Raw genomic sequence first — 44,232 nt, forward strand, 5'->3', positions numbered from 1 at the left:
TCCGGCAGCGGCCAACCCGGACGAGATCGACACGGTCAAGGTCGTCGCGATCCTGTTCTACCTCGTGGTGCTCGTCACCATGGTTTACGGCCCGATTGCCGCGATGCTGGTCGAACTGTTCCCGACCAAGATCCGCTACACCTCGATGTCGCTTCCCTACCACCTGGGCAACGGCTGGTTCGGCGGCTTCCTGCCCACCACGGCCTTCGCGATGGTCGCTGCGACCGGCGATATCTACTACGGCCTGTGGTACCCTGTCGTTGTCGCGATCCTGACGGTCGTCATCGGTGTCATCTTCCTGCCCGAAACGTTCCGTCGCAATATCGACGACTGATTGATCACGAAGCCAGAGCGTGATCCACTTCTCGCCGCCCCCGCAACCTGATTTCAATCAAGGTGCGGGGGCGGCGCCACGCCTACAGATATCGGTACACCCTCTCCAAACGGAGTATTCCAGATGTCCACTATCACAGCCGTCACCCTCCCCACTCGCTCAGGGCTCGATCTCGATGTGCGGCCCGCAACCGAGGCCGATGCCGGGATCCTCTCGGAATTCTTCGACCGGGTGAGCGACGAGGACCGCCGCTTCCGCTTCTTTGCCGCGGCCGAGCACGTCAGCGAAGCGCAGCTTGCACCGATGGTCCACGCCGACCACTTCCGCACTGAATCCTGGCTGGGCTTCAACACCGCGACCGGCGAACTCATTGCCTCGGGCCTCCTCGCCTGTGACGGCCCGCTCGACACGGGCGAGATCGCGATCTCGGTGGCCAACGCCTACAAGGGCCAGGGCGTGGGCTGGGCCATGCTCGATTTCCTCGCCAAACAGGCCAAGGAGCGGGGGTGCCGCCGGGCCATCGCCATCGAGAGCCGCGACAACCATGCCGCCATCGAACTGGAACGTGAGAAGGGCTTTGTTCCCGAACCCTTCGATGGAGACCCTACCATGGTCGTACTGTCCAAGTCGTTTCGATAGGGGCACAACAAAAGCGGCCGACACCCCCTAGAAGAGGAGATCGGGGTGTCGGATGAGGAGGAGAGGACAACATGAGTGATGCCTATCGGCAGACCTGGGATCTGAGCATCAAGCATCCCGAGGCGTTCTGGAGCCAGGCCGCGCGCGCAATCGACTGGATCACGCCGCCCGACACCACCTACGATCCCGACCGGGGCTGGTTTGCCGGAGGCACGCTCAACACCGCCTGGAACGCGGTGGATCGCCATGTCGCCAACGGGCGCGGCGAGGATTGCGCCCTCATCTACGACAGCCCCGTTACCGACACCGTCGAGCGCTGGACCTATGCCGGGCTGCAGGACGAGGTCGGCCGCGTCGCGGCGATGCTCGAGGCCCGAGGCGTTGGACGGGGCGACCGTGTCGTCATCTACATGCCGATGATCCCGCAGACCGTGTTTGCGATGCTCGCCTGCGCACGCCTGGGCGCGATCCACTCGGTCGTCTTCGGGGGCTTTGCCGCGCACGAACTGGCCAAGCGCATCGACGATGCGACGCCGCGTGCGCTCCTTACCGCCTCGTGCGGGATCGAAGGCAGTCGCACCATCGCCTACAAGCCTCTCGTCGACGAGGCGCTTGCCAGCGCGCAGCACGAGGTCGAGAGCGTCCTCGTGTTCCAGCGCCCGCAGGTGGCCGCCGAACTGCGCGCCCCGCGCGACCACGATTGGGCGGCTCTGCGCGAAGAGACGGCGCATCTCCCTGTTCCACCCTGTGCGGAAATGGCGGCGAATGATCCGCTCTACATCCTCTACACGTCCGGCACGACCGGTACGCCCAAGGGAGTCGTGCGCGAAAATGGAGGCCACGCCGTCAACCTCGTCTGGTCGATGCCTGCGATCTACGACATAGGACCAGGCGATGTGTTCTGGGCAGCTTCGGACGTGGGCTGGGTCGTGGGCCACAGCTATATCGTCTACGCGCCGCTGCTGGCAGGCGCGACGACCGTCCTCTTCGAAGGCAAGCCGGTCGGGACGCCCGATGCAGGGACGTTCTGGCGCGTCATCCAGCGGCACAAGGTCAAGACCTTCTTCACCGCCCCGACCGCCATCCGCGCCATCCGCAAGGAAGACCCGGAAGCGAGTTTCCTCCAGGAAATCGGTACCAGCAACCTCAAGGTGATTTTCCTGGCAGGTGAACGCGCCGATCCCGAGACCATCTCCTGGGCCGAACAGCACACACGCCTGCCCGTGATCGACCACTGGTGGCAGACCGAACTGGGCGCACCTGCCATCGCCACCTGCTTCGGCCTTGGCGACACGCGCCGCAAGCGTGGCAGCGCGGGCTTTCCGGTGCCGGGCAACGCTTTTGCGATCCTCGGTGAGGACGGCCAGCCCGTTCCCGATGGCAAGAGCGGTGCCGTGGTCATGCGCGAGCCTCTGGCCCCGTGTGCCTTCCGCACGCTCTGGAACAACCCGGCAGGCTACGCGAAGAATTTCACGTCCTTCCCCGGCTTCTACGAAACCGGAGATGCCGGCCATTTCGACACGGACGGTTTCCTCCACATCATGGGCCGCACCGATGACATCATCAATGTCGCCGGGCACCGCCTTTCGACCGGACAGATGGAGCAGATCGTCGCCACCGTCGATGGCGTGGCCGAATGCGCGGTGATCGGCGCGGACGATGCGCTCAAGGGCCAGATCCCGATTGCCTTCGTGATCCCCCGCGCCGGGGCGAGCGATCTGGAAAGCCTGGCCCCTCGTGTCATTGCCGAGGTGCGCAGCGAACTGGGCGCCGTGGCCGCGCTCAAGACCGCCTTCGTCGTGCCCCAGCTGCCCAAGACCCGCTCGGGCAAGATCCTGCGCAATGTCCTGCGCAAGATCATGAACGGCGAGGACTTCCCCCCACCCCCGACCATCGAGGATCCGGGCGCGCTCGACGCGATCCGCGCGGTTGTCTATCCCAAGGCGGCGGCCTGAGAGCGCACGAGAACCCGAAACGAAGAAGGGCGGACCGCAAGGCCCGCCCTTTCTCGTATGTAGATCCCTTGGGGACCCGCCGATCAGATGTGGATCGCGCGGCCGAAGGCAGCGAGCACGGATTCGTGCATCGATTCCGAGATCGTGGGGTGCGGGAAGACCGTCTGCATCAGTTCGGCTTCGGTCGTCTCGAGCGTCTTGCCCACGACGTAGCCCTGGATCATCTCGGTGACTTCCGCGCCGACCATGTGCGCGCCCAGCAGTTCGCCGGTCTTCGCGTCGAACACCGTCTTCACGAAACCTTCCGGTTCGCCCAGCGCAATGGCCTTGCCGTTGCCGATGAAGGGGAACGTGCCCGCCTTGACGGTGTAGCCCGCTTCCTTGGCCTTGGCTTCGGTCATGCCGACCGAGGCCACCTGCGGGTGGCAATAGGTGCAGCCCGGGATGTTGTTGCGGTCAAGACCGTGCGGGTGCACGTCCTTGTTGCCCAGTTCCTGCGCGATGGCTTCGGCCGCCGTCACACCCTCGTGGCTGGCCTTGTGGGCGAGCCAGGGGCCGGGGGTGCAGTCCCCGATGGCCCACAGGCCCTTGACGCCGGTGCGGCCGTAGTCGTCGATCTGGATGAAGCCGCGCTCGAGCTTGGCGCCAACCTTTTCCAGCCCCACATTCTCGGTGTTGGGCACGATGCCCACGGCCGAGATCACGTGGCTGTAGGTTTCCTCGGTAACCTTGCCATCCTTGGCCTTGATCTTGACCTTGACGTCCTTGGCGCCCGCCTTGACGTCCTGCACGGCGGTTTCGGTCAGGATCTTCATGCCCTGCTTGGTCAGCGCCTTGTGCATGAAGGCCGAGACGTCCTTGTCTTCCACCGGCATGATCCGGTCGACCATCTCGACGATGGTGACGTCGACGCCCATGTCGTTGTAGAAGCTCGCGAACTCAACGCCGATCGCGCCCGAGCCCATGACCAGAAGCTTGGTCGGCATCTCGGTCGGGGTCATCGCGTGGCGGTAGGTCCACACGCGCTTGCCGTCGACGGGCGCATTGGGAAGTTCGCGCGCACGCGCGCCGGTCGCCACGATGATGTGCTTGGCCGAGATGGTTTCCTTGCCCTTCTCGCCCGCGACCTCGATCTTGCCGTCACCCACCAGCGTGCCGGTGCCCATGTGGACGGTGATCTTGTTCTTCTTCATCAGGTGCGTGACGCCCTGGTTCAGCTGCTTGGCCACGCCGCGCGAACGCTTGACCACAGCATCGAGATCGGCGCGGATATTGTCCGCGGCCAGGCCGTAGTTCTTGGCATGCTGCATCTGGTGGAACACCTCGGCCGAGCGCAGCAGCGCCTTGGTCGGGATGCAGCCCCAGTTGAGGCAGATGCCGCCGAGCAGCTCGCGCTCGACAATGGCGGTCTTCAGGCCAAGCTGCGCCGCACGGATGGCCGAAACGTAGCCGCCGGGGCCGGAGCCGAGGACGATGACGTCGTAGGTGTCTGCCACTGTCTTATTTCTCCTGTTCGATCTCGCGGGGCCTGCCCGCCTCGTCGATCGCGACAAAGGTGAAGACCGCCTGGGTCACCTTCACGCGCTCTTCTTCATAGCGATGGCGGCGCCAGGCCTCGATGGCGATGGTCATCGAGGTGCGGCCCACCTTCTGGATGTCGCCGTAGACGGAGACTTCGTCCCCGATGCTCACCGGCTTGTGAAACTGCATCGAATCCATGGCGATGGTCACGGCACGCCCGCGCGAAAAGCGCGCGGCGATGAGCCCGGCGGCCATATCCATCTGGCTCACCAGCCAACCACCGAAGATGTCGCCATAGGCGTTGGTGTCGGCTGGACGCGCGGAGACGCGGATCACCGCCTCGCGCTTGTCTGCGATCATATCCTGCATGTCATGCTTCCTTGCGCCCGTCGGCCAGGGGCTTGGGACGGTCGTTCGCGTCGAGGCCGACGAAGGTGAAGGTGCCGTTGGCCACTTCCACTTCCTCGTCACTGGCCCGGGCTCGGCCGAAGCCGCGCGTGCGCACCGTCATCGAGGTGCGGCCCACGCGCAGGACATCGGCGTAGACGTTGAGCTCGTCGCCCACCTGCATCGCGCCGGGAAAGGCGAAATCGGTGGCGCCCACGACAACGGCCTTGAGACCGGTGCGCCGGGTGACGAGGGAACTCGCGCCAAGGGCCAGCTGGCACATCAGCCAGCCCCCGAAGACCCCGCCGTAGGGGTTGAGATCGGTGGGCATGGCGGTGACGCGGATGACCAGGTCACCCACCTCGCCATGCCCTGATCCCGTGTCCATCTCAGGCGATCATCCCGAGCGGGTTCTCGACGAAGTCCTTGAACGCGGCCATCAGGCGCGCGCCGTCGGCACCGTCGATGGCGCGGTGGTCGAAGCTGCCGGTCGCGCTCATCACGGTGGCAACACCGAGCGAACCGTCTTCCATGACCCAGGGCTGCTTCTGACCGGCGCCAATCGCCATGATCATGCCCTGCGGCGGGTTCACCACCGCCGAGAAGGACTTGATGCCCATCATGCCCATGTTCGAGATCGAAGCCGTGCCGCCCTGGTATTCCTCGGGCTTGAGCTTGCCTTCCTTCGCGCGGGTGCCGAGGTCCTTGGTCATCTTCGCGATCTGCGAGAACGACTTGTTGTTGGCGTCCGGCACGATCGGGGTGATCAGGCCATTGGGGATCGAGACGGCAACCGAGATGTCGGCACGTTCGTACTTGATGAGCTCGGTGCCCGCGAAGGACACGTTGCACTCGGGAACTTCGACCAGCGCCATGCCGAGCGCCTTGACCAGCATGTCGTTGACCGAGACCTTGAGGCCGCGGCTCGCGAGCGTCTCGTTCACCTGCGCGCGCAGCGCCATCAGCGCGTCGAGCTTCACGTCCACCGACAGGTAGATGTGCGGCGCTTCCTGCTTGGACTGGGTGAGGCGCTTGGCGATCGTCTTGCGCATGCCCGAGAGCGTCTCGATGGTGTGCGGCACGCGATCGTCCAGGATCGAGGCTGCGCTGGAGACGGCCGGTGCAGCTGCGGGCGCCGGAGCGGCGGCAGCGGCAGGCGCTTCGGCCTTGCCGGGCTCGGCGTTCTCGACGTCCGCCTTTACGATCCGACCATTCGGGCCCGAGCCCTTGATGGTTGCAAGGTCGAGGCCCTTGTCGGCGGCAATGCGGCGCGCGAGCGGCGAGGCCTTGATGCGGCTGTCGTCGGACTTCGCGGCGGCGGGAGCCGGGCTCGGCGAGGGAGCGGGCGCGCTGGAAGCCGGGGCCGCAGCCTCTTCTTCCTTGGCGGCAGGGGCCGAAGCAGGAGCTGCGGAGACGTCGGCGTCGGCCAGAGCGGAGGCATCCTCACCCTCCTCGGCCAGCAGCGCGATGACCGTGCCGACCTTCACGCCTTCGGTGCCCTCGGGCACGGCGATCTTGCCGATCACGCCTTCATCGACTGCCTCGAATTCCATCGTGGCCTTGTCGGTTTCGATCTCGGCCATGATGTCGCCCGAGCTGACGGTGTCGCCTTCCTTGACCAGCCATTTGGCCAGCTTGCCCTCTTCCATCGTGGGGGAAAGGGCGGGCATCTTGATCTCGATGGGCATGGAAGCTTTTTTGTCCCTTATTTCCGTGGGGAGGCGTTTCAGGTTGCCCCTTCATTGAACAAGTTGCAGCTTGCGCACAAGCTCCCAACAGGTGCTTTTTTCGCATATGGGATGGGTTGCGCGCAGGCTCAATACCCCTGATAAAGCGCGGTGAGAGGATGAATATGCGCGTATATCTGGTCATTGTGGACGAAAGCGACGAGGCTCTGGTGGCGCTGCATTACGCCGCGCGCAGAGCTGCAAAAACCGAAGGTGCACTTCACCTTCTTGCAATCGTACCCCCTCAGGAGTTCAACGCCTTCGCCGGCGTGCAGGCCACGATCGAGGAGGAAGCGCGCGCGCGGGCCGAGACTCTGGTGACGGCAGCGGCCGGCAACCTGCTCTCGCAAGGTGCGAAGATGCCGCTGATTTCCGTCGAGGTCGGCGAGGACATCAAGGTCGTGCGCAAGTACCTTGAAGCCCACCCCGAAGTCTCCGCGCTGGTGCTGGGCGCGGCGCGCGAGGGAGGCCCGGGCCCCCTCGTCTCGCACTTCACCGGTTCGGGCCTTGCCCGCATGGCCTGTCCGGTTTTCGTCGTGCCGGGCAACCTCGACGATGCCGCCATCGAGCGCCTCGCCGACAACTAGGTTACTGGCTGTCACACCCGGCATCGCGCCGACCGATTTCGTCGGGGCGATGCCAGTTGATCCTGGGATCAGCGCTTCTTGCCGCGCCCCTGGTGACGGATGTTCGCCGGGCGTCCGCGCTTGCCGACAAGATGCTTGCCACGGTGCTTGAGCGGCGCGGGCTTGCCGCGCGGTTCGATCCGGCCTCCGCCCTCTTCCAGCTCGAACTTGAGCGCGCCGGTCAGAGGGTTCGCTTCGGCGAGGCGCAGTGGCAGGATCTGGCCGATGGCGTACGTCGTGCCGGTCCGTTCGCCTTCAAGGACCTGCTTCTTTTCATCGTAATCGAAGCGCTCGTCGCCCAGCGTCGAGACAGGCACGAGCCCATCGCCGCCGAGCGAAATGATTGTCGCAAAGAAGCCGAACTTCTGGACCCCGGTGATGCGGGTCTGGAAGACCTCGCCCACACGGGAGGCGAGCCAGGCCGCAACATAGCGGTCGATGGTCTCGCGCTCGGCTTCCATCGCGCGGCGCTCGGCCTTGCTGATGGCATCGGTCACCCGGCCAAGATCCTCGCGGTCACGCTCGGAGAGGCCACTGGTTGCAGGGATGTCGCCCTTTGGAGCGGGCTGTTCGAGATGGTAGGCATCGACGAGCGCACGGTGGACCAGAAGGTCCGCATAGCGACGGATCGGCGAGGTGAAGTGGGCGTAGGAGCCCAGCGCAAGACCGAAGTGCCCGGCGTTCCGCGGCCCATAGTACGCCTGCGTCTGGCTGCGCAGGACCGCTTCCATGATGAGGGCCTTTTCGGCCTCGTCGGAAATGTCCTTGAGCATGCGGTTGAACAGCCCCGGCGTGATGACCTGCCCCATCGCCAGCTTCATGTCGAAAGTGGCGAGGTAGTCCTTCAGCGCGACCAGCTTCTCGCGGCTCGGCGCTTCGTGAACACGGTAGACGACCGGTGCGACCTTGGCTTCCAGCGCCTTGGCCGCCGCGACGTTGGCCGCGATCATGAAGTCCTCGACCACGCGGTGCGCATCGAGACGTTCGCGCGTGGCGATCTCCGTGATGCGCCCTTCGGCGTCGAGCTGGACACGCCGTTCAGGCAGTTCCAGTTCGAGCGGGTCGCGGGCCTTGCGGGCCGCGGCAAGCGCCTTCCAGCAGGCCCACAGGCCCTGGAGGTTGGCTCCGGCGCGGTCCTCGTCGATGCGGGCCTGCGCTTCCTCGTAGGCGATCACTTCGTCGATGCGCACGATGGCGCGGGTAAAGCGCCAGTCGATGACCTTGCCCTGCGCGTCGAGGACCATGTGGCAGGCCATCGCAGCCCGATCCTCGCCCGAGCGGAGCGAACAGACGTCGGCGCTCAGGATTTCGGGCAGCATGGGCACGACTCGGTCGGGGAAGTAGACCGAATTGCCGCGCTTGCGCGCTTCCCTGTCGATACTGCCGCCCGGACGCACGTAGAACGAGACGTCGGCAATCGCGACGAGCGCGTCGAAACCGCCATCCTCGCGCGGCTGCGCCCAGATCGCGTCGTCGTGGTCGCGCGCGTCCGACGGGTCGATGGCCACAATCGGAAGGTGGCGCAGGTCCTCACGGTCCTCGAGGCTAAGCGGCAGCTTCGCAGCGGCCTCAGCCTCGCCCAGCGTCTCTTCCTCGAAGTGATTGGGAATGCCGTGCTTGTGGATCGCGATCAGGCTGAAGGCCTTGGGCGCAAGCGGTTCGCCAAGAACCTCGGTGACCTTGACCGCCGCACGAACCGACTTGCCGATGGGCTCGGCCAGCACGAGTTCGCCCGCTTCGGCGCCGCCCAGATCGCTGATCTTGGAGGACTGGCGGATGCGCTTGTCGACGGGCTGCAACCAGCCCTGCCCCGACTTGTCGATCTCCACCACGCCCAGCATCTGCTCGGAGCGCAGGGCAAGCTTCTTCATCGGATAGCCGCGCCAGCCCGATCCGGTTTCCTCGGTCCGGGAAAGTACGCGGTCACCTTTCTTGAGCGCGCCCATCGGGTTGCGCTTGCCCTTGGCTTCGACGAGGCGGATGCGCGGCGGAGGGCTCGCGTCCTCGGGGTGCCAGGTATCGGGCACGGCAATCGCCTCGCCCTCGTCGATGTCGATCACGCGCAGCACGGTTACCTTGGGTAACCCGCCCATGCGGTGGTACGCGGTGCGCTTGCCGTCGATCAGGCCTTCCTCGGCCATGTCCTTGAGCAGCGCCTTGAGCTGGATCTTCTCCTGCCCCTTCAGCGCGAAGGCGCGCGCGATCTCACGCTTGCCGGCGGGGCCGTCCGCGTTCTGGATGAAGTCGAGGATCTGCTTGCGCGTCGGCAGCCCCGGTTCGGGCCGTTTCTTGAATGCCATAGCCTTGCCATGGGACACACAGGGCCCGAATGCAATGGGCAGCGACGCGTTGAGGCCGCGTCAGTCCTGCTGGAGTGGGTAAAAGGCCCCGCCCGGCACCGCAGCAGCAATCGGGCTTTGGGCGCCGCTCGGCGAACTGGCGCTGACGCCCAGGATCCAGTCGTCCCCGCGAAGGCCCTCCAGTTTCACGCTGGTCTCGGAGGTCGCCGTGACGATCGGCTCCGCCTCCCAGTCCGCCGCGTTGGTCGCACGCTTCCAAACCGAATAGGTCGCAGCGCCCGCGACCGGCTCCCAGGTCACGTCGGTCCAAGTCTTTACGGCTGCATCGGCACGGGGTGCGGGAGGCATCGGCGCCTTCGCCAGGGCACCGAGCGCCGCAATGTTCAAGTCGGTGACCTTGGCGAGATAGGGAAAATCCATGTACTCGACCGTGTCCCCGTAAAACGTGCTGCCCTCGGTGCGCAGGTCCTGGTGCTGGTGATCGTAGTTCTCGACCGCAACGGTGAAGCGTACGGCCGGATAGCCCAGTTCGAGGAACGGGGTCTGGTCACCGCCACGCCCCATGCGGTCCGCGCGCCAGATCTCGCGCACGTCGAAGGCGGGATCGATCCCCGGAACGAGGTTCGTGATGAAGCGTGAGAGGTTGCGGCCCGGACTGTCATTCTCGCCGCCAAAACGCCGCGCGGCACTGCGCGTCTCGTCGGTTGCATCGGCGCGAGGTCCCTCGGAGAAAAGGCGCACATGGGCATCGTCGCAATAGCCGTCCGAGCCGCACGAGCCGCCCACGATATCGTTGTTGAGGACCGCCTTCACGGTCCAGCCCTGCGCCCTTGCGTAGTCCGCCAGCACCTTTCCGCCCAGAAGCCCCTGCTCTTCCCCGGAGAGCGCCGCGTAGACGATAGTTGTCGGAAACTTCTGCGGGGAGAGCGCGCGCGCCGCCTCGAGGACAAGCGCCACGCCCGAGGCATCGTCGTTGGCGCCGGGAGCATCGCTGGTTGCGTCCATGACGTCGCTTACCCGGCTGTCGATGTGCCCCTGCACGATGATGACTTCATTCGGGCGTTCGGTCCCTCGCTGGATCGCGACCACATCGACAATGCGGGTCGGTTCGGGGACGCGGCGGCCGGTGACCGTCTGTTCCGGCTGAACGATATCGAGGCAGTTCCCGCACGCCGTGCCGATCTTCGCGAACTCGCGCGCGGCCCAGGCCCGGGCCGCACCAATCCCCCGCACCGGATCACTCGCCGAGGACAGCGTGTGGCGGGTTCCGAAGGAAACAAGGGTCTCCACATCGGCGCGCAGACGCGCCTCCGAGGCCGGATCCGCATGGGCGGTCATAGGGGAAAGGACGGCGCCAAGCGCGACTGCGGTGTGGAAAATGCGAGCGTTCATGGCGCGCAATGTTCCCCGCGCCAACGCAGAAAGCAAGCCTTGGCCGCAGCTGTCGCTCAGGTCAGTAGTCGTCGGGTTCCGGGCCGTAGCGGTTATCGCCATCGCTCGAGCCCATGATGCCAAAGACCACGACAAGCAGGAGGGGCACCATGCCCAGGAGCACCGCCGGCGAACTGTTGAGGCCCTGAAGGTCCGCCTGCATGGTTTCAGGATGCGCGAAGTCGAGCTTCTCGAACGCCGCCGTAACAAAGGGGATGCTGGCGATGCCGCCGCCGATGCCGACGAGCTTCAAAGCAACGACAAGGCCCGCAATCCAGCCCGGCTTGCCGGAATCGTGGAGGCGGCGCACGAACGCGGCGACCAGCAATCCGGTTGCGACAAGGGATGCAATCGCGTTGACCCAGATCGTGCCGACCAGAGTGGATGCCATGCGTGTTCTAATCGCATCGGCCATGGCGGCTTCATTCACGCTATCCGGATTCGACGAGATGGCGTTGATGCCGTCCAGCACCATCGCACCGCCCACGATCAGACCATAGATCCACGATACGGCGAAATAGAGCACCACGAGAAACGCGGTGTAGATCCAGAAGGTCGTACGCGAATCGCGCCCTGTGAACGTGACGAGGTTCGAGAGGCAATGCCGGATCGGCTCTATCACGTTCATGGCTTGGTCCCTGTTTGCGCAGGCTCTAGTAAGAGCGCGCGACGTAGATACGTTCGGCCGCAGGTTCGCCGGTGAAGATGCACGCGCCGCTGACCGGCTCGGCGTCCATGGGCGTGTTGCGCATGGTGAGCTTGAGCGCCTTCAGGCGCTGCACGACCTCTTCCAGCTGCACACCGGTGGGGCGCGACCACTGCACTTCGGCCCAGCCCGGGTACTTCTTGCTGGGAGCGAAGAAGGCCTCGAGTTCCTCGAAGGTCGAAACGCGCGAGATGTTGGCGTCGCGCTTGGCCTTGGCTTCGGCGAAGAGCGAGGCCTGAAGGTCTTCCAGTTCGCCGGCAGCGATACCAAGGAAAGCCTCGCGCGCCATGGCCTTGAAGTTGACCTTGCCCGCCTCGTTCCAGAGCTGGTCGCGGCGAACGACGGTGATCTGTCCGTTCTCGGCATCGCGTCCACCGATCTCCAGGATCAACGGAACGCCCTTCTTGACCCAGCCCCAGCGCTTGAGCGCGGCCTTGCCCGGACGCTTGTCCAGCATGACACGGATCTTCTCGCCCAGGGCCTGGCGCGCGCCAAGTGCCTTGCGCAGGTCCTCGCAGTAGGCAAGCAGTGCGGCGTCTTCGGGCTTGTCGCGCAGCATCGGGAGAATGACGATCTGGTGCGGCGCCACGGCGGGCGGCACGCGCAGGCCATCGTCGTCACCATGGGTCATGATGAGCCCGCCGACCATGCGGGTCGAGGTGCCCCACGACGTCGTGTGGCACAGCTGCTGCTGGCCTTCGCGATCCTGGTAGCTGATGCCCGCCGCCTTGGCGAAGCCGGTGCCCAGGTAATGCGAAGTGCCCGCCTGGAGCGCCTTGCCGTCCTGCATCATGGCTTCGATCGAGTATGTCGCATCGGCGCCCGGGAAGCGCTCGTTCTCGGGCTTTTCACCGGCGATGACCGGCATGGCAAGAACGTCTTCGGCGAACTCGCGGTACATTTCGAGCGCGCGCAGCGTCTCTTCCATTGCGTCCACACGGTCGGCGTGGGCGGTGTGCCCTTCCTGCCAGAGGAACTCGCTGGTGCGCAGGAACATGCGGGTGCGCATCTCCCAGCGCACGACGTTGGCCCACTGGTTGGTCATCAGCGGCAGGTCGCGCCAGGACTGGATCCAGCGGCCCATGGCCTGGCCGATCACGGTTTCCGAGGTCGGACGCACGATCAGCGGCTCTTCGAGCTTGGCCTCGGGATCGGGGACCAGGCCGCCCTTCCCGTCCGAGACCAGACGGTGGTGGGTCACCACGGCCATTTCCTTGGCGAAGCATCCACGTGTTCGGCTTCCTTGGAGAAGTAGGACAGCGGAATGAACAGCGGGAAATAGCAATTGTCGACGCCGGCATCCTTGATGCGGTCGTCCATCAGGCGCTGCATGCGCTCCCAGATGCCGTAGCCCCAGGGTTTGATCACCATGCAACCACGGACACCGGATTCTTCGGCCATTTCGGCCTCGGCGATCACTTCCTGGTACCACTGCGCGAAGTCGTTTTCACGCTTGGTGTTCAGGGCATGGCGGATAGCGGACACGGGCAATCTTTCTGTATCTGCATTAAAGGCGGCCGAATGGCCGCCCTTGCGTGAAAAATCAGTGTGCCGGAATCACCGGCACCATGCCCATGCGCAGATACTTATTTGCCGAGCGCGTCAAGCCTCTTCTGCATTTCGGCCATCTGATCACGCAGCGCCGCGAGGTCCTTGTCCCCATCTTCCGACTTGGGAGCGGGCGTTTCGGGCTTTTCGGCACCGGGCATGAAGGCGGCCGATGCGGCCCGGAACATGGCCATGTTCTGCTCGGCGAGCTTGGCCAGCGGGTTGTTGCCGAGGCTGTCCTCGAAGGTCTTGGCGAGCTTGGACTGATTGGCCCGGAAATTCTCCATCGAGGCTTCCAGGTAGTGCGGGATCAGCGACTGCATCGAGTTGCCGTACATCCCGATCAGCTCACGCAGGAAGTTGACGGGCAGCATCTGCTCGCCGTTCGATTCCTCTTCCATGATGATCTGCGTGAGGATGGTGTGGGTGATGTCGGTCCCCGACTTGGCGTCGAGCACCTTGTAGTCCACACCTTCGCGCGTCATCTTCGCAAGATGGTCAAGCGTGATGTAGCTCGATGAGCGGGTGTTGTAGAGACGCCGGTTCGCGTACTTCTTGATGATGACCGTGCCGTCGTCCTTGGATGCCTTGTCAGCCATGCGCAATCCTCAGTTATCTATGAGTGAACCGTACCACCCGGATATGTCGCGTTGCAACAGGATTTGCTGCGCAGCAATAGACGGAATTAACCGCTTTCAACGCCCGAAACGACGGCCCAGCGAGGTCAGCAATTCATACTGGGTCAGGCCGGAGACTTCGGACGCCTCCGGTAGCGAATAGTCCAGCGTCAGCCAGTCGCCTTCCCGAACATGGGGTGCTGCGTCCAGATCGACGACCGTCAGGTCCATGCTGACCCGCCCGAGGACTGGCAAAGCCGCGCCCTCACCGTCGCGAAACATGCCCTTGCCCGACCAGCAGCGCAGGAAGCCATCGGCGTAGCCCAGAGCCAGCGTGCCCACCCGCATGGCGCGCGGCGCGGTAAAGGTCGCGTTGTAGCCCACGCTCTGCCCGGCTTCGAGGTCCCGCACCTGCAGCACGGCCACCTGCGGGCGCACGACCTGCCGCAAGTGCGGTGCCATTTCGGCGCGCGGTAGCCCTCCGTAGAGCGCCAGGCCCGGCCGGGTCAGGTCGCCATGATAGGCCTCGCCAAGGCCAATCCCGGCGCTGTTGGCAAGGCTGGCACGGCGATGCGTGAGGGCGCCCCGCGCCTCCATCCAGCGCGAGCGCTGCACCTCGTTGAGCGGGGTATCCTCTTCCGAGGCGACAAGGTGGGAGAGGAGGACATCGACATCGAGCTGCGCCAGTGCCGGGTCGCCCAGCTCGTCCATGGCAACGCCGAGACGGTTCATGCCGGTGTCGACCATGAGATCGCAGCGACCGCCACCCGTAGCCAGCCAGCGCCGCGCCTGGGCCAGGGAATTGATCACGGGCTTCACACCGCACGCTTTTGCGAAGGCGGCGTCGGCCTGCGTCAGCGGGCCATGCAGGACCGAAACCATGGCCGGATCGACCGCCGGAACCGCATCGGCCACCTCGCCCCAGTGCGCCACGAAGAAATCGCGGCACCCTGCCTCAAGCAGAAGCGGCACGGCATGGCGCGCGCCGGTACCGTACGCGTTCGCCTTTACCGCTGCGCCCGCCCGCGCAGCGCCGGAGAGCCGGTCAAGAGCCTTCCAGTTTGCAATCAGGGCGTCGTCGTCGAAATCGAGGCGCAGGGGCGCCTGGGGCCGTTCAGGGTGCATCGTGTCCAAAGTCGCGCGGAGGCCCGCCACGCAGGCCCCAAAGGGAAATCAGCAGCGCAAACGCGACCACGATCCAAGTATACCACAGACCCTGATACGGATTCCCGCTGCTGGCGACCATGTAGCTGGAAATGAGCGGCAGGAAACCTCCGAAATAGCCTGTCCCGATATGATAGGGGATGGACATGGAGCTGTAGCGGATCTGGGGCGGAAACATCTCGGCCAGAAGGGCCGCGACTGGCCCGTAAGTCGCCCCGGAAAGCGCCATGAGGAGAAGCAGCATGGCCCCGATCCGAATGGCGTCCCAGGCGCCCGGCCGAACCGTCTCGAAACTGTAGCCCGCGTCTTCCAGCCAGCCTTTCAGGCGCGCCTTGCGTTCGGGTGCCGCAGTCGTCGGCTGCGCATCGAGAGTAATCGCGCGCTCCCCGATGCGAAGTTTCAGCGCGTCGCCGGGGACCACCGTGTAGGTTACTCCCAGCCCGGTGAGATCGCCCAGAAGGCTCGCGCAGGGGGTTGCCTGCTCCTCGGCAAACGGACTGTAGCGGCATCCCGCACCCTCGACCTGCACGGGGACCGCCATGTTGGTCCTGACGAGGTCAGGATTGGCACTCTGGCCCATGATCCAGAAGGCCGGGAACAGCAGCACCAACGTCAGCGCATACCCCCAGACAATCGGCTTCTTGCGCCCGATCCGGTCGGACAGCGCGCCGAAAATGACGAAGAAGGCCATGCCCAGCGCCGCACTCGCGCCGATGATGATCTCGGCCATGGTGCTCTCGACCCGCATGGCGCCTTTGAGAAAGCCAAGCGCGGAAAACATCGCGGTATACCAGATCACGGTCAGTCCCGCCGCGATGCCGAACAGCGCGATGAAGATGCGCTTGCGGTTGCCGGGATAGGTGAAACTCTCCTTGAAGGGATTGCCCGCGATCTCGCCTTCGGCGCGCATGGCCTGGAAGACGGGGCTCTCCGAGAGCTTGAGGCGCATCCACAAGGAGATACCCAGCAGCACGAGCGAGAGCAGGAAGGGCACGCGCCAGCCCCATTCCAGCCACAGCGCCTCGGGCATGAGCGCCTTGCAGCCCAGCACGACAACGAGGCTGAGAACGAACCCGCCCACCACGCTCGCCTGGATGTAGCCGGTGAAGTAGCCACGGCGCTCCGGGGGTGAATGCTCCGAGACGTAGATCGCTGCCCCGCCGTACTCGCCGCCAAGCGCCAGCCCCTGCAACACGCGCAGGCACAGCACGATGGCGGGCGCGGCAAGTCCGATCGAGGCGGCCGAGGGGATGAGCCCGACCCCGGCTGTCGCGATGCCCATGAGGGTGACCGTAACGAGAAACGTGTACTTGCGACCGAGCCTGTCCCCCAGGAAGCCGAACAGGATCGCGCCCAGCGGCCGAAACCCGAAGCCGACCGCAAAGCCGGCCCAGACGAGCAGTGTCTCCAGCGTTTCATTGCCCGAGGGGAAGAACGTCTGACCGATGATCGCAGCCAGAGTTCCGTAGATGAAGAAATCATACCATTCGAACACCGTCCCCATCGACGATGCGGCAATCACGAGCCGAATATCGGAAGCGCTTGGCTGTGTGTCTGCTGCGTGCAGATGCGTCCCTGCCATGAACCGGACCTCTCCCCCCAAGAGCCTGTTCTCAGGCCTCTCTCCGGACTGAGGGTAGCGTTACTCGGCGAGAGAGGAAAGGGCCTCTTGCGCCGCATCCCAGGCGAGCAGCACCGCGCCGTGCCGCCCCGGGTAATCCGGAACGGCCGCAAGCGTGTCAAAGTCAGGCCATCCGGGCATCGGCCCCTCGCCCGAAAGCCAGCTTCGGATCTCGCCGCGGGCCTGGGCCAGCTCGGGCGCGCTCTGTCCTTGCGCCCCCTTGGCAAAGATCGCGGCCGCAGCCTGGCCGATGGCGCAGGCCTGCGCGGATATGCCGACACGGACAATGCGCTCATCCGGGCCGCTGTCGAGACCAAGCCTGAGCTGGCTTCCGCAGGTTGCGGAACGGGCCTCAGCCACATGCGGCAGGTCGCCTGCCAGAGGATAGGCGGCCAGGTCCATGGCAAGTGCGAGCACATCGGGGGTGTAGAGGACCGTTGCCGACATCAGGCGCCCTCCCCTTCGTTCAGCATGGCCGTGCGGCGCTCCGAGATCATCTGCACCATCGCTTCGCTGCTGGCGTTGATGAACGGGTAGGTGCGCGACTGGGTCACCCAATCGGGACGGCCGGCGACACCCCAGACGGTGTCATAGCCCAGCATCAGGACCGAGAACGCCAGGACGATGATGATGATGCCCTTCATCGCCCCGAAGCCGAGACCGAGGACCCGGTCAATGGGGCCCAGCACCGACTTGCGGCTCTGCGATCCGGCCCACTTCGCCACCATCTTGACCACGATGTAGGGCACCAGAAGCAGTAGGGCGAAGGCCAGGATGCTCACGCTTGAACTGTCACCAAGATAGCCTTCAAGCTGATAGGTGAGAGGCGTGTGCAGCATGCGGATCGCGAATATCGCGAAGATCCACGCCGAGAGGGCCAGGACTTCCTGGACAAAGCCCCGCACAAAACCTGTCGCCGCGCCCAGGGCAACGAAAAGCAGGGCGGCCATGTCGAAACCAGTCATGGGATCAGTTTCCTAGGCATCGCTCAGGATGCGGTCAACGAGATTGGGCAACATGCCAAGTCCGGTGAAGGTCAGCCCCTTGCCACCCTCTCCGCCCGAATCCTGCTCGGCCGCCGAGGACGGGCCGAAGGCCTTGGCAAATCCCAGCTTCGCCGATTCGCGCTGTCGGATCGCTGAATGGGCCACGGGCCGGATTTCGCCGGCGAGCGAGACCTCTCCAAACCACACCGCGTTGCTCGACAGCGGCTTGTCGCCAAGCGCGGAGACAAGGGCAGCGGCCACAGCCAGATCGGCGGCCGGATCCGATAGGCGGTAGCCACCTGCAACGTTGAGATAGACTTCCGCACTGGAGAAATTGAGCCCGCAGCGCGCTTCCAGTACCGCCAGCAGCATGGCCATGCGCCCGTTGTCCCAGCCCACGACGGCGCGGCGCGGCGTCGCCCCGCTCTGGAGCCGCACGATGAGCGCCTGGATCTCGATCAGGACCGGCCGTGTGCCCTCCATCGCAGGGAAGACCGCGCTGCCCGCCATCGGCTCTTCCCGGCCGGACAGGAACAGCATGGAAGGGTTGCCGACCTCGGCAAGCCCTGCACCTTCCATTGCGAAGACGCCGATCTCGTCGACCGGCCCAAAGCGGTTCTTGAGGCTGCGCAGGATGCGGTACTGGTGGCTGCGCTCGCCCTCGAAGCTCATCACCACATCGACCATGTGCTCGAGCACGCGCGGGCCCGCGATGTTGCCGTCCTTGGTGACGTGCCCAACAAGGATCAGCGTCACCCCGTTTTCCTTGGCGTAGCGGATCAACTCGAACGCGCAGCCACGCACCTGGCTGACCGTCCCCGGCGCACCCTCGATCTGGTCGGAATGCATGGTCTGGATCGAATCGATGACGAGCAGCGAGGGCGTGTCCATGTTGCCCAGCGTCGTCAGGATATCGCGTACGGATGTCGCCGAGGCCATGAGGATCGGCGCCTTGGAGAGCCCCAGACGCTCGGCACGAAGGCGCACCTGACCTGCCGCTTCCTCGCCGCTGACATAGACCGCGCTGCCGCCCGAAGTTGCAATGTGCGCCGAGACCTGGAGCAGCAGGGTCGACTTGCCGATGCCCGGATCGCCCCCCATCAGGATCGCCGAGCCGGGGACGAGACCTCCGCCCAGCGCACGGTCGAACTCGGCAAGTCCGCTGGCGCGGCGCACCGGAAGTTCGCCCGGCGCGTCGAGCGGGGTGAACACGATCGGCCGCCCGCCCGAGGACAGGTCGTGCTTGGAGGAGAACACCGTCTGCGGCGCCTCCTCGACCAGGGTGTTCCATTCGCCGCAATCGGCGCATTGTCCCTGCCAACGTGTCGCGACGGCGCCACAGGCCTGGCAGGCGTATCTACGTTTGGGCTTTGCCATGGCTCCGGGCGTAACCGGAACGGAGCGAGAACGCAATTGCCTTTCCCACGCATCGGGTCCACCCTAAGCCCATGCGCCAGAAAGAACTGCGAATTGCGCTCGTTTGCTATGGAGGGGTCAGCCTCGCGGTCTACATGCACGGGGTTACCAAGGAGCTTTGGCATGCCTTGCGGGCAAGCCGTTCGTTCTGGTCGGACGATCCGGCCGATCTGGGCACAGGCGCGGTCTACCGCCGGTTGCTCGAACGGATCGAGGATGCCAGCGGCCTCAAATTGCGGGTCATGGCCGACGTCATCGCCGGGGCAAGCGCAGGTGGCATCAACAGCGTGTTCCTGGCCCAGGCAATCCATTCGGGCCAGTCGCTCGAACCGCTGACCAACCTGTGGCTGGAATGCGCGGACATCGACCGCCTGCTCCACCCCGATGCCCGCCCGCTTTCGGCCGCCACCAAGTTCTGGGCACAGCCGCTCGTCGCCTTCCTCCTGAAGCGCCCGGACGGCGCCATCGCCTCCAGCGTCGCGCCCGAAACCCGCACCGAGGTGCGCGAGAAGCTCTCGCGCCTGATCCGCTCGCGCTGGTTCGAGGCGCCGTTCTCGGGCGAAGGGCTCTCCAATACGCTCGCCTCGGCGTTGGAAGCCATGGCGCGCGCGCCGGGCGGCGCTCCGCTCCTGCCAAGCGGTCACCCGCTCGACCTGTTCGTGACGGCGACCGACTTCAAGGGGCACCTCGAAGCGCTCAAGCTGCATTCGCCCCCGCTAGTCCTGGAGAGCGAGCATCGCCTCACCATCGACTTTCACGCCCGTACGCCGGTGCATCGCGGCATGCCCCTGGCGCCCATTCCCGAACTCGTTTTCGCGGCAAGGGCCACCTCCAGCTTCCCGGGCGCCTTTCCCCCTCTTCAGCTTGCCGAAATCGATGAGCTTGCTCGTGAGCGCGAGATCGAATGGGAGGAGCGCGAGACCTTCCTGGCCCGGATCATGCCCGAGCACACCCGCCGCGGCGATCTCGCCAATGTCGCGCTGATTGATGGCTCGGTGCTCGTCAACGCCCCCTTCCGCGATGCCATGAGCGTCCTGCGCACGCGCCCGGCTGCGCGCGAAGTGGATCGCCGGGTTGTCTATATCGAACCCACCCCCGATGCCTTCGGCGAAGCGGCACGGCGCGAGAACACGCCGCCCGGCTTCTTCCCCGTGATCTTCGGTTCGCTGTCCTCGATCCCGCGCGAGCAGCCCATCCGCGACAACCTGGAGGCGATCCAGCTCGATTCGCGCGAGACAGCAATGCTGCGTGAAATCATCGAGGCCCTGCGCCCCGAGATCGAGGAGACGGTCGAGCGCCTGTTCGGGCACACCCTCTTCCTCGACCGCCCCACCCCGGCACGCCTCGCCAGCTGGCGCAGCAAGGCGCACAAGGCCGCGCAGGAGCAATCGGGATTTGCCTACCACAGCTACGCGCAGGTCAAGCTGACCGGTGTCCTCGAAAAGATGGCCGATCGCATCGTCGAAAGTGCGCCCGGCGCCGAGCACGTTACGCTACGGCGCGTGGCCAAGCACCTGGCACGCTATCTTGCCGAAACCGGCCTCGACCGGCGCGAGGCCCTGCGCGATGGCAATTCGCCGCGCCTGATCGCTTTCTTCCGCAAGTTCGACCTCGCCTACCGCACCCGCCGCCTGCGTTTTCTGGAACGGCGTGTCACGCAGGAAAGCGCGCAGGACGAGGGCGTGCGCGAGGTGGACCGCGACCAGGCCCGCGAGGCCATCTACAGCGCGCTCAATCTCTACCAGGAGGCAGGCAACCGCACTGCGCAGGATAGCGACTTTGCGCAGAAGGCTGCGCAGATCCTCGCTGATCCCGAGGCGGTCCTTGCCGATCTGGGACGGTGCTGGTCGCTCCACGACATCGATGAGAAGGTGGACGCCATCCTGGCCGAGGCGCTCTCACGAATGCCGCGCGCGCTGCGTCGGCGCATGCTTCTCGCGTACCTGGGCTTTCCCTTCTACGACGCCGCGACCCTGCCCATGCTGCGCGGCGAAGGTCTGAACGAGTTCGATCCGGTGCAGGTCGATCGCATCTCGCCCGAGGACTGTACCGCGATCCGGCCCGAAGGTTCACCCTCGCCCTTGCGCGGGACCGAATTCTACACATTCGGTGCCTTCTTCAGCCGCGCCTATCGTGAGAACGACTATCTGTGGGGAAGGCTTCACGGTGCAGAGCGCATGATCGACCTCATCGCCTCGGCGCTTCCCAGAGACCATGCGCTGGGCCGCAGCGAGATCGACACGATCCGGCGCGAGGCGTTTCTGGCCATCCTCGACGAAGAAAGGGACCGGCTTCAGGCCGATCCCTCCCTTGTCGATCAGATCCGCAACGAGGTCCTCGCGCGGCTGTAGGCCGTGGGGCGACCTCAGTCGGTGAGGTCGCTCCAGGCATCCTTGATGCGGTCGAAGAAGCCCTTGGACTGGGGACATTCGTCGCCCGTCTCGGTTTCCTGCAATTCGCGCAGGATTTCCTTCTGGCGCGCGCTCAGCTTGGTCGGGGTCTCCACGGTGATCTCGATGACGAGATCGCCGCGGCCACGGCCCTGCAGTACGGGCATGCCCGCGCCGCGCTTGCGCAGCTGCTTGCCCGACTGGATCCCGGCGGGAATGTCGAGCGCGATCATCTCGCCGTCGATGCCCGGGATTTCGATCGAGCCGCCCAGCGCCGCCGTCGTGAAGGTGATCGGAACGCGCGTGAGCAGCGTCGTGCCCTCCCGCTCGAACACCTTGTGGCGCTTGACGTGCAGGAAGATATAGAGGTCACCCGGAGGCGCCCCGAATGGCCCGGCTTCACCCTTGCCGGCAAGGCGGATGCGCGTGCCGTTGTCGACGCCGGGGGGCACGTCCACCTCGATCGTCTGGGGCTTGTCGACGCGGCCTTCGCCGCCACAGGCCCGGCACGGTTTCTCGATGACTTCGCCGCGGCCATGGCACGTCGGGCAGGTTCGCTCGACGATGAAGAAGCCCTGCTGCGCACGAACCTTGCCGTGCCCGTTGCACATCGAACAGCCACGCTTGCCGGTGCCCGGCTCCGCGCCCGAACCCTCGCAGGGTTCGCACGGCTGCGACACCTCGATGGTGATCTCGGTCTTGCGGCCCTTGAACGCGTCCTCGAGCGAAATCTCCATGTCGAAGGGAAGATCCGCGCCCCGGCGCGCCTGCTGACGCCCACCTCCGGCACCGCCACCAAAGGCACTGCCGAAAATGGATTCGAAGATATCGCCGATGTCGCCGAATTCGGCGCCCATGCCGCCGCCGTGGCCGCCGCCACCGCCCATGCCCTGCTGGAACGCAGCGTGGCCGAAACGATCGTAGGCTGCGCGCTTCTGCGGGTCCTTCAGGACATCATAAGCTTCGCTGCACTGCTTGAAGCGGGACTCGGCCTCGGCATCGCCCGGGTTCTTGTCCGGGTGAAAGCGCATCGCCATCCGGCGGTAGGCCGACTTGATCGTCTTGTCGTCGGCATCGCGCGAGACTTCGAGAAGTTCGTAATAGTCGATTTCGGTTGCTGACACTGTGGTCTCACCTCCTTCGATGCTGCAAGGCGCCACCGGTGCGGATCACACCGATGACGCCTTCACAGTTTCATCCGGACTGTCAGCCCTTGTTGTTTTCGTCGACTTCCGAGAATTCGGCATCGACCACGTCATCGTCCGCCTTGGGGGCTTCGCCACCCTCGGCACCGCCAGCGGCCTGTTCCTTCTCGTAGATCGCCTGGCCCATCTTCATGGCAACCTGGGTCAGCGCTTCGGTCTTGGCCGTGATCTCGGCAGCATCGTCGCTTTCCAGAGCGGTCTTGGCTGCGGCAATCGCGGCTTCGACTTCTTCCTTCAGACCGGCGTCGATCTTGTCGCCGTTCTCGGAGAGCTGCTGCTCGGTCGCGTGAACGAGGCTTTCGCCGTTGTTCCTGGCTTCAGCCGATTCACGACGCTTCTTGTCCTCGTCTGCGAACTTCTCGGCGTCCTTGACCATCTGGTCGATGTCGGCGTCCGAGAGACCGCCCGAGGCCTGGATGCGGATCTGCTGTTCCTTGCCCGTGCCCTTGTCCTTGGCGGACACGTTCACGATGCCGTTGGCGTCGATGTCGAAGGTCACCTCGATCTGCGGGACGCCGCGACGTGCCGGCGGAATGCCGACGAGGTCGAACTGGCCGAGCAGCTTGTTGTCCTGCGCCATCTCGCGCTCGCCCTGGAACACGCGGATCGTCACCGCCTGCTGGTTGTCCTCGGCGGTCGAGTAGACCTGGCTCTTCTTGGTCGGGATCGTCGTGTTGCGGTCGATCATCTTGGTCATGATGCCGCCCAGCGTCTCGATGCCCAGCGACAGCGGGGTCACGTCGAGCAGCAGCACGTCCTTGACGTCGCCCTGAAGCACGCCGGCCTGGATCGCAGCGCCCATGGCAACCACTTCGTCCGGGTTCACGCCGGTGTGCGGGTCCTTGCCGAAGAAGTCCTTCACGACTTCGCGGACCTTGGGCATGCGGGTCATGCCGCCCACGAGAACGACGTCATCGATTTCCGAAGCCGAAACGCCGGCATCGGCGAGCGCCTTCTTGCAGGGCTCGAGCGTGCGCTTGATGAGGTCGGCGACCATCTTTTCCAGGTCCGAACGGGTGACCGTCTCGACGAGGTGAAGCGGGGTCGTCGCGCCGCCTTCCATGCGCGCGGTGATGAAGGGCAGGTTGACTTCGGTCGAAGCCGTCGAGGACAGCTCGATCTTGGCCTTCTCGGCCGCTTCCTTCAGGCGCTGCAGGGCCAGCTTGTCGGTGCGGAGATCCATGTTCTCCTTGGCCTTGAACTTGTCGGCCAGCCATTCGACGAGCTTGGTGTCGAAGTCTTCACCGCCCAGGAACGTGTCGCCGTTGGTCGACTTCACCTCGAACACGCCATCGCCGATCTCGAGGATCGAGACGTCGAAGGTACCGCCGCCAAGGTCGTAGACGGCAATGGTCTTGCCATCGTTCTTGTCGAGACCATAGGCGAGCGCAGCCGCGGTCGGCTCGTTGATGATGCGCAGCACTTCAAGACCTGCGATCTGGCCGGCGTCCTTGGTCGCCTGGCGCTGCGCGTCGTTGAAGTAGGCGGGCACGGTGATCACGGCCTGCGTCACGGTCTCGCCAAGATAGCTCTCGGCGGTTTCCTTCATCTTCTGGAGCGTGAAGGCGGAAACCTGCGACGGGCTGTAATCTTCGCCACCAGCCTGAACCCAGGCGTCGCCGTTCTTGCCCTTGACGATGGTGTACGGGACGAGCTCGGTGTCCTTCTTGGTCACCGGATCGTCGAAGCGGCGGCCGATAAGGCGCTTCACCGCGAAAATCGTATTGTCGCCGTTCGTGACCGCCTGGCGCTTGGCCGGCTGTCCGATCAGGCGTTCGCCGTCCTTGGTGAAGGCGACGATGGACGGCGTCGTACGCGCGCCCTCGGAGTTTTCAATTACCTTCGGCTTGCCACCGTCCATGACCGCAACGCAGCTGTTGGTGGTGCCAAGGTCGATACCAATTACTTTACCCATTATCCCCATTCCTCACGTCAGTGGTTGACACCGCACGGATCGCCTCCCTGGCTTGAGGCAAGGCGGCTTGTGCAGCTCGGTGACGTTCAATCGTCGAAGCGGGATATAGGTGCGGTTTTTGTTGGAACAAGACCATTGCGATGGCATTAGCGCAATCCACGCCATCAGAGCTTCCCGCAAGGACCGGTTTCGCATGTTCACTCGCAAAAACGCCGCCTTTTCCGCCCTGTCGCTGGGCCTTCTCGCACTTGCGGGATGCCAGCAGTCGGCAGAACCCGAAGCGCAAGGCTCCGCCTCTGCGCCTGCCGAAGCACTGGGCCCCGACGCCAAACCCGGCACCAGCGCCAAGGCCGGTCGGATGATCCTGCCCGTCGTCGCGGATCGTCCCGCGGCGGTCTATTTCACCTTCACCAACGCCAGCGATGAACCCGTCGCGCTCGCCGCGATCCATATCGCGGGGGCCGACAGCGCCGAGATGCACAAGACCGAAGGGGGACAGATGCGCGCGGTTGAACGGGTCGCTGTCGACGCAGGCAAGAGCGTGGAGTTCGCGCCCGGCGGCCTGCACGTCATGGCCTTCGATCTCGACGACAGCCTGAAGAGCGGCGGCACGACCGAGATGACCATCACGTTCAAGGGCGGCGACAAGCTTTCCATGCCGCTGGTCATCGAGAAGATGGGCGCAGGCATGCACGCCGATGCAGGCATGGATCACGACGCGATGGACCATGACGCCATGGGCGGGATGGAGCACTGAGCCCACCCTCGTCCCTGACCTGCCCTGTGGGCGGGGCGCGCACCCTGACCCGCGGGGAAGTCGCGCTTGCCCGGAGTATCTTCGGCGAGGCGATTTCCTATGACGAGGTGCGGATCAAGCGTACGAAGTGGTTTCCGCTGCAGCCCCGCTCAACGGTCATGGCGCCGTGCGGGCATATCCACTTCCATCCGGCCTGCGAGATCTACCGCGATGATTTCGCCTGCGGTGACCTCGCCCTGGAAGGCTTGTTCATCCACGAGATGACCCATGTCTGGCAGGCGCAGACGCGCGGGCGCCTGTTACTGCCGACCCGGCGCCATCCCTTCTGTCGCTATCACTATTCCTTGAGACCGGGCTGGACGCTCGAGCGCTATGGACTTGAGCAGCAGGCCGAGATCGTGCGGCACGCGTTCCTGCTTCAACGCGGCGTGGTGCTGGCCGGGGCTCCGCCTCTTGCCTCCTACCGGGCGATCCTGCCATTCCAGCCCGCCTGATACGAAAAAGGGCGCGGTGACCGCCTTGTCACCACGCCCTTTTCATCCCCCTGCCCGAACAGGCTCGATCAGCAATCGTCGTCCCAGTATCGGTCACCCGAACGATCACGGCGATAGCAACCAGGTCCTTGTCGACCTGCGAGCCCGCCGCGGCGCCAGCGGCTGCACCAATGGCCGCGCCCGTGCCGACATCGCCGCCCGCAAGAGCGCCGATGCCCGCGCCCACCGCGCCGCCCGCAGCAGCTCCTTCGCCGGTGTAGTTGCTGGCGCAACCCGCCATCGTGAATGCGCCCGCTGCCATTACCGGCAGAATGAGCTTGCTGTACGCCCGCATACTGAGATCTCCTTGAAATTGCCTGTTTCCAATTTCAACGAGACCTGCGTGCAAGAGTTCCTGACTTTTTGTCCCGCGCCCCCGCTCCCATCAAACAGCAAAGGCGCCGACGAGCCCCTGCCCGCCTGCGCCTTTGCGTATTTCAAGCTGCCGAAGCGGCCTGCGAGGATGCCCTCGATCAGTCCGGCTTCTTGGCTACGGCCACCATGGCCGGACGCAGGAGACGATCCTTGATCATGTATCCAGCCTGGAGTTCCTGCACGACCGTACCCGGCTCGGCGTCGGCCGAGGGAACCTCGATCATCGCCTGGTGCTGGTTGGGGTCAAGCGGGAGGCCCATTGCCGCGATGCGGGTGATGCCGTGGTTGGTGAACACCTTGTCGATCTCGCGGTTGGTCGCCTCGATACCGGTGACGATGTTCTTCATCTTCTCGTTCTCGCGCTGGTCGGCGGGAATGGCCGAAAGCGCACGGGCGAGGTTGTCGGAGACCGAGAGGATCTCACGCGCGAAGCTGGTGGCGGAGTAGTTGCGGGCGTCCGCGATGTCCTTCTCCAGACGGCGACGCACGTTCTGCGTCTCGGCACGCGCGTAGAGCGCTTCCTGCTTCACCGTTTCCAGCTCTTCACGCAACTTGGCAAGTTCGTCTTCCACGCCGTCACCGTTCGCTTCGCTGTTGTCGAGCATCTCTTCGGGCACGCCGTCCAGTTCCTTGGCCACTTCCTGGTCAACCGGCGGCTGAGTCTTGTCGTCAGTCATGTCTTCTATGGTTCCAGCTATCCGATAAGCTTGCCCAGACTTCGGGCAGTGAAGTCCACCATGGGGACGACCCGCGCGTAATTCAACCGCGTCGGACCGATAACCCCCACCACGCCGACCACCTTGCCATCGCGATCACGATAGGGCGAAGCGATCACCGAGGACCCGGAAAGCGCAAAGAGGCGATTTTCCGAGCCGATGAAGATGCGGGTCGAGCGCGCTTCACGCGCACTTTCCAGCAGTTCGGCAACCGACTGCTTGTTTTCAAGGTCATCGAGGAGCGAGCGGACACGCTCCAGGTCCGAAAGCGTGCTTTCGTCGAGGAGGTTTGCCTGCCCGCGCACGATCAGAACCGGACGCTCCAGCGCGTCCTCGCTCCACACCGCGATGCCGCGCTCGACCAGTTCGCGGCTCGCCGCATCCAGTTCCGCCTTCCCCGAGGTGATCTCGGCCTGCATCAGCCGTGTCGCCTCCCCGAAAGTACGTCCCTTCAGATGCGCGCTGATGAAGTTGGAGGCCTGCTCCAGGCTGCCCTGCGTCAGATCATCGGGAAGGTCCACAACGCGGTTCTCGACCGCACCGTCGTCTCCTACAACCACCACCAGCGCCCGGCCCGGCGCCAGCGGCACGAGTTGCAAGTGGCTGAGGCGCGGCTCACGGCGCGGAACCATCACCAGGCCTGCACTCGACGTCAGGTTGGAGAGAAGCGAGCTGGTGGCCTCCAGCGCCGCCTCGATGGGCCCAGGCGCCGAAAGCCCGCGCTCGATCGCCTGGCGCTCCTCGATGCTGGGCTCGGCCATCTGCATGATGCCATCGACGAACAGCCGCAGGCCCGCCTCGGTCGGCAGGCGTCCCGCGCTCGTGTGCGGGGCGGCCAGCAGCCCCAGCGATTCAAGGTCTGCAAGGACCGAGCGGATCGAGGCGGGCGAGAGGTTGACGCCCCCTGCCCCGGCCAGAGCCTTGGAGCCGACCGGGGTTCCGGTATCGAGATAGCCCTCCACGACAAGGCGGAAGATCTCGCGGGCGCGGGTGGTCAGTTCGGTGATGGGCGGTGTGGGCATGATGCGTGACAATTTAGCCTCTGCTCTTGCAGCCTCAAGCCCAATGCGCGTAGGGGCGGCTCGAAAATAGAGAAAGGCAAATCCATGCGTCCTTCCGGCCGTGCATCCGATGAGATGCGCACCATCGACATCCAGACCGGTTTCACCAAGCACGCCGAGGGCTCCGTGCTGATTTCCTTCGGCGATACCCGCGTGCTGGTCACCGCTTCGGTCGAGGAAAAGGTCCCGCCGTTCCTGCGCGGCAAGGGTGAAGGCTGGGTCACGGGCGAATATTCGATGCTGCCGCGCGCCACGCACACCCGTGGCAGCCGCGAAGCCGCCAAGGGCAAGCAGTCGGGCCGCACGCAGGAAATCCAGCGCCTGATCGGCCGCTCCTTGCGCGCCGTCGTGGACATGAAGAAGCTGGGTGAGCGTCAGATCGTGCTCGACTGCGACGTGCTTCAGGCCGACGGCGGCACCCGCACCGCCTCGATCTCGGGTGCCTGGGTGGCGCTGCGCCTTGCCGTCGACAAGCTGATGGCCGAAGGCAAGATCAAGGAGGACCCCATCGAGGGCCGCGTCGCTGCAATCTCCTGCGGCATCTGCGAGGGCACCCCGGTGCTGGATCTGGACTACATCGAGGACAGCTCGGCCGATGCCGATGCCAACTTCGTCCTGATCGAAGGCGGCAAGATCGCCGAGGTTCAGGCCACCGCCGAAGGCGCGACGTATGACGAGGAAGGCCTCCTACGCCTGCTGCGCCTCGCCAAGATCGGCTGCGACCAGATCTTCGCCGCGCAGGCCAAGGCCGTCGGCAAGTAAACTAGAGGCACGAGGAGGGATCCCATGACCCGCAAGCTCCAGGGCGGAAAGCTCGTCATTGCCACGCACAATGCGGGCAAGCTGAAGGAAATCGGCGCCCTCCTCGCGCCCTATGGCCTTGAATGCGTCTCGGCGGGCCAGCTTGGCCTGCCTGAGCCGGAAGAGACCGGCACGACCTTTGCCGAGAACGCGCTCATCAAGCGCACGCGGCCGCCAAGGCCGCGCAGCTGCCCGCGCTTTCGGATGACAGCGGCCTCTCGGTCACCGCGCTCGATGGACGTCCCGGCGTCTACACCGCAGACTGGGCCGAACGGCAATGGTTTGAAGGCGAACCGGGGCGCGACTGGTTCATGGCGATGGGCAAGGTCGAGGGCCTGCTCGCCGAAAAGGGCCCTGATGCCGACCGCTCGTGCTGGTTCTCCTGCACGCTCGCGATTGCCTGGCCCGATGGCGAGGAAGTGGTCTACGAAGGCCGCGTCAATGGCACCTTCTCCTGGCCTCCGCGCGGCCGTGTCGGCTTCGGCTATGACCCGGTGTTCGTGCCCGAGGGCAAGACCGTGACCTTCGCCGAGATGGAACCGGCCGACAAGCAGGCGATGAGCCACCGCGCCGATGCCTTTGCCAAGCTGGTCGCGGAGCAGTTCGGCAGCTAAGCTGGGCCGATCATGGCGCGCGCACTCTACATCCACTGGCCGTTCTGCCTCGCAAAGTGCCCCTATTGCGACTTCAACAGCCATGTCCGCGACCGCGTCGACAATGGCGCGATGGAAGCCGCGATGCTGGCCGACATGCGCCACGAACATGCCCTTGCCGGTCGCGAGCCGCTCCATTCGATCTTCTTTGGCGGCGGCACGCCCTCGCTGATGCCCCCTGCCCTTGTCGAGCGGCTGCTGCGCGAGGCGCAGGATCTCTGGGGCTTTGCCCCGGACATCGAGATCACGCTGGAGGGCAACCCCTCCTCGATCGAGGCGGCGAACTACGCCGCGCTTGCCAGTTGCGGGATCAACCGGGTGTCGCTCGGCCTCCAGGCTCTCGACAACGAAACCTTGCGCTTCCTCGGGCGCCTTCACGATGTTTCGGAGGGCTTGAAGGCACTCGAAGTCGCGCAGGCCCGGTTCGCGCGCGTGAGCTTCGATCTGATCTATGCGCGCCCCGGGCAGTCCCTGGAGCAGTGGGACGCTGAGTTGGCACGTGCACTTGGCTTTGGCACCGGGCACCTCTCGCTCTACCAGCTCACCATCGAGCCGGGCACGAAGTTCGAGACGATGGTCCGCAAGGGCGATTTCACGCCGCTGGACGAAGACGCCTGCGCCGACATGTTCGCCCTTACGCGGGAGCGTACGGCAGCGGCAGGCCTTCCCGCTTACGAGATCAGCAACCACGCCCGCCCGGGCGAGGAAAGTCGCCACAACCTCACCTATTGGCGGTATGAAGATTATTGCGGGATCGGCCCCGGCGCGCACGGCCGGCGCGCGAACGCCGCGACGGTCCGCCATCGCAAGCCGGAAAACTGGCTCAACGCCTTTGCCAGCTCCGACCATGGCATCGTCGAGGAGCGCGCCCTTGCGGTGCCCGAACAGGCCTCCGAAGCCATGTTGATGGGCCTGCGCCTGCGCGAAGGGATCGACCTTGCCCATCTCGCCCAGCGTTTCGGCCTTCCGGCCAGCGCCTTGTGCCATGCCGACAAGGCCACGTTCTACGAACGGCAGGGGCTCGTGTGGCAGGACGGCAGCCGGATGGGCGTGACAGAGGCGGGCATGCCGCTCCTCGACGGGCTCCTCGCCGAGATCGTTCCCGAAGACCTGGTGGCGGTGTGACCCGCGCCGATGTGCTCGAGGCCTGGGGAAACCACCTTGCCCAGGCCCGTCGCCGCAGCGCCCACACGACCCGCGCCTATCTCGCGACTGCCGCGCGGCTGCTCGATTTCCTGGGCAAGGACATTACCGCAGGCGTGACCTGGGCCGAGCTTGCCCGGTGCACCAGCGAGGACCTGCGCCGTCATCTTGCCGCGCGCCGCGCCGGGGGCATCGGCAACGCCTCGGCCGCGCGCGAGCTTTCCGCGCTCAAGGCCTTCCTGACTTTCGCGCGCCAGCAGACAGGTGACGCCATGGCCGCCCCGCCCCGGGTACGCGGCCCGCGCGTGAAGAAAGGCATCCCCCGGCCCGTCACGCCCGACGAGGCGGTGAACCTTGCCGCCATGGCCGATGAACTGGCTTCGGACGACTGGATCGGCGCGCGCGACCGCGCGGTTCTCGTCCTGCTCTATGGTTCGGGCCTGCGCATCTCCGAAGCGCTTTCGCTGACAGGTTCCGTGATGCCGCTCGGCGACCGCCTTGTCGTGCTCGGCAAGGGCAACAAGGAGCGGGTCGTGCCCATCCTTCCCATCGTGCGCGCGGCCATCGAGGACTATCTTGCCAAATGTCCCTGGCCTCTATCCGCCGACACCGCGCTGTTTCGCGGGGCCAAGGGCGGAGCGCTTTCGCAGGGCATGGTGCAAAAGGCGATGGCGCGTGCGCGCACGGTCCTGGGTCTACCGCAGACGGCCACGCCCCACGCCTTGCGCCACAGCTTTGCGACGCACCTTCTAGGCGCGGGCGCGGACCTGCGCTCGCTGCAGGAATTGCTGGGCCACGCCTCGCTCGGCTCGACGCAGATCTACACACAGGTCGATGCCGCCACTTTGCTGGACGTTTACCGCAACGCCCACCCGCGTGAGAACGAAGGCTAGGAGCGCCCTCGCCGCCAGGTAACGATCCGCCAGACGTACCACACCAGCGCCACTGCGATGAGCGCGAGCGCGCTCCCGCTCAGCCAGTCTTCGGCGTGCTGGAGCGTGCGGCCAAGCCAGGCCCCCCCGATGATGAGGACCACGTTCCAGGCTCCGGTACCAATGGCGGTAAAGGCCAGGAAGCGGACGTGGCCCATGTGCGCAAGGCCCGCCGGGATCGAGACGACGGTGCGGAACATGGGCAGGAGCCGCAGTCCAAGCACGACCCAGTGCCCATGCCGCTTGAGGAAGCGGCTCGAGCGTTCGATATCGTTCCAGTCCAGCGTCAACCAGCGCCCCCAGCGGTCGATGAACGGATGGAGCCGCTCATAGCCCATGCGGTGCGCACCCAGAAAGAGGACGTAGTTGCCCAAGGTTGCCCCTGCCGTCGCCCAGCAGAGCAGGGGCAGGAAGCTCATGTCCTCGCGCGCAACGGCAAGGCCGCCAAGCCCCATGATCAGTTCAGAGGGGATCGGCGGGAAGATATTTTCCAGCGCCATCAACACGAAGACGCCGAAATAGCCACCCTCACGGATGACGTCGTAGATGAGGTCGCTCACGAAGCGGTCTCCGTCCTGCCCCTCCCCCGAGAAGCGGGTTCACGAAGCGGGTTTACATCGCCGCGTGGCGGGCTTCGATGGCATCCCAGATCCGGGCGCCGGTGTCGGTGCCGTTGAACTTGTCGATGGCCACGATTCCCGTGGGCGATGTCACATTGATCTCGGTGAGCCACTTGCCCCCGATCACGTCGATGCCCACGAAAACGAGGCCGCGCGCCTTGAGTTCCGGTCCCATCGCCGCGCAGATCTCTTCCTCGGTCGAGCTGAGCGTGCAGGCTTCGGCCGAACCGCCGACAGCCAGGTTAGAGCGGAACTCACCCTCGCCCGGCTTGCGGTTGATCGCGCCCGCGACCTCACCATCGACCAGCACAATGCGCTTGTCGCCCTCGGCGACGCCGGGAAGGAAAGGCTGGACCATGAACGGCTCGACCCAGGCGTTCTGGAACATCTCGACCAGCGCGCCAAGGTTGCTGCCGTCTTCGGGCACGCGGAAGATCGCCTTGCCACCATTGCCGTGGAGCGGTTTGACGACGAGGTCGCCGGGCAGACCCTTGTCGACCATCTGCGCCTGGAAGCGCTTCACGTCCTCGATACGACGCGCAATGAAGGTCGGCGGCATGAAGCGCGCATAGTCGAGCACGAAGACCTTTTCCGGCGCGTTGCGCACCGAAGCCGGGTCATTGACGACGAGGGTCTGGCCCTCGAGCCGTTCGAGCAGGTGCGTGGCGGTGATGTAGCCCAGGTCAAAAGGCGGGTCCTGGCGCATCAGTACCACGTCGATGTCCTTGACGAGGTCGATCAGGCGGTATTCGCCGCGCACATAGTGGGCTCCCTCCACACGCTGCACAGTGATCGGCGCGCCCCAGCAGGTGAGTTTTCCGGCCGCGCCCTCATTGGTGTCGTAAGCGAGCGTACGCACGTCATAGTGGAACAACTCGTGCCCGCGCGCCTGCGCGCTCAACATCAGTGCGAACGAGGAGTCGCCCGCGATGTTGACGCTTTCGATTGGGTCCATCTGTACGGCAATGCGCAAGGTCATAGTATCGAGTCCTGAGGGTTCCTACCGGGAGGCCGCTTAAAGCGAATCATGGGGCAACGCGAGTAGTTATCGCTGCGAAGCAACAGACTTCTTGGGAGTTTCGGAGCACATGAACAAGACCACCCTGACCCTTCTCGCCAGCCTTTTCGCGGTTTCGGGCCTTGCGCCTCTCGCCGTGGCCGCCGAGCCCGACCATCATGAAGAAGGCCACAAGGACGAGGGCCACCACGAGGAAGCCGACAAGGGCGACCACCACGAGGAAGGTCATCACGAAGGCGAAAAGGGCGAGCATCACGAAGAGCCCAAGCCCCACTTCTGACACGAGCCCCCCGCCAGCCCGCGTGACCGCTGCCTTCAGGATCCCGGCATCCAGGCATTCTCGATCACGCGCGGCCAGCATCCCGGCGACAGCAACAGGACATCGATCCGCACACTGTCGCCGGGCTTTTCGTATCGACTTGCCACCAGGGTCACCGCATCGGCCACGCGCCGCAGCCGCCAGGCGTCAATCGCATGATCGAGATCGAACCTGTTCCGGCGCCATTTGACCTCGACGAAGCACAAGGTCCGCCCGCGCCGCACCACCAGGTCGATTTCACCGCGCCGGGTCTTCACCCGGCGGGCGATCACGCGCCATCCTTTCAGGCGCAGATACCAGGCCGCCCAGGCTTCGCCGCGCCGTCCATCGCGCTCCGCCTGCTCGCGGCGGGCGCTCACCGCAGTTCCAAGGCCCGCGCATAGAGCGTCTTGCGATCCAGTCCGGTCGCCTTGGCCACCTTGGCGGCGGCCTGCGAGGCCTTCGACACCTCAAGCTCGGAGCGTAGCAGCGCATCGACGTCGAGCGCCTCGTCCGGCGCGTCGGAAGGCGGTGCGATCATCAGCACGATCTCACCCTTGGGAGGATGGGCCGCATAGTGCGCGGCGATATCTTCTGGCCGACCGGTCCGGCAATCCTCGAACTTCTTGGTCAACTCGCGCGCGACCGAAACTTCGCGTCCGGGCAGGTGTGTCGCAATCGCCGTCAGCGCCGCATCAAGGCGTGGTGCCGTTTCATAGAAAATGAGTGTCGCGCGAACCGCGCCCAGCTCGGCCAGCACATCCTCGCGCGCCTTGGCCTTGTTGGGCAGGAACCCTGCGAACAGAAAGCGGTCGTTCGGCAGGCCGGACAGCGTCATTCCGACCACCGCCGCACTCGGCCCCGGAAGGCTCGTTACCGCGATGCCGCGCTCACGCGCCTCGCGAACGAGACGATAGCCAGGATCGGAAATGAGCGGGGTTCCTGCATCGCTGACAAGCGCCACGGGGTGCTCGGCCATCAGCGCGAGCAACCGTTCGCGGTCGCCCTCGCCCGCGTGATCGTCGTAGCGGATGAGCCGGGTCTTGAAGCCCAGGTGGTGCATCAACTTGCCCGTCACGCGCGTATCCTCGCACGCAACCGCCTCCACGCCCCGCAGCACGTCGACAGCACGCATCGTGATATCGCCAAGGTTGCCAATCGGGGTTGCCACTATATAGAGGCCGGGATCTAAAGAATGTTCCATCGCGGGACTCATGCCCAAGCACTACGGGAGCGGCAAGCAATGTTCGACATGCGCCTGAAAAGTTTCACCAATCGGCGCAACCTGCTTGCCGCGGCGGCGATGACGCTGGTCGCTGGCTGCAGCGTCGTTCCCAAGACCACGGCGCCCGACCTCCCGCCCGAACCCGAGCCTACCCGAAGCACGATTCCGACCGATACCGCGCACCACCGCGTGGCTCTGCTGGTCCCCACGAGCGGGACCAATGCCGAGGTCGGCCAGTCGATCGCGAACGCGGCCACCATGGCCCTCCTCGACACCAACGCCTCGAACCTGCGCATCACGACCTACGACACCGCGAGCGACCCCTCGGGCGCCACGCGCCGCGCCCTGTCCGATGGCAACCAGCTGATTCTGGGTCCGCTTCTTTCGGACAATATCGTCTCGGTCAACAATGTGGCACGGCCAGCGGGCGTGCCGCTCATCTCGTTCTCGAACGATGAAAAGATGGCCTCGGACAATGTCTTCGTCATGGGCAACCTGCCCGGCCAGTCGGTCACCCGCACCGTTGAGTACGCCCACTCCAAGGGCATCTCGGCTTTCGCCGCACTGATCCCGCGCGGCGACTATGGCGAGCGCACCAGTTCGGCTCTCATGTCGGCGGTGCGCGCCAACGGCGGCGCCGTCATCGCCATGGAATCCTACGAACGCTCGCCCACCTCGATCCGGGCCGCAGCCGAGCGTATCCAGTCCAAGAAGGGCTATGGCGCCCTCCTCATCGCCGACAGCGGAAGCCTTTCGGCCCAGGCCGCCACGACCTTCAAGGCGGGCGACGACACCGGTTCGGTCCGTGTTCTGGGCACCGAACTGTGGGGCGGCGAAAAGCGCCTTGCCACCACCCCCGCGCTGCAGGGCGCCTGGTTTGCGACCGTTTCCGACCAGCGCTTCTCGCAGTTTGCTTCCAGCTACAAGAGCCGCTTCGGCGCACAGCCCTATCGCATCGCGACGCTGGGCTATGATGCGGTGCTCCTGACACTGCGCGTGGCACGGACTGGAAGCAGGGTTCGAAGTTCCCGACCGCCAGCCTTGTTTCAGCCGACGGATTCCTCGGCCTCGACGGGCCGTTCCGCTTCGGCAAGGGCGGTGTCGTCGAGCGCGCCCTGGAAGTGCGCGAGGTCAGCTCGGGTTCGGTCCGTGTCGTAAGCCCCGCCCCGACCCGCTTCGACAAGTAAACCCGCCGGTTTCGCCGACTTGCGCCACAATGGCGGAAAAAGCGGCGATGGCCGCTTGATTGCGGAACAAAACGGGCCCTATACACCGGGCATGTCCGATAACCTGTTCGAGAACATGCCCGGCGCGGGCAGCAGTGAAACCTACGATGGCTCGGCGATCGAGGTCCTGGAGGGGCTCGAGCCGGTGCGCCGGCGTCCCGGCATGTACATCGGCGGCACCGACGAACGTGCCTTGCATCACCTCGCGGCCGAAGTCCTCGACAACGCGATGGACGAAGCAGTCGCCGGCCACGCCAACCGCATCGAGGTCACTCTCGAAGAGGAACCCGGCACCGCCGGACGGATCACCATCACCGACAACGGGCGCGGTATCCCGGTCGATGAACATCCCAAGTATCCCGGCAAGTCCGCTCTGGAGGTAATCCTCTCGACGCTGCACTCGGGCGGCAAGTTCTCGGGCAAGGCCTACGCCACGTCGGGCGGCCTGCATGGCGTCGGCATCTCGGTCGTCAACGCTCTGTCGATCAAGACCCGGGTTGAGGTCGCGCGCAATAAGGAACTCTACGCGCAGGAGTTTTCCAGGGGCCAGACACTCGGGCCCATCCAGAAGATCGGCGCGGCGCCCAACCGGCGCGGCACCGCCGTCACCTTCACTCCCGACACCGAGATCTTCGGCGAGTTGAAGTTCAAGCCTGCGCGCCTGTTCAAACTGGTGCGGTCCAAGGCCTACCTCTTCGCCGGCGTCGAAATCCGCTGGAAGTGCGCGCCCGCACTTGCCTCGGAAGACGTGCCCGCCGAAGCCACCTTCCAGTTCCCGGGCGGTCTTGCCGATCACCTGGCCGAACAGATCAAGGGGCGTTCGTGCGTCACCGCCGAGTTCTTTTCCGGTTCGCAGGACTTCCCGGAGAACGATGCGGGGCAGGAACAGGGCCGCGTGGAATGGGCAATTGCCTGGCCGCTCTATTCGGACGGCGCCTATTCCTGGTACTGCAACACCATCCCCACGCCCGATGGCGGCACCCACGAACAGGGTCTGCGCGCCGCGCTCACCAAGGGAATCCGCGCCTTTGCCGAACTGATCGGCGAAAAGAAGAAGGCCAAGGACATCACGCCCGACGACGTGGTGACCGGGTCGGAGATCATGCTCTCGGTCTTCATTCGCGATCCCCAGTTCCAGAGCCAGACCAAGGACCGCCTCACCAGCACCGAGGCGAGCCGCCTGGTCGAAAACGCCGTACGCGACCACTTCGACCTGTTCCTCTCGCACAACCTCGACCGCGGCAAGGCGCTGCTCGGCGCCATCCTGGAGCGCGTGGAAGAACGGCTGCGCCGCAAGGCGGAGCGTGAGGTCAAGCGCAAGACCGCGACCAACGCCAAGAAGGTGCGCTTGCCAGGCAAGCTGACCGACTGTTCGGGCGAAGGCGATGGCGATACCGAGCTCTTCATCGTCGAAGGTGACAGCGCCGGTGGTTCGGCCAAGCAGGCGCGCGACCGCAAGACGCAGGCCATCCTGCCCATCCGCGGCAAGATCCTCAACGTCGCCTCCGCGAGTGCCGACAAGATCCGCGCCAACCAGGAAATCGCCGATCTCATGCTCGCCATGGGCTGCGGCGTGCGCAAGGACTGCAATGCGGACAACCTGCGCTACGACCGCATCATCATCATGACCGACGCAGACGTGGACGGCGCGCACATCGCCACCCTCCTGATGACGTTCTTCTTCCAGGAAATGCCCGAGATCGTGCGACGCGGGCACCTTTATCTCGCCCAGCCACCGCTCTACCGCCTGACCCATGGTTCGAAGTCGGCCTACGCGCGCGACGATGAGCACCGCGCCGAACTCGAATCCACTGTCTTCAAGGGCAAGAAGGTCGAGGTTGGTCGTTTCAAGGGCCTTGGCGAGATGAACCCGCAGCAGCTTCGCGAGACGACCATGGCGCCGGCCAGCCGCTCGCTGGTGCGCATCACCCTGCCCGCCGAGTACGAGGACCGTGCCGTGGTCAAGGACCTTGTGGACCGCCTCATGGGCCGCAATCCCGAGCACCGCTTCCAGTTCATCCAGAACCGCGCAGGCGACGTCGACCGCGACCTGATCGACGCCTGATTTTTGCGCCTCTCGACGGCAGAAAACTGTCGAATTTCAAGGGACACTAGCGCCTTGCCCGCCTCGTCTGCAAATCTGCCTCTCGCGCACAAGGGAGCGTGCGCAAGATGAGCTCGACAGTTTCGGGAGCCCGAGGGCGATGGCCCTCGGAAGTTTCCTTCCAATTGCATTTCTCCCTTTGACGGATCTTCGTGCTCCGCCCACGAAACATGAAAACGATTGTTAGGCCGCCGCCGAGTGGGTGCGACCTGCCTGGTGACGTGCTATCCTTGCCATCTGGCCCCCGTTGCGTCGGAGGTGTTCATGGCGTTTGCACGACACATTCTGAGCCTTGCTCTGGCTCTGGCTCTGGCTCTGGCCCTCGCCCTGTCCGCGTGCAATCAAACCGCGATGGATGGGGCGACGAGCAGTTCCATGGCGAGTGACGTCCCCGAGGAAGCCTTGATGGTTCCTGCCGATCCGGGCGAGACGGCTTTTTGCGACGTGGCGGGTCGGCGCATGACGCTGGAAGACTGCGCCGACCTCACCAGCGCCATGGAGCAGGCACGGCAAGGCACCGCTGCCTTCAACGTGCCCGAAGAACTGATGCGGGACGAGACGGTGAACATCCGCCTGTCGATCGGGTTTCCTGCAGAAACTCCGCCGGATGAGCCCGAGGAGGGAATGGCCCTGCGCCCCCGAACGCCGCAGGAAGAACTGGCAGGCCAACCCGGTACTATCGAGACGTACACCCCCAATCGTCGGGCGGATCATGCGCGCCGAACTCACGGGCGATGGGTTTCGCATAGAGCCGATGAACCCGGCCGAACAAACCGTCAGTGACAGGTCTGCAACGACCTGGGAATGGGCGGTTACGCCCATGCGGCACGGCGCGCAGGAACTCGCCTTGCGCACCGTCGTGATGGGTGTGACGGCGGACGGGACGCGCTTTGCGCTCCTACCGACAATGCACATCGAGCAGGTCCGCATCGAACGGACCGCATGGCAAGCGACGATGGATACCTTTCGCGACCTGCCCGAGGTGTTCAAGGTCCTTACTGCCGTGCTGACGGGAGCCACCGCTCTCCTTGCCGCCTTCTGGGCTTTCCGCAAGGCGCTGCGAAAGCCCAGGGATGATCCCGGAAAGAAGCCCTGAAGCCGGCTATCAACGCATGCGCTTGACGAAGACCCCGTTCGCGCGCTGTTCGATGGCGAACTGCGGCAGGCTCTGCACCAGTTCGGACAGGCGTGAGAAGCCGTAACTGCGCGCGTCGAAGCTGGACCGGTTGGCCGCCCGCTGGCCGACTTCGGACAGGCTCGCAAAGCCTTCATCGTCGCGCTTGCTGGCCTTCCACGCATCGCCGAGCAATTCGACCAGAGCATCTTCGACCTGCGGCTTGGCGACGGCAAGTTCGGGATCCGAAGCCTTGGCATCCTGCTCTGCATTCAAGGCGCCGAGGTCGATGAAGCGCGTGCAGGCCTCGCGGAACGCCTCGGGCGTGCGGTCCGTCCCAAAGCCATAGACCGGCGTGCCGTTCTGCCGGATGCGAATGGCAAGCGGCATGAAATCGCTGTCGCTGGTCATGAGCCCGAACCCGTCGACATGCCCCCCATAGAGCAGGTCCATCGCATCGATGGTCATCTTCATGTCCGTGGCGTTCTTGCCCTTGGTCACATCGAATTGCTGCTGGGGTTCGAGTGCATAGCGATGGACGAGTTCGGACCAGCCCTTGAGCCCCGGCTTGCTCCAGTTGCCGTAGATGCGCCGGATGTTCACGGTTCCAAGGTCACCCAGGATCGTGAGCGCGCTCTCCAGCGTCGACGGCGATGCGTTATCGCCATCGATCAGGAGGGCGATATTGCGGCTGCGGCTATTGGGGCGATGGGCCACGCGTGTTCCTCATTCGTTTTACGGCCTCTTCCAAAGCCTGCTTTTCTTTTGTTCACAATACCTCGAAGCGCCTCGGGTTGCACGCGCGCCGCTCTCGGCTCCCCCTCTTGCCAAGCCCTTGTGCAACTCACAAACTGTCCGCACGAAATCCAGGCAAGGGAATTGAGGGCAGCCGATGCAGCGTTTTGAAGGTACGAGCAATTACGTCGCGACGGATGACCTCAAGGTCGCGGTCAATGCCGCGGTGCTCCTGCGCCGGCCCCTTCTGGTGAAGGGCGAGCCGGGCACCGGCAAGACGGTTCTGGCCGAACAGATCGCGGCAGCGCTCGATGCCCCGCTCATCACCTGGAACGTGAAATCCACGACCAAGGCCCATCAGGGCCTCTATGAGTATGACGCCGTGGCGCGGCTGCGCGATGGACAACTGGGTGACGAGCGGGTCCACGACATCGCCAACTACATCCGCAAGGGCAAGCTGTGGGAGGCTTTCACCAGCGAGCGCCTGCCGGTCCTCCTCATCGACGAGATCGACAAGGCCGACATCGAATTTCCCAACGACCTTCTGGCCGAACTCGACCGCATGGCCTTCGATGTCTACGAGACGGGTGAGCACGTGGCCGCGCGGGAGCGCCCGATCGTCGTCATCACCTCGAACAACGAGAAGGACCTGCCCGACGCCTTCCTGCGCCGCTGCTTCTTCCACTACATCAAGTTTCCCGAGCGCGAGACGATGGAAGCCATCATCGACGTGCACTTCCCCGACATCCAGAAGATCCTCGTGCGCCGGGCGATGGAGATCTTCTATGAACTGCGCGAGGTCCCCGGCCTCAAGAAGAAGCCCTCGACCAGCGAATTGCTCGACTGGCTCAAGCTCCTGATGAACGAGGACATGCCTCTGGACGTCCTGCAGTCGCAGGACAAGGGCAAGGCCATCCCGCCCCTGCACGGTGCACTTCTCAAGAACGAGCAGGACGTGATGCTGTTCGAGAGGCTCGCCTTCATGGCGCGGCGCGGCGAATGAACGCGCCCTATCATGGCTCGTGCAACTGCGGCGAGGTCACGCTGACGATTGCGAGTGAACCGCTTTGGGTGCGCCAGTGCTGGTGCCGCCAGTGCCAGAAGGCCGCGGCAGGCAACGCCACCTGCAACGGCCTCTTTCGCACGGAAGGTATGACAGTCGACGGCACCGTCACCTGGCGTGGATACACGGCGGCGAGCGGCAACACGGTCGAGCACGGTTTCTGCCCCACCTGCGGAAGCCAGCTCTTTGGCCGCAATCCGAGCCGAGAAGGCGCACAGGTGGTGCGCCTTGGCGCACTGGACGACGCCCAGGACCTCAAGGTCAACGCCATCATCTGGACGAGCGAGGCACCTGACTGGGCCTATTTCGATCCCAAGGTCGAGCACTGGTCCGCCCAGCCTCCAGGGCCGGCGGCAAAATCCGCCTGAACGGATGGACGCGCCCTCTTCCCATACCCGTTTCGCAGCGATCCGCGCGCGACTGGAAGCCTTCGCACCGCTTGGTCCGTTGGCTTGGGCCTACGAATTCCTGCTGTTTGGTTTCAAGCAGGCGTGGGCCTGCCTGTTCGGCGGGCTGCTCCTGGCGCTCCTTGTGGCTACACACCTGCTCTATCCTGCAGACGCGGGCTTGGCCCGTTACGATTTCCTGACCCTGTCGGCGCTGGCTATTCAGATCGCCCTTCTCGTGCTGCGCCTTGAGACCTGGGACGAGGCCAAGGTCATCCTCGCCTTCCACGTTGTCGGGACAGTAATGGAACTGTTCAAGACAGCCGCCGGCTCATGGGTCTACCCCGAACCCAGCGTTCTGCGCATAGCCGGTGTCCCGCTCTTTTCGGGTTTCATGTATGCGGCTGTCGGGAGCTATATCGCGCGGGTCTGGCGCATCTTCGACTTTCGCTTCACCGCCTACCCCTCCCGCGCACTCAGCGCCGCGCTGGCCGTGGCCATCTACATCAATTTCTTCGCGCACCACTGGCTACCCGACCTGCGCCTTGCGCTATTCGCAGCGCTCGCTCTGCTCTTCGCCCGGACCCGCATATGGTTTCGCCCCTGGCGCGCCGAGCGATGGATGCCGCTTCTTCTGGGCTGGTTGCTGGTGGCGCTGTTCATCTGGTTCGCCGAGAATCTTGCAACCTTCTCGCGCGCCTGGATCTATCCCGATCAGCGCGATGGCTGGGCACTGGTCCACCCATCCAAACTCGGCGCGTGGTATCTCCTCATGTATATTTCCTTCGTCCTCGTCGCGGCGGTGCATCGCACCCGCCCGCGCACGGTCCCTCCGGCAAAGGGGAGCCTTGCTTCGTGTTCCTGAACTTCATCGACGAGCTGCGCGCGGCCGGAATTTCCGCGTCCCTCAAGGAACATCTCGTCCTCCTCGAAGCGCTCGAGCGCGAGGTTATCGAGCAGACGCCTGAGGCATTCTACTATCTGAGCCGTGCGACTTTCGTGAAGGATGAAGGGCTTATCGATCGCTTCGACCAGGTCTTCCAGAAAGTCTTCAAGGGCATCTTTACAGATTACGGCCAGCAGCCGGTCGACATTCCGGAGGAGTGGCTCAAGCGCCTTGCGGAGCGGTATTTCAGCCCCGAGGAAATGGAGCGCGTCCAATCGCTGGACGACTGGGACGAGATCATGGAGACGCTCAAGAAGCGCCTGGAGGAGCAGAAGGAGCGCCACCAGGGCGGCAGCAAGTGGATCGGGACAGGGGGCACCTCGCCCTTCGGGCACTCGGGCTACAATCCCGAAGGCGTGCGGATCGGCGGCACCAGCCAGCACAAGCGCGCGATCAAGGTCTGGGAAAAGCGCGAGTTCGCCAACCTCGACAGCACCAAGGAACTGGGCACGCGCACGATGAAGGTCGCACTGCGCCGCCTGCGCCGCTTTGCCCGCGAAGGCGCGGCCGAGGAACTTGATCTCGACGCCACGATCCGGGGCACGGCCAGGCAGGGCTGGCTCGATATCCGCATGCGCCCGGAGCGCCACAACGCGGTCAAGGTTCTGCTCTTCCTCGACGTGGGCGGGTCGATGGATCCCTTCATCGAGATGATGGAGGACCTCTTCAGCGCGGCCACCAGCGAATTCAAGAACATGGAGTTCTTCTACTTCCACAACTGCCTCTACGAAGGCGTGTGGAAGGACAATCGCCGGCGCTGGTCGCAGCGCATTCCGACCTGGGATATCCTCCATAAGTACGGGCACGACTACAAGGTGATCTTCGTGGGCGATGCCGCGATGAGCCCTTACGAGGTCAGCTATCCGGGGGGATCTGTCGAGCACATGAACGAGGAGCCCGGCTCGACCTGGATGCGCCGGGTTGTTCAGACCTATCCAGCCACCGTCTGGCTCAACCCGGTGCCCGAGCGCCAATGGGGCTACACGCCCTCGACCCAGATGCTGCGCGAACTGGTGGGCGGCGCGATGTTTCCGCTGACGCTGGGCGGGCTCGACGAGGCCATGCGCACCCTCACCCGCAAGAAATGAGCCTGCGCAAAAGCTCATAGGGGGTATGCAAGAGCGCTGGATTGATCGCAGGCGCGACTGGGACCATCTTGGCGCCATGACACACGCACAGCCTGCCTTCTTCATCGGTCACGGTTCGCCCATGACCATGATCACCGACAACCCGGAACGTCGCTTTCTTGAAGCGCTGGGTCCCCTGCTCGAACGTCCCAAGGCCATCCTGACGATCACGGCGCACTGGGAGAGCCAGGGAACAACGCGCATTTCTGAAGGTGAATTTCCCCGTACAATCCATGACTTCCGTGGATTTCCTCAGGAACTTTACGATATGCAGTATCCCGCGCCACTCGCGGCCGAGCTGCATGACAAAGTACTTGAACTGGCAGGCGACATCCCCGTGCGCGGGGACGCCAGCTGGGGCTTCGACCATGGCGTCTGGGGCGTCCTGCGCCCGCTCTTCCCCGCGGCCGACATTCCCGTCCTTGCGATGAGCGTGAACCATTCACTCTCGCCCGAACAGCACCTGGAACTCGCACGCCGTCTGGCTCCCCTGCGCCGCGAAGGCGTGATGATCGTGGGCAGTGGCAATGTCGTCCACAACCTGCGCCTCTACCACGCGACGCATGGTACAAAGCCCGACTGGGCGACCGCCTTCCAGGAGCGCATCAACGCCGCCGTGATCGCGAACGACCACGCCGCGCTGACGCAGTTCGCCCGCGACGACCAGGCCGCAGCGAACGCGATCAACTCGGGCGAGCATTACCTGCCGCTGCTCTATGCGGTCGGTGCAAGGCTGCCCGAGGACGAAGTCGGCGTGTTCAACGACAGCATCGACGGCGCGCTTTCGATGACCTCGTACATGCTCGGTAACCCGAGTGTCCTGAACGAGGTAGCTGCGCCCGCCGTCGCCTGATCGCCCAGCCCTAGCGGGCTGGGCCGATCGCGCCCAGTCACGCTAGGGCCTAGGGCGT

43 protein-coding genes and 2 pseudogenes (1 of these 45 running past the window's edge) are annotated in these 44,232 nt (G+C 64.9%); 21 read left to right on the plus strand and 24 right to left on the minus strand.

Annotated elements, in window-relative coordinates:
• The 3 genes from MBENS4_RS19010 to MBENS4_RS19020 all read left to right on the plus strand — a co-directional run.
• Window positions 1–334: the 3' end of an MFS transporter gene (locus MBENS4_RS19010; RefSeq protein ID WP_039393710.1), read on the plus strand. 1,343 nt of this gene lie to the left of the window's left edge; the window shows 334 of its 1,677 coding nt (coding positions 1,344–1,677); its start codon lies beyond the left edge, outside the window; it ends in the stop codon at window positions 332–334.
• Between the two features lie 123 nt (window positions 335–457).
• Window positions 458–973, plus strand: coding sequence for a GNAT family N-acetyltransferase (locus MBENS4_RS19015; protein WP_039393712.1), 516 nt, complete (start codon window positions 458–460; stop codon window positions 971–973).
• Window positions 974–1,044: 71 nt separating this feature from the next.
• Window positions 1,045–2,928, plus strand: coding sequence for an AMP-binding protein (locus MBENS4_RS19020; RefSeq protein ID WP_039393714.1), 1,884 nt, complete (start codon window positions 1,045–1,047; stop codon window positions 2,926–2,928).
• An 83-nt stretch (window positions 2,929–3,011) separates the two neighbouring features.
• Here MBENS4_RS19020 and lpdA read toward each other — a convergent pair whose 3' ends face one another.
• From lpdA to MBENS4_RS19040, 4 genes are read right to left on the minus strand one after another with little or no spacing between them, the layout of a single operon-like run.
• Window positions 3,012–4,424, minus strand: coding sequence for a dihydrolipoyl dehydrogenase (lpdA, locus tag MBENS4_RS19025; RefSeq protein WP_039393716.1), 1,413 nt, complete (start codon window positions 4,422–4,424; stop codon window positions 3,012–3,014).
• A gap of 4 nt (window positions 4,425–4,428) precedes the next feature.
• Window positions 4,429–4,818, minus strand: coding sequence for an acyl-CoA thioesterase (locus tag MBENS4_RS19030; protein WP_371710868.1), 390 nt, complete (start codon window positions 4,816–4,818; stop codon window positions 4,429–4,431).
• Window position 4,819: 1 nt separating this feature from the next.
• Complete coding sequence (locus MBENS4_RS19035) at window positions 4,820–5,224, minus strand: acyl-CoA thioesterase (protein ID WP_084592244.1); 405 nt, start codon at window positions 5,222–5,224, stop codon at window positions 4,820–4,822.
• A 1-nt stretch (window position 5,225) separates the two neighbouring features.
• Window positions 5,226–6,524 (minus strand): pyruvate dehydrogenase complex dihydrolipoamide acetyltransferase, encoded by a 1,299-nt coding sequence (locus MBENS4_RS19040; RefSeq protein ID WP_039393718.1) that lies wholly within the window; start codon window positions 6,522–6,524, stop codon window positions 5,226–5,228.
• Between the two features lie 164 nt (window positions 6,525–6,688).
• On the opposite strand from MBENS4_RS19040, the gene MBENS4_RS19045 reads away from it, so the two are divergent.
• Window positions 6,689–7,150 (plus strand): universal stress protein, encoded by a 462-nt coding sequence (locus tag MBENS4_RS19045; protein ID WP_039395529.1) that lies wholly within the window; start codon window positions 6,689–6,691, stop codon window positions 7,148–7,150.
• A gap of 68 nt (window positions 7,151–7,218) precedes the next feature.
• Here MBENS4_RS19045 and rnr read toward each other — a convergent pair whose 3' ends face one another.
• From rnr to radA, 10 genes and pseudogenes are all read right to left on the minus strand, one after another.
• Complete coding sequence (gene rnr, locus MBENS4_RS19050; RefSeq protein WP_084592245.1) at window positions 7,219–9,489, minus strand: ribonuclease R; 2,271 nt, start codon at window positions 9,487–9,489, stop codon at window positions 7,219–7,221.
• A gap of 60 nt (window positions 9,490–9,549) precedes the next feature.
• Window positions 9,550–10,881 carry a M20/M25/M40 family metallo-hydrolase gene (locus MBENS4_RS19055; protein ID WP_039393720.1) on the minus strand — a complete coding sequence of 444 codons (1,332 nt, stop codon included), beginning with the start codon at window positions 10,879–10,881 and terminating at the stop codon, window positions 9,550–9,552.
• 61 nt (window positions 10,882–10,942) lie between these two features.
• Window positions 10,943–11,548, minus strand: a complete 606-nt coding sequence (locus MBENS4_RS19060) for a DUF805 domain-containing protein (RefSeq protein ID WP_039393721.1) — start codon at window positions 11,546–11,548, stop codon at window positions 10,943–10,945.
• Between the two features lie 25 nt (window positions 11,549–11,573).
• Window positions 11,574–13,111, minus strand: a pseudogene (gene proS, locus MBENS4_RS19065) (proline--tRNA ligase).
• Between the two features lie 101 nt (window positions 13,112–13,212).
• A complete protein-coding gene (gene phaR / locus MBENS4_RS19070) occupies window positions 13,213–13,773 on the minus strand; it encodes a polyhydroxyalkanoate synthesis repressor PhaR (protein WP_039393723.1) in 561 nt (186 codons plus the stop codon).
• A gap of 96 nt (window positions 13,774–13,869) precedes the next feature.
• Window positions 13,870–14,916 carry an alanine racemase gene (locus tag MBENS4_RS19075; protein WP_039393725.1) on the minus strand — a complete coding sequence of 349 codons (1,047 nt, stop codon included), beginning with the start codon at window positions 14,914–14,916 and terminating at the stop codon, window positions 13,870–13,872.
• On the minus strand, window positions 14,906–16,537 hold the full coding sequence (locus MBENS4_RS19080) for an MFS transporter (protein ID WP_039393728.1): 1,632 nt from the start codon (window positions 16,535–16,537) through the stop codon (window positions 14,906–14,908). The genes MBENS4_RS19075 and MBENS4_RS19080 overlap by 11 nt, the downstream gene beginning before the upstream one ends.
• 60 nt (window positions 16,538–16,597) lie before the next feature.
• The gene (locus MBENS4_RS19085; protein WP_039393729.1) at window positions 16,598–17,023 is read right to left on the minus strand and encodes a Fe-S cluster protein; all 426 of its coding nucleotides are present in this window, start codon (window positions 17,021–17,023) and stop codon (window positions 16,598–16,600) included.
• Window positions 17,023–17,541, minus strand: coding sequence for a CvpA family protein (locus tag MBENS4_RS19090; protein WP_039393732.1), 519 nt, complete (start codon window positions 17,539–17,541; stop codon window positions 17,023–17,025). Before MBENS4_RS19090 ends, MBENS4_RS19085 begins: the two co-directional genes overlap by 1 nt.
• A gap of 12 nt (window positions 17,542–17,553) precedes the next feature.
• Entirely contained in the window at window positions 17,554–18,939 is a 1,386-nt protein-coding gene (gene radA, locus MBENS4_RS19095) for a DNA repair protein RadA (protein ID WP_039393734.1), read from the minus strand.
• A 71-nt stretch (window positions 18,940–19,010) separates the two neighbouring features.
• Here radA and MBENS4_RS19100 point away from each other — a divergent pair, with 71 nt between their 5' ends.
• A complete protein-coding gene (locus MBENS4_RS19100) occupies window positions 19,011–21,329 on the plus strand; it encodes a patatin-like protein (RefSeq protein WP_039393736.1) in 2,319 nt (772 codons plus the stop codon).
• A 14-nt stretch (window positions 21,330–21,343) separates the two neighbouring features.
• On the opposite strand, the gene dnaJ is transcribed toward MBENS4_RS19100, so the two are convergent.
• Both dnaJ and dnaK read right to left on the minus strand, forming a co-directional pair.
• Complete coding sequence (gene dnaJ, locus MBENS4_RS19105) at window positions 21,344–22,492, minus strand: molecular chaperone DnaJ (RefSeq protein WP_039393738.1); 1,149 nt, start codon at window positions 22,490–22,492, stop codon at window positions 21,344–21,346.
• An 82-nt stretch (window positions 22,493–22,574) separates the two neighbouring features.
• Complete coding sequence (gene dnaK / locus MBENS4_RS19110; protein ID WP_039393740.1) at window positions 22,575–24,488, minus strand: molecular chaperone DnaK; 1,914 nt, start codon at window positions 24,486–24,488, stop codon at window positions 22,575–22,577.
• A gap of 193 nt (window positions 24,489–24,681) precedes the next feature.
• Between dnaK and MBENS4_RS19115 the strand changes: the two genes are divergently transcribed.
• Together MBENS4_RS19115 and MBENS4_RS19120 are read left to right on the plus strand one after the other, a co-directional pair.
• Complete coding sequence (locus tag MBENS4_RS19115) at window positions 24,682–25,245, plus strand: copper chaperone PCu(A)C (protein ID WP_039393742.1); 564 nt, start codon at window positions 24,682–24,684, stop codon at window positions 25,243–25,245.
• A 26-nt stretch (window positions 25,246–25,271) separates the two neighbouring features.
• Window positions 25,272–25,739, plus strand: coding sequence for a vgr related protein (locus tag MBENS4_RS19120; protein ID WP_242405019.1), 468 nt, complete (start codon window positions 25,272–25,274; stop codon window positions 25,737–25,739).
• A 28-nt stretch (window positions 25,740–25,767) separates the two neighbouring features.
• On the opposite strand, the gene MBENS4_RS19125 is transcribed toward MBENS4_RS19120, so the two are convergent.
• The 3 genes from MBENS4_RS19125 to hrcA form a co-directional block, all read right to left on the minus strand.
• Window positions 25,768–26,073 (minus strand): YMGG-like glycine zipper-containing protein, encoded by a 306-nt coding sequence (locus tag MBENS4_RS19125; protein ID WP_144401003.1) that lies wholly within the window; start codon window positions 26,071–26,073, stop codon window positions 25,768–25,770.
• A 178-nt stretch (window positions 26,074–26,251) separates the two neighbouring features.
• On the minus strand, window positions 26,252–26,830 hold the full coding sequence (gene grpE / locus MBENS4_RS19130; RefSeq protein ID WP_039393746.1) for a nucleotide exchange factor GrpE: 579 nt from the start codon (window positions 26,828–26,830) through the stop codon (window positions 26,252–26,254).
• Between the two features lie 17 nt (window positions 26,831–26,847).
• Window positions 26,848–27,891: a heat-inducible transcriptional repressor HrcA gene (gene hrcA, locus MBENS4_RS19135; protein ID WP_039393748.1), complete on the minus strand. Its 1,044-nt coding sequence runs from the start codon at window positions 27,889–27,891 to the stop codon at window positions 26,848–26,850.
• An 84-nt stretch (window positions 27,892–27,975) separates the two neighbouring features.
• On the opposite strand from hrcA, the gene rph reads away from it, so the two are divergent.
• The 4 genes and pseudogenes from rph (at window position 27,976) to MBENS4_RS19155 (ending at window position 31,420) form a co-directional block, all read left to right on the plus strand.
• Window positions 27,976–28,692 carry a ribonuclease PH gene (gene rph / locus MBENS4_RS19140; protein ID WP_039393750.1) on the plus strand — a complete coding sequence of 239 codons (717 nt, stop codon included), beginning with the start codon at window positions 27,976–27,978 and terminating at the stop codon, window positions 28,690–28,692.
• A 24-nt stretch (window positions 28,693–28,716) separates the two neighbouring features.
• A pseudogene (gene rdgB / locus MBENS4_RS19145) lies at window positions 28,717–29,345 on the plus strand (RdgB/HAM1 family non-canonical purine NTP pyrophosphatase).
• A 12-nt stretch (window positions 29,346–29,357) separates the two neighbouring features.
• Window positions 29,358–30,509, plus strand: a complete 1,152-nt coding sequence (gene hemW / locus MBENS4_RS19150) for a radical SAM family heme chaperone HemW (protein ID WP_039393752.1) — start codon at window positions 29,358–29,360, stop codon at window positions 30,507–30,509.
• Window positions 30,506–31,420 carry a tyrosine recombinase XerC gene (locus tag MBENS4_RS19155; RefSeq protein ID WP_039393754.1) on the plus strand — a complete coding sequence of 305 codons (915 nt, stop codon included), beginning with the start codon at window positions 30,506–30,508 and terminating at the stop codon, window positions 31,418–31,420. Before hemW ends, MBENS4_RS19155 begins: the two co-directional genes overlap by 4 nt.
• Here the strand turns inward: MBENS4_RS19155 and MBENS4_RS19160 are convergent.
• Complete coding sequence (locus MBENS4_RS19160; protein WP_039393755.1) at window positions 31,417–32,019, minus strand: DedA family protein; 603 nt, start codon at window positions 32,017–32,019, stop codon at window positions 31,417–31,419. The two genes, MBENS4_RS19155 and MBENS4_RS19160, sit on opposite strands and share 4 nt — an antisense overlap.
• A 52-nt stretch (window positions 32,020–32,071) precedes the next feature.
• A complete protein-coding gene (gshB, locus tag MBENS4_RS19165) occupies window positions 32,072–33,058 on the minus strand; it encodes a glutathione synthase (protein WP_039393757.1) in 987 nt (328 codons plus the stop codon).
• Window positions 33,059–33,167: 109 nt separating this feature from the next.
• Between gshB and MBENS4_RS19170 the strand changes: the two genes are divergently transcribed.
• A complete protein-coding gene (locus MBENS4_RS19170) occupies window positions 33,168–33,377 on the plus strand; it encodes a hypothetical protein (RefSeq protein WP_039393759.1) in 210 nt (69 codons plus the stop codon).
• 35 nt (window positions 33,378–33,412) lie between these two features.
• On the opposite strand, the gene MBENS4_RS19175 is transcribed toward MBENS4_RS19170, so the two are convergent.
• Complete coding sequence (locus MBENS4_RS19175) at window positions 33,413–33,775, minus strand: YraN family protein (protein WP_039393761.1); 363 nt, start codon at window positions 33,773–33,775, stop codon at window positions 33,413–33,415.
• On the minus strand, window positions 33,772–34,599 hold the full coding sequence (gene rsmI, locus MBENS4_RS19180; RefSeq protein ID WP_039393763.1) for a 16S rRNA (cytidine(1402)-2'-O)-methyltransferase: 828 nt from the start codon (window positions 34,597–34,599) through the stop codon (window positions 33,772–33,774). The genes MBENS4_RS19175 and rsmI overlap by 4 nt, the downstream gene beginning before the upstream one ends.
• A gap of 39 nt (window positions 34,600–34,638) precedes the next feature.
• Between rsmI and MBENS4_RS19185 the strand changes: the two genes are divergently transcribed.
• The 4 genes from MBENS4_RS19185 to MBENS4_RS19200 all read left to right on the plus strand — a co-directional run bounded on the left by MBENS4_RS19185 (window position 34,639) and on the right by MBENS4_RS19200 (window position 39,046).
• Window positions 34,639–35,778: a penicillin-binding protein activator gene (locus tag MBENS4_RS19185; RefSeq protein WP_340140852.1), complete on the plus strand. Its 1,140-nt coding sequence runs from the start codon at window positions 34,639–34,641 to the stop codon at window positions 35,776–35,778.
• Between the two features lie 120 nt (window positions 35,779–35,898).
• Entirely contained in the window at window positions 35,899–37,911 is a 2,013-nt protein-coding gene (parE, locus tag MBENS4_RS19190) for a DNA topoisomerase IV subunit B (RefSeq protein WP_039393764.1), read from the plus strand.
• Between the two features lie 303 nt (window positions 37,912–38,214).
• On the plus strand, window positions 38,215–38,733 hold the full coding sequence (locus MBENS4_RS19195; RefSeq protein WP_144401004.1) for a hypothetical protein: 519 nt from the start codon (window positions 38,215–38,217) through the stop codon (window positions 38,731–38,733).
• A gap of 37 nt (window positions 38,734–38,770) precedes the next feature.
• Window positions 38,771–39,046: a hypothetical protein gene (locus MBENS4_RS19200; protein WP_039393768.1), complete on the plus strand. Its 276-nt coding sequence runs from the start codon at window positions 38,771–38,773 to the stop codon at window positions 39,044–39,046.
• Between the two features lie 9 nt (window positions 39,047–39,055).
• Here MBENS4_RS19200 and MBENS4_RS19205 read toward each other — a convergent pair whose 3' ends face one another.
• Window positions 39,056–39,781 (minus strand): NYN domain-containing protein, encoded by a 726-nt coding sequence (locus MBENS4_RS19205; protein WP_039393770.1) that lies wholly within the window; start codon window positions 39,779–39,781, stop codon window positions 39,056–39,058.
• Window positions 39,782–39,956: 175 nt separating this feature from the next.
• Here MBENS4_RS19205 and MBENS4_RS19210 point away from each other — a divergent pair, with 175 nt between their 5' ends.
• The 5 genes from MBENS4_RS19210 (at window position 39,957) to ygiD (ending at window position 44,174) form a co-directional block, all read left to right on the plus strand.
• Complete coding sequence (locus tag MBENS4_RS19210) at window positions 39,957–40,802, plus strand: AAA family ATPase (protein WP_039393771.1); 846 nt, start codon at window positions 39,957–39,959, stop codon at window positions 40,800–40,802.
• Window positions 40,799–41,230 carry a GFA family protein gene (locus MBENS4_RS19215; protein ID WP_039393773.1) on the plus strand — a complete coding sequence of 144 codons (432 nt, stop codon included), beginning with the start codon at window positions 40,799–40,801 and terminating at the stop codon, window positions 41,228–41,230. The genes MBENS4_RS19210 and MBENS4_RS19215 overlap by 4 nt, the downstream gene beginning before the upstream one ends.
• A 4-nt stretch (window positions 41,231–41,234) precedes the next feature.
• Complete coding sequence (locus MBENS4_RS19220) at window positions 41,235–42,113, plus strand: DUF817 domain-containing protein (RefSeq protein ID WP_052322550.1); 879 nt, start codon at window positions 41,235–41,237, stop codon at window positions 42,111–42,113.
• The gene (locus tag MBENS4_RS19225; protein WP_039393776.1) at window positions 42,104–43,282 is read left to right on the plus strand and encodes a vWA domain-containing protein; all 1,179 of its coding nucleotides are present in this window, start codon (window positions 42,104–42,106) and stop codon (window positions 43,280–43,282) included. Before MBENS4_RS19220 ends, MBENS4_RS19225 begins: the two co-directional genes overlap by 10 nt.
• 76 nt (window positions 43,283–43,358) lie before the next feature.
• On the plus strand, window positions 43,359–44,174 hold the full coding sequence (gene ygiD, locus MBENS4_RS19230) for a 4,5-DOPA-extradiol-dioxygenase (protein ID WP_159108102.1): 816 nt from the start codon (window positions 43,359–43,361) through the stop codon (window positions 44,172–44,174).
• Window positions 44,175–44,232 lie beyond the last annotated feature (58 nt).

Origin of the sequence: Novosphingobium sp. MBES04, assembly GCF_000813185.1 — a bacterium.
Taxonomy (GTDB): domain Bacteria; phylum Pseudomonadota; class Alphaproteobacteria; order Sphingomonadales; family Sphingomonadaceae; genus Novosphingobium; species Novosphingobium decolorationis.

Bases quoted from the DNA above. Each gene is read 5' to 3' on its own strand.
- MBENS4_RS19100 (WP_039393736.1), top strand. From the start codon at position 19,011: ATGCGCCAGAAAGAACTGCGAATTGCGCTCGTTTGCTATGGAGGGGTC.
- MBENS4_RS19080 (WP_039393728.1), bottom strand. From the start codon at position 16,537: ATGGCAGGGACGCATCTGCACGCAGCAGACACACAGCCAAGCGCTTCC.
- MBENS4_RS19170 (WP_039393759.1), top strand. From the start codon at position 33,168: ATGAACAAGACCACCCTGACCCTTCTCGCCAGCCTTTTCGCGGTTTCG.
- hrcA (WP_039393748.1), bottom strand. From the start codon at position 27,891: ATGCCCACACCGCCCATCACCGAACTGACCACCCGCGCCCGCGAGATC.
- gshB (WP_039393757.1), bottom strand. From the start codon at position 33,058: ATGACCTTGCGCATTGCCGTACAGATGGACCCAATCGAAAGCGTCAAC.
- MBENS4_RS19185 (WP_340140852.1), top strand. From the start codon at position 34,639: ATGTTCGACATGCGCCTGAAAAGTTTCACCAATCGGCGCAACCTGCTT.
- parE (WP_039393764.1), top strand. From the start codon at position 35,899: ATGTCCGATAACCTGTTCGAGAACATGCCCGGCGCGGGCAGCAGTGAA.
- MBENS4_RS19195 (WP_144401004.1), top strand. From the start codon at position 38,215: ATGGCGTTTGCACGACACATTCTGAGCCTTGCTCTGGCTCTGGCTCTG.
- MBENS4_RS19040 (WP_039393718.1), bottom strand. From the start codon at position 6,524: ATGCCCATCGAGATCAAGATGCCCGCCCTTTCCCCCACGATGGAAGAG.
- grpE (WP_039393746.1), bottom strand. From the start codon at position 26,830: ATGACTGACGACAAGACTCAGCCGCCGGTTGACCAGGAAGTGGCCAAG.
- MBENS4_RS19060 (WP_039393721.1), bottom strand. From the start codon at position 11,548: ATGAACGTGATAGAGCCGATCCGGCATTGCCTCTCGAACCTCGTCACG.
- MBENS4_RS19215 (WP_039393773.1), top strand. From the start codon at position 40,799: ATGAACGCGCCCTATCATGGCTCGTGCAACTGCGGCGAGGTCACGCTG.
- MBENS4_RS19085 (WP_039393729.1), bottom strand. From the start codon at position 17,023: ATGTCGGCAACGGTCCTCTACACCCCCGATGTGCTCGCACTTGCCATG.
- MBENS4_RS19200 (WP_039393768.1), top strand. From the start codon at position 38,771: ATGCGGCACGGCGCGCAGGAACTCGCCTTGCGCACCGTCGTGATGGGT.
- MBENS4_RS19115 (WP_039393742.1), top strand. From the start codon at position 24,682: ATGTTCACTCGCAAAAACGCCGCCTTTTCCGCCCTGTCGCTGGGCCTT.
- MBENS4_RS19055 (WP_039393720.1), bottom strand. From the start codon at position 10,881: ATGAACGCTCGCATTTTCCACACCGCAGTCGCGCTTGGCGCCGTCCTT.
- ygiD (WP_159108102.1), top strand. From the start codon at position 43,359: ATGACACACGCACAGCCTGCCTTCTTCATCGGTCACGGTTCGCCCATG.
- MBENS4_RS19220 (WP_052322550.1), top strand. From the start codon at position 41,235: ATGGACGCGCCCTCTTCCCATACCCGTTTCGCAGCGATCCGCGCGCGA.
- MBENS4_RS19210 (WP_039393771.1), top strand. From the start codon at position 39,957: ATGCAGCGTTTTGAAGGTACGAGCAATTACGTCGCGACGGATGACCTC.
- hemW (WP_039393752.1), top strand. From the start codon at position 29,358: ATGGCGCGCGCACTCTACATCCACTGGCCGTTCTGCCTCGCAAAGTGC.
- MBENS4_RS19045 (WP_039395529.1), top strand. From the start codon at position 6,689: ATGCGCGTATATCTGGTCATTGTGGACGAAAGCGACGAGGCTCTGGTG.
- rsmI (WP_039393763.1), bottom strand. From the start codon at position 34,599: ATGGAACATTCTTTAGATCCCGGCCTCTATATAGTGGCAACCCCGATT.
- MBENS4_RS19030 (WP_371710868.1), bottom strand. From the start codon at position 4,818: ATGCAGGATATGATCGCAGACAAGCGCGAGGCGGTGATCCGCGTCTCC.
- MBENS4_RS19075 (WP_039393725.1), bottom strand. From the start codon at position 14,916: ATGCACCCTGAACGGCCCCAGGCGCCCCTGCGCCTCGATTTCGACGAC.
- MBENS4_RS19090 (WP_039393732.1), bottom strand. From the start codon at position 17,541: ATGACTGGTTTCGACATGGCCGCCCTGCTTTTCGTTGCCCTGGGCGCG.
- MBENS4_RS19035 (WP_084592244.1), bottom strand. From the start codon at position 5,224: ATGGACACGGGATCAGGGCATGGCGAGGTGGGTGACCTGGTCATCCGC.
- rph (WP_039393750.1), top strand. From the start codon at position 27,976: ATGCGTCCTTCCGGCCGTGCATCCGATGAGATGCGCACCATCGACATC.
- MBENS4_RS19020 (WP_039393714.1), top strand. From the start codon at position 1,045: ATGAGTGATGCCTATCGGCAGACCTGGGATCTGAGCATCAAGCATCCC.
- phaR (WP_039393723.1), bottom strand. From the start codon at position 13,773: ATGGCTGACAAGGCATCCAAGGACGACGGCACGGTCATCATCAAGAAG.
- rnr (WP_084592245.1), bottom strand. From the start codon at position 9,489: ATGGCATTCAAGAAACGGCCCGAACCGGGGCTGCCGACGCGCAAGCAG.
- radA (WP_039393734.1), bottom strand. From the start codon at position 18,939: ATGGCAAAGCCCAAACGTAGATACGCCTGCCAGGCCTGTGGCGCCGTC.
- MBENS4_RS19015 (WP_039393712.1), top strand. From the start codon at position 458: ATGTCCACTATCACAGCCGTCACCCTCCCCACTCGCTCAGGGCTCGAT.
- dnaK (WP_039393740.1), bottom strand. From the start codon at position 24,488: ATGGGTAAAGTAATTGGTATCGACCTTGGCACCACCAACAGCTGCGTT.
- MBENS4_RS19125 (WP_144401003.1), bottom strand. From the start codon at position 26,073: ATGCGGGCGTACAGCAAGCTCATTCTGCCGGTAATGGCAGCGGGCGCA.